At 34.2% G+C, this 57,345-nt stretch carries 71 protein-coding genes and 1 riboswitch (2 of these 72 running past the window's edge); of the genes, 63 read left to right on the top strand and 8 right to left on the bottom strand.

Annotated elements, in window-relative coordinates:
• Positions 1-259: the 5' portion of an NADPH dehydrogenase NamA gene (namA, locus tag HP569_RS02380; protein WP_182199470.1), read on the bottom strand. It extends 758 nt beyond the left edge of the window; only the first 259 of its 1,017 coding nucleotides appear in the window; it begins with the start codon at positions 257-259; the stop codon falls past the left edge of the window.
• Positions 260-272: 13 nt separating this feature from the next.
• Positions 273-1,019 (bottom strand): glycerophosphodiester phosphodiesterase family protein, encoded by a 747-nt coding sequence (locus HP569_RS02375; protein ID WP_182199469.1) that lies wholly within the window; start codon positions 1,017-1,019, stop codon positions 273-275.
• Between the two features lie 148 nt (positions 1,020-1,167).
• Here HP569_RS02375 and HP569_RS02370 point away from each other — a divergent pair, with 148 nt between their 5' ends.
• On the top strand, positions 1,168-1,959 hold the full coding sequence (locus tag HP569_RS02370) for an SDR family NAD(P)-dependent oxidoreductase (RefSeq protein ID WP_182199468.1): 792 nt from the start codon (positions 1,168-1,170) through the stop codon (positions 1,957-1,959).
• A 74-nt stretch (positions 1,960-2,033) separates the two neighbouring features.
• On the opposite strand, the gene HP569_RS02365 is transcribed toward HP569_RS02370, so the two are convergent.
• Positions 2,034-2,954 carry an aldo/keto reductase gene (locus HP569_RS02365; RefSeq protein ID WP_182199467.1) on the bottom strand — a complete coding sequence of 307 codons (921 nt, stop codon included), beginning with the start codon at positions 2,952-2,954 and terminating at the stop codon, positions 2,034-2,036.
• Positions 2,955-3,065: 111 nt separating this feature from the next.
• Between HP569_RS02365 and HP569_RS02360 the strand changes: the two genes are divergently transcribed.
• The 31 genes from HP569_RS02360 (at position 3,066) to HP569_RS02215 (ending at position 27,127) form a co-directional block, all read left to right on the top strand.
• Positions 3,066-3,620, top strand: coding sequence for an NUDIX domain-containing protein (locus tag HP569_RS02360; protein ID WP_182199466.1), 555 nt, complete (start codon positions 3,066-3,068; stop codon positions 3,618-3,620).
• 6 nt (positions 3,621-3,626) lie between these two features.
• The gene (locus tag HP569_RS02355; RefSeq protein WP_182199465.1) at positions 3,627-4,799 is read left to right on the top strand and encodes an endonuclease Q family protein; all 1,173 of its coding nucleotides are present in this window, start codon (positions 3,627-3,629) and stop codon (positions 4,797-4,799) included.
• A gap of 77 nt (positions 4,800-4,876) precedes the next feature.
• Positions 4,877-5,515 carry a stage II sporulation protein M gene (spoIIM, locus tag HP569_RS02350; protein WP_182199464.1) on the top strand — a complete coding sequence of 213 codons (639 nt, stop codon included), beginning with the start codon at positions 4,877-4,879 and terminating at the stop codon, positions 5,513-5,515.
• 104 nt (positions 5,516-5,619) lie between these two features.
• Positions 5,620-6,078 carry a ferric iron uptake transcriptional regulator gene (fur, locus tag HP569_RS02345; protein WP_182199463.1) on the top strand — a complete coding sequence of 153 codons (459 nt, stop codon included), beginning with the start codon at positions 5,620-5,622 and terminating at the stop codon, positions 6,076-6,078.
• A gap of 41 nt (positions 6,079-6,119) precedes the next feature.
• Entirely contained in the window at positions 6,120-6,248 is a 129-nt protein-coding gene (locus HP569_RS14495; RefSeq protein WP_281366362.1) for a hypothetical protein, read from the top strand.
• Positions 6,249-6,343: 95 nt separating this feature from the next.
• Positions 6,344-6,562, top strand: a complete 219-nt coding sequence (locus tag HP569_RS02340; protein WP_182199462.1) for a DUF4227 family protein — start codon at positions 6,344-6,346, stop codon at positions 6,560-6,562.
• Positions 6,563-6,564: 2 nt separating this feature from the next.
• Complete coding sequence (gene xerD, locus HP569_RS02335) at positions 6,565-7,452, top strand: site-specific tyrosine recombinase XerD (protein WP_182199461.1); 888 nt, start codon at positions 6,565-6,567, stop codon at positions 7,450-7,452.
• A gap of 90 nt (positions 7,453-7,542) precedes the next feature.
• Positions 7,543-8,712: a D-alanyl-D-alanine carboxypeptidase family protein gene (locus tag HP569_RS02330; protein WP_182199460.1), complete on the top strand. Its 1,170-nt coding sequence runs from the start codon at positions 7,543-7,545 to the stop codon at positions 8,710-8,712.
• Between the two features lie 146 nt (positions 8,713-8,858).
• Complete coding sequence (gene spoIIAA / locus HP569_RS02325) at positions 8,859-9,212, top strand: anti-sigma F factor antagonist (protein WP_182199459.1); 354 nt, start codon at positions 8,859-8,861, stop codon at positions 9,210-9,212.
• Entirely contained in the window at positions 9,209-9,649 is a 441-nt protein-coding gene (gene spoIIAB / locus HP569_RS02320; protein WP_182199458.1) for an anti-sigma F factor, read from the top strand. Before spoIIAA ends, spoIIAB begins: the two co-directional genes overlap by 4 nt.
• Positions 9,650-9,661: 12 nt before the next feature.
• Positions 9,662-10,417 (top strand): RNA polymerase sporulation sigma factor SigF, encoded by a 756-nt coding sequence (gene sigF / locus HP569_RS02315; RefSeq protein ID WP_182199457.1) that lies wholly within the window; start codon positions 9,662-9,664, stop codon positions 10,415-10,417.
• Positions 10,418-10,555: 138 nt separating this feature from the next.
• Positions 10,556-11,176 carry a stage V sporulation protein AA gene (locus HP569_RS02310; RefSeq protein ID WP_182199456.1) on the top strand — a complete coding sequence of 207 codons (621 nt, stop codon included), beginning with the start codon at positions 10,556-10,558 and terminating at the stop codon, positions 11,174-11,176.
• A complete protein-coding gene (locus HP569_RS02305; protein ID WP_182199455.1) occupies positions 11,163-11,579 on the top strand; it encodes a stage V sporulation protein AB in 417 nt (138 codons plus the stop codon). The genes HP569_RS02310 and HP569_RS02305 overlap by 14 nt, the downstream gene beginning before the upstream one ends.
• Before the next feature lie 13 nt (positions 11,580-11,592).
• Positions 11,593-12,210: a stage V sporulation protein SpoVABEA gene (gene spoVAEA / locus HP569_RS02300; protein ID WP_246366872.1), complete on the top strand. Its 618-nt coding sequence runs from the start codon at positions 11,593-11,595 to the stop codon at positions 12,208-12,210.
• Complete coding sequence (locus HP569_RS02295; RefSeq protein ID WP_182199454.1) at positions 12,173-13,633, top strand: spore germination protein; 1,461 nt, start codon at positions 12,173-12,175, stop codon at positions 13,631-13,633. Before spoVAEA ends, HP569_RS02295 begins: the two co-directional genes overlap by 38 nt.
• A gap of 231 nt (positions 13,634-13,864) precedes the next feature.
• Entirely contained in the window at positions 13,865-15,163 is a 1,299-nt protein-coding gene (lysA, locus tag HP569_RS02290) for a diaminopimelate decarboxylase (protein ID WP_182199453.1), read from the top strand.
• Between the two features lie 17 nt (positions 15,164-15,180).
• Entirely contained in the window at positions 15,181-15,618 is a 438-nt protein-coding gene (locus tag HP569_RS02285) for a peptidylprolyl isomerase (protein WP_182199452.1), read from the top strand.
• Positions 15,619-15,835: 217 nt separating this feature from the next.
• Positions 15,836-16,201, top strand: a complete 366-nt coding sequence (locus HP569_RS02280) for a GNAT family N-acetyltransferase (protein WP_182199451.1) — start codon at positions 15,836-15,838, stop codon at positions 16,199-16,201.
• Positions 16,202-16,334: 133 nt separating this feature from the next.
• Positions 16,335-17,078, top strand: coding sequence for a segregation/condensation protein A (locus tag HP569_RS02275; RefSeq protein WP_182199630.1), 744 nt, complete (start codon positions 16,335-16,337; stop codon positions 17,076-17,078).
• Positions 17,079-17,156: 78 nt separating this feature from the next.
• Positions 17,157-17,732, top strand: coding sequence for an SMC-Scp complex subunit ScpB (scpB, locus tag HP569_RS02270; protein ID WP_182199629.1), 576 nt, complete (start codon positions 17,157-17,159; stop codon positions 17,730-17,732).
• 75 nt (positions 17,733-17,807) lie between these two features.
• Positions 17,808-18,665, top strand: a complete 858-nt coding sequence (locus tag HP569_RS02265; protein WP_182199450.1) for a superoxide dismutase — start codon at positions 17,808-17,810, stop codon at positions 18,663-18,665.
• 94 nt (positions 18,666-18,759) lie between these two features.
• Positions 18,760-19,647: a D-alanyl-D-alanine carboxypeptidase family protein gene (locus HP569_RS02260; protein WP_182199449.1), complete on the top strand. Its 888-nt coding sequence runs from the start codon at positions 18,760-18,762 to the stop codon at positions 19,645-19,647.
• A gap of 1 nt (position 19,648) precedes the next feature.
• Entirely contained in the window at positions 19,649-20,239 is a 591-nt protein-coding gene (locus HP569_RS02255; RefSeq protein ID WP_182199448.1) for a nucleoside recognition domain-containing protein, read from the top strand.
• Positions 20,236-20,769 carry a spore maturation protein gene (locus HP569_RS02250; RefSeq protein WP_182199447.1) on the top strand — a complete coding sequence of 178 codons (534 nt, stop codon included), beginning with the start codon at positions 20,236-20,238 and terminating at the stop codon, positions 20,767-20,769. Before HP569_RS02255 ends, HP569_RS02250 begins: the two co-directional genes overlap by 4 nt.
• A gap of 90 nt (positions 20,770-20,859) precedes the next feature.
• Positions 20,860-21,594 (top strand): pseudouridine synthase, encoded by a 735-nt coding sequence (locus HP569_RS02245; RefSeq protein WP_182199446.1) that lies wholly within the window; start codon positions 20,860-20,862, stop codon positions 21,592-21,594.
• A gap of 129 nt (positions 21,595-21,723) precedes the next feature.
• On the top strand, positions 21,724-22,440 hold the full coding sequence (locus HP569_RS02240) for a response regulator transcription factor (protein ID WP_182199445.1): 717 nt from the start codon (positions 21,724-21,726) through the stop codon (positions 22,438-22,440).
• The gene (locus HP569_RS02235) at positions 22,437-24,188 is read left to right on the top strand and encodes an ATP-binding protein (RefSeq protein ID WP_182199444.1); all 1,752 of its coding nucleotides are present in this window, start codon (positions 22,437-22,439) and stop codon (positions 24,186-24,188) included. Before HP569_RS02240 ends, HP569_RS02235 begins: the two co-directional genes overlap by 4 nt.
• Positions 24,187-24,363, top strand: a riboswitch (cobalamin riboswitch). (Overlaps the previous gene by 2 nt.)
• A 91-nt stretch (positions 24,364-24,454) precedes the next feature.
• Positions 24,455-24,835, top strand: a complete 381-nt coding sequence (locus HP569_RS02230) for a DUF4430 domain-containing protein (RefSeq protein ID WP_182199443.1) — start codon at positions 24,455-24,457, stop codon at positions 24,833-24,835.
• Complete coding sequence (locus HP569_RS02225; protein WP_182199442.1) at positions 24,835-25,338, top strand: ECF transporter S component; 504 nt, start codon at positions 24,835-24,837, stop codon at positions 25,336-25,338. Before HP569_RS02230 ends, HP569_RS02225 begins: the two co-directional genes overlap by 1 nt.
• Before the next feature lie 60 nt (positions 25,339-25,398).
• Positions 25,399-25,908, top strand: coding sequence for a sigma-70 family RNA polymerase sigma factor (locus tag HP569_RS02220; RefSeq protein WP_182199441.1), 510 nt, complete (start codon positions 25,399-25,401; stop codon positions 25,906-25,908).
• Between the two features lie 19 nt (positions 25,909-25,927).
• Positions 25,928-27,127, top strand: a complete 1,200-nt coding sequence (locus HP569_RS02215; protein WP_182199440.1) for a GerMN domain-containing protein — start codon at positions 25,928-25,930, stop codon at positions 27,125-27,127.
• 90 nt (positions 27,128-27,217) lie between these two features.
• On the opposite strand, the gene HP569_RS02210 is transcribed toward HP569_RS02215, so the two are convergent.
• Positions 27,218-27,475 carry a ferredoxin gene (locus HP569_RS02210; protein WP_182199439.1) on the bottom strand — a complete coding sequence of 86 codons (258 nt, stop codon included), beginning with the start codon at positions 27,473-27,475 and terminating at the stop codon, positions 27,218-27,220.
• Positions 27,476-27,595: 120 nt separating this feature from the next.
• On the opposite strand from HP569_RS02210, the gene HP569_RS02205 reads away from it, so the two are divergent.
• From HP569_RS02205 to HP569_RS02195, 3 genes are read left to right on the top strand one after another with little or no spacing between them, the layout of a single operon-like run.
• Positions 27,596-28,696: a YpbB family protein gene (locus HP569_RS02205; RefSeq protein WP_182199438.1), complete on the top strand. Its 1,101-nt coding sequence runs from the start codon at positions 27,596-27,598 to the stop codon at positions 28,694-28,696.
• 5 nt (positions 28,697-28,701) lie between these two features.
• Complete coding sequence (locus tag HP569_RS02200) at positions 28,702-30,228, top strand: RecQ family ATP-dependent DNA helicase (RefSeq protein ID WP_182199437.1); 1,527 nt, start codon at positions 28,702-28,704, stop codon at positions 30,226-30,228.
• Between the two features lie 54 nt (positions 30,229-30,282).
• Entirely contained in the window at positions 30,283-30,840 is a 558-nt protein-coding gene (locus HP569_RS02195) for a LysM peptidoglycan-binding domain-containing protein (protein WP_182199436.1), read from the top strand.
• 81 nt (positions 30,841-30,921) lie between these two features.
• On the opposite strand, the gene HP569_RS02190 is transcribed toward HP569_RS02195, so the two are convergent.
• From HP569_RS02190 to HP569_RS02180, 3 genes are read right to left on the bottom strand one after another with little or no spacing between them, the layout of a single operon-like run.
• Positions 30,922-31,491: a manganese catalase family protein gene (locus tag HP569_RS02190; RefSeq protein WP_182199435.1), complete on the bottom strand. Its 570-nt coding sequence runs from the start codon at positions 31,489-31,491 to the stop codon at positions 30,922-30,924.
• A 15-nt stretch (positions 31,492-31,506) separates the two neighbouring features.
• Positions 31,507-31,758, bottom strand: coding sequence for a spore coat protein CotJB (locus HP569_RS02185; protein WP_182199628.1), 252 nt, complete (start codon positions 31,756-31,758; stop codon positions 31,507-31,509).
• Between the two features lie 14 nt (positions 31,759-31,772).
• A complete protein-coding gene (locus HP569_RS02180) occupies positions 31,773-31,997 on the bottom strand; it encodes a spore coat associated protein CotJA (RefSeq protein WP_182199434.1) in 225 nt (74 codons plus the stop codon).
• 178 nt (positions 31,998-32,175) lie between these two features.
• On the opposite strand from HP569_RS02180, the gene HP569_RS02175 reads away from it, so the two are divergent.
• From HP569_RS02175 to HP569_RS02165, 3 genes are all read left to right on the top strand, one after another.
• Positions 32,176-32,793 (top strand): CBS domain-containing protein, encoded by a 618-nt coding sequence (locus HP569_RS02175; protein ID WP_246366871.1) that lies wholly within the window; start codon positions 32,176-32,178, stop codon positions 32,791-32,793.
• 187 nt (positions 32,794-32,980) lie between these two features.
• Positions 32,981-33,559 (top strand): genetic competence negative regulator, encoded by a 579-nt coding sequence (locus tag HP569_RS02170; protein ID WP_182199432.1) that lies wholly within the window; start codon positions 32,981-32,983, stop codon positions 33,557-33,559.
• Positions 33,560-33,582: 23 nt separating this feature from the next.
• Positions 33,583-34,572, top strand: a complete 990-nt coding sequence (locus tag HP569_RS02165) for a YpdA family putative bacillithiol disulfide reductase (RefSeq protein ID WP_182199431.1) — start codon at positions 33,583-33,585, stop codon at positions 34,570-34,572.
• Between the two features lie 424 nt (positions 34,573-34,996).
• Here HP569_RS02165 and HP569_RS02160 read toward each other — a convergent pair whose 3' ends face one another.
• A complete protein-coding gene (locus HP569_RS02160) occupies positions 34,997-35,956 on the bottom strand; it encodes an asparaginase (protein ID WP_182199430.1) in 960 nt (319 codons plus the stop codon).
• A gap of 82 nt (positions 35,957-36,038) precedes the next feature.
• Here HP569_RS02160 and prsW point away from each other — a divergent pair, with 82 nt between their 5' ends.
• The 25 genes from prsW to hisC form a co-directional block, all read left to right on the top strand.
• The gene (gene prsW / locus HP569_RS02155) at positions 36,039-36,728 is read left to right on the top strand and encodes a glutamic-type intramembrane protease PrsW (protein ID WP_182199429.1); all 690 of its coding nucleotides are present in this window, start codon (positions 36,039-36,041) and stop codon (positions 36,726-36,728) included.
• A gap of 139 nt (positions 36,729-36,867) precedes the next feature.
• Positions 36,868-37,737 carry a spore cortex-lytic enzyme gene (sleB, locus tag HP569_RS02150; RefSeq protein WP_182199428.1) on the top strand — a complete coding sequence of 290 codons (870 nt, stop codon included), beginning with the start codon at positions 36,868-36,870 and terminating at the stop codon, positions 37,735-37,737.
• A gap of 18 nt (positions 37,738-37,755) precedes the next feature.
• Positions 37,756-39,096 (top strand): germination protein YpeB, encoded by a 1,341-nt coding sequence (gene ypeB / locus HP569_RS02145; protein WP_182199427.1) that lies wholly within the window; start codon positions 37,756-37,758, stop codon positions 39,094-39,096.
• 133 nt (positions 39,097-39,229) lie between these two features.
• A complete protein-coding gene (locus tag HP569_RS02140) occupies positions 39,230-39,883 on the top strand; it encodes a flagellar brake protein (RefSeq protein WP_182199426.1) in 654 nt (217 codons plus the stop codon).
• 99 nt (positions 39,884-39,982) lie between these two features.
• Positions 39,983-40,660: a (d)CMP kinase gene (gene cmk / locus HP569_RS02135; protein ID WP_182199425.1), complete on the top strand. Its 678-nt coding sequence runs from the start codon at positions 39,983-39,985 to the stop codon at positions 40,658-40,660.
• Positions 40,661-40,665: 5 nt separating this feature from the next.
• Positions 40,666-41,262 carry a lysophospholipid acyltransferase family protein gene (locus tag HP569_RS02130; protein ID WP_182199424.1) on the top strand — a complete coding sequence of 199 codons (597 nt, stop codon included), beginning with the start codon at positions 40,666-40,668 and terminating at the stop codon, positions 41,260-41,262.
• Between the two features lie 87 nt (positions 41,263-41,349).
• Positions 41,350-42,489, top strand: a complete 1,140-nt coding sequence (gene rpsA / locus HP569_RS02125) for a 30S ribosomal protein S1 (RefSeq protein WP_182199423.1) — start codon at positions 41,350-41,352, stop codon at positions 42,487-42,489.
• A gap of 90 nt (positions 42,490-42,579) precedes the next feature.
• Positions 42,580-43,191, top strand: a complete 612-nt coding sequence (locus tag HP569_RS14580) for a YphA family membrane protein (protein WP_425501799.1) — start codon at positions 42,580-42,582, stop codon at positions 43,189-43,191.
• Positions 43,184-44,077 (top strand): YIEGIA family protein, encoded by an 894-nt coding sequence (locus tag HP569_RS02120; protein ID WP_182199422.1) that lies wholly within the window; start codon positions 43,184-43,186, stop codon positions 44,075-44,077. Before HP569_RS14580 ends, HP569_RS02120 begins: the two co-directional genes overlap by 8 nt.
• 1 nt (position 44,078) lies before the next feature.
• Entirely contained in the window at positions 44,079-44,264 is a 186-nt protein-coding gene (locus tag HP569_RS02115) for a capping complex subunit for YIEGIA (protein ID WP_182199421.1), read from the top strand.
• A 128-nt stretch (positions 44,265-44,392) separates the two neighbouring features.
• Positions 44,393-45,703 carry a ribosome biogenesis GTPase Der gene (gene der / locus HP569_RS02110; RefSeq protein ID WP_182199420.1) on the top strand — a complete coding sequence of 437 codons (1,311 nt, stop codon included), beginning with the start codon at positions 44,393-44,395 and terminating at the stop codon, positions 45,701-45,703.
• Positions 45,704-45,715: 12 nt separating this feature from the next.
• Positions 45,716-46,759: an NAD(P)H-dependent glycerol-3-phosphate dehydrogenase gene (locus tag HP569_RS02105; RefSeq protein ID WP_182199419.1), complete on the top strand. Its 1,044-nt coding sequence runs from the start codon at positions 45,716-45,718 to the stop codon at positions 46,757-46,759.
• A 63-nt stretch (positions 46,760-46,822) separates the two neighbouring features.
• Positions 46,823-47,083, top strand: coding sequence for a stage VI sporulation protein F (locus tag HP569_RS02100; protein ID WP_182199418.1), 261 nt, complete (start codon positions 46,823-46,825; stop codon positions 47,081-47,083).
• Positions 47,084-47,481: 398 nt separating this feature from the next.
• Positions 47,482-48,960: a stage IV sporulation protein A gene (gene spoIVA, locus HP569_RS02095; RefSeq protein ID WP_182199417.1), complete on the top strand. Its 1,479-nt coding sequence runs from the start codon at positions 47,482-47,484 to the stop codon at positions 48,958-48,960.
• Between the two features lie 324 nt (positions 48,961-49,284).
• Positions 49,285-49,557 carry an HU family DNA-binding protein gene (locus HP569_RS02090; RefSeq protein ID WP_182199416.1) on the top strand — a complete coding sequence of 91 codons (273 nt, stop codon included), beginning with the start codon at positions 49,285-49,287 and terminating at the stop codon, positions 49,555-49,557.
• Positions 49,558-49,642: 85 nt separating this feature from the next.
• Positions 49,643-49,858, top strand: a complete 216-nt coding sequence (gene mtrB / locus HP569_RS02085; protein ID WP_182199627.1) for a trp RNA-binding attenuation protein MtrB — start codon at positions 49,643-49,645, stop codon at positions 49,856-49,858.
• A gap of 110 nt (positions 49,859-49,968) precedes the next feature.
• Complete coding sequence (locus tag HP569_RS02080; protein ID WP_182199415.1) at positions 49,969-50,754, top strand: heptaprenyl diphosphate synthase component 1; 786 nt, start codon at positions 49,969-49,971, stop codon at positions 50,752-50,754.
• Positions 50,755-50,756: 2 nt separating this feature from the next.
• Positions 50,757-51,479 (top strand): demethylmenaquinone methyltransferase, encoded by a 723-nt coding sequence (locus HP569_RS02075; protein ID WP_182199414.1) that lies wholly within the window; start codon positions 50,757-50,759, stop codon positions 51,477-51,479.
• Positions 51,480-51,516: 37 nt separating this feature from the next.
• Positions 51,517-52,485, top strand: coding sequence for a heptaprenyl diphosphate synthase component II (gene hepT / locus HP569_RS02070; RefSeq protein WP_182199413.1), 969 nt, complete (start codon positions 51,517-51,519; stop codon positions 52,483-52,485).
• A gap of 33 nt (positions 52,486-52,518) precedes the next feature.
• Complete coding sequence (ndk, locus tag HP569_RS02065; RefSeq protein ID WP_182199412.1) at positions 52,519-52,929, top strand: nucleoside-diphosphate kinase; 411 nt, start codon at positions 52,519-52,521, stop codon at positions 52,927-52,929.
• 159 nt (positions 52,930-53,088) lie between these two features.
• Positions 53,089-53,862: a CheR family methyltransferase gene (locus tag HP569_RS02060; protein WP_182199411.1), complete on the top strand. Its 774-nt coding sequence runs from the start codon at positions 53,089-53,091 to the stop codon at positions 53,860-53,862.
• Between the two features lie 118 nt (positions 53,863-53,980).
• Complete coding sequence (aroC, locus tag HP569_RS02055) at positions 53,981-55,144, top strand: chorismate synthase (RefSeq protein ID WP_182199410.1); 1,164 nt, start codon at positions 53,981-53,983, stop codon at positions 55,142-55,144.
• A complete protein-coding gene (gene aroB / locus HP569_RS02050) occupies positions 55,144-56,223 on the top strand; it encodes a 3-dehydroquinate synthase (RefSeq protein ID WP_182199409.1) in 1,080 nt (359 codons plus the stop codon). The genes aroC and aroB overlap by 1 nt, the downstream gene beginning before the upstream one ends.
• Positions 56,220-56,585, top strand: a complete 366-nt coding sequence (aroH, locus tag HP569_RS02045) for a chorismate mutase (protein WP_182199408.1) — start codon at positions 56,220-56,222, stop codon at positions 56,583-56,585. The genes aroB and aroH overlap by 4 nt, the downstream gene beginning before the upstream one ends.
• Before the next feature lie 13 nt (positions 56,586-56,598).
• Positions 56,599-57,345, top strand: the 5' portion of a protein-coding gene (gene hisC / locus HP569_RS02040; protein WP_182199407.1) for a histidinol-phosphate transaminase. 360 nt of this gene lie beyond the right edge of the window; the window shows 747 of its 1,107 coding nt (coding positions 1-747); the start codon lies at positions 56,599-56,601; the stop codon falls past the right edge of the window.

Genomic DNA, 57,345 nt, shown 5'->3' with positions numbered 1-57,345 from the left:
TTCTCAATCCATCAACATGTTTATCATCCCAGATACCTAAATCTTTTGTTGAAATTCTACCTTCAGGTTGCACAGCAGTTGCTTCTAACATAATTAATCCCACTTGCCCAACTGCTCTTGATTCATAATGTGTAATATGAAAATCTTGTACTGTACCATCTTCTGGTTCACAAGCATACATACACATCGGTGACATAACAATTCGGTTCTTTAAGCTCACTTCTTTAAATGTAATTGGGCTAAATAATTTGCGTTCCATATTATATCCTCCATTATTGGATCATATCTTGTTCGAAAAGCTCTCTCGTTTCTATTGCAATATGAGGTAAATCAGTAAAAATAGCATGACAACCAATCTGATAACAACGCATCATTTGATTGGGGCGATTCACCGTATATGATGCAACATAGATATCTTCTCGTTTTGCTGTATTAATTAAATTTTGATTTACAAATCTATTTTTTGTATGAAGTCCCTTAGCACCTAACCGCTTTGTATAACTAATTAAATCAACTTTTTTTGTGGAAGTTAAGAATGCAGTTGTCACTGTAAGGTCGATTTGATGCATGTTTAGTAAACTATTAGGATTAAAGCTAGAAATTACAGTTTGCTTTAATTTATTGTATTTTACAAGCAAGTCATAAACTATTTGTTCTATATGCTTGTAAGGAATAACGTTCGTTTTTAATTCTAAATTTAGCAATAATTTTTTATCTGTTGTCCATATTAAAAATTCCTCTAAAGACATAATTCGTGTGTTGATAAATTGATTAGAGAACCAAGCTCCCGCATCTAATTGTTGCAGCTGTTCAAAGGTGTAATCTTGAATAAATCCTGTGCCATTTGTTGTTCGTCTTACATTTTCGTCATGAAACAAAACAGGTATACCATCTTTAGTTAACTGAACATCTGTTTCAATGCCGTCTGCTCCTGATTCATATGCAAGCTCGAATGCAGGTAATGTGTTCTCCGGAGCTTGTTTGCTTGCTCCTCTGTGTGCATAAATAATTGTTTTCATCACTTCACCTCATAATCAAGGTATTCTTAATGATTGTGTTATATTTCAAAAAAAAAGTCAATCAAAGCAACATTCATTGATGGTGATTAGTTGATTAACCATGTTATATTATAGTACAAATGAATAGATCAGAAGAGTGGAGGATATTATGCATGACTTTTTGAATAAAACTATTTTAATTACTGGTGCATCAAGTGGAATAGGGGAAGGTTTAGCAAAATCATTAGCTGCTCGTGGTGCTAATTTAATTTTACTAGCACGTTCAAAAGATAAGCTTTATGATATGAAAAAAGTAATGAAAAGCGAATTTTCGATACAATGTGATGTATACGTAGTAGATTTAGCGAATAGTCAAGCGCGAACGGAAGTGTTTAAAAGAATTAGCGAACATTATTCAACTATTGATGCATTAATCAATAACGCTGGTTTCGGAATTTTTGATTCAATAGAAGATATAAAGACGAGTGATATGGAAAAAATGTTTCAAGTGAATGTTTTGGCTCTTATTGAAGGTATTCAGATTCTATATCCTGCTTTATCGACAGCTCAGAAAGGTCATATTATTAATATAGCATCTATTGCTGGGAAAATAGCAACCCCAAAATCTTCTGTTTATGGCGCGACTAAACATGCAGTATTAGGTTTTAGTAATGCATTGCGCTTGGAAGTTGAACAAGAAGATTTATATGTAACCACAGTGAATTTAGGACCAGTAAAAACGAATTTCTTTCAAACAGCGGATCCAAGTGGTAATTATCAAAAAAATGTAGCACGTTATATGTTAGATCCGAATGATGTGGTAGAGAAAATCATTGATACGTTATTTAAACGAAAAAGAGAAGTAAATTTACCTAGATGGATGGAGCTAGGTAGCCGATTGTATCATCTGTTTCCGGGAATTACAGAACGATTATTGAAAAAACAATTTAATAAAAAATAACGATAATAAAAGGAAATAGCTTTTATGAAGGCGTAGCTATTTCCTTTTTGAAAACACAAAATATAGTAATTTAATTAACGATGATTTGTATAAAAGTTTTGTTTTGTTATTTTTTGTAGCTTCTCGTGCAAGGATAGTGGTAATGTGCTTGCGTGTAAGATAGCCGATATATTGTCATCAAGTTGCTTTGTTGAGCTAGCACCAGTTACAACACTTGCTATAGCAGGGTGATGTGTTACATAACGCATTGCAGTAGAAGTTAATGAATTGTTAACTAAATCTATTTGTTTTAATTCATCAATGACTTCTTTTAATTCGTCAGCTGAATAGGAGAGATATCCACCGTCCCCTTTATTTTTTATAACTGTTTTCGCATGATCAGTTAAGAAACCTTTCGCTAATGAACCTCTAGTAACCACACTAATACCTTCTTCATGTAAAAAATCCAGCATAGACTCCTCTGGTCTGCGATCAAGTAAACTATATTGCATCATAACGGAAACAATCGAAGAACGATTCACATATTCTCGGATTACATTTGGTCTAATAGAAGAAATGCCATAATAGCGAATCAGACCTTCTTGTTTCAACTCTTCAAACGCTTCAATTACCTCGTCAATTGGATCATCAATCGTTCCACCATGAAGCTGATATAAATCTAAATAATCTGTTTGCAATCGTAATAAACTTGTTTTTACTTGTTCTTTTATATACGCTTTTGATGGGTCCCAAAACCATGAACCATCTGGTTGGAGATGATTACCGACTTTTGAAGCAAGAATAATTTGCTCTCTTTTTCCTTTTAATGCTTGACCAACAATCGCTTCATTTACTGTTTGGTCATATAAATCTGCAGTATCAAGATAGTTAATGCCAGCATCAATTGCTCGATCAATGATGTCTGAAGCTTTTCGTTGTTCGGTACCTAGTGACATACAACCGAGCCCTATTTCTGATACATACATGTGTGAATTTCCTAATTGATTTTTCTTCAATGTAAACACTCCCTCCACTCACATTCTAAAAATAAAAGGAATGAAATACAACCATTACGAACAGTATGTTAGAATAAGCACTAATACCTTAATTGAAAGTAGGAGTTTACTTTGAGTAATAAATTTGAAGAAAAAACAATTGCGACGACACAAATTTTTAACGGGAAGATTGTCCAGTTGCAAGTAGATGACGTGACATTGCCTGATGGAAAAACTTCCAAAAGAGAAATCATTAAACATCCAGGTGCGGTGGCTATCATTGCGATGACAGATACAGGTGAGTTATTAATGGTAGAACAATACCGTAAACCGTTAAATAAAAGTATTATTGAAATTCCTGCAGGTAAACTAGAGCCAGGAGAAGATCCAGAGGTCACTGCAATTCGGGAACTAGAAGAAGAAACAGGTTACACTACGAAAAAGTTAGATTATGTTACATCATTCTATACAACTCCAGGCTTCTCAAATGAATTATTATATTTATATTTTACTGATGAACTGACCTTGTTAGAAGAAAAAAGACAATTAGATGAAGATGAATTTGTAGCTGTACATAAAGTTTCATTGGCTGAAGCGGAAAAGTTAGTACAAACGCAAGACATTCATGATGTGAAAACAGCATACGCACTTTTATATGTTAAACAACAAGAAAATGAGCGAGGATAATCATTTATGGATTTACAGCCCATCTATGCAGACCTACATGTCCATGTTGGTCGTGATAAATATAATAGACCGGTTAAGATAACTGGTGGAAAATCACTTACCATAACAAATATTTTGAAAGAAGCTAGCCGAAACAAAGGTATAGAGATGGTAGGAGTAATCGATTGTCAATCACCTGCTGTTCAAGACGAATTATTTGATTTAATTCAAATGGGTAAAGCATATGAGTTGAAAAATGGCGGAATTCGATTTGAAGAAGTAACGCTGATTCTTGGTTCTGAAATTGAAATATATGACGAAACATGTGCTGGACCAATCCATGTATTATGTTATTTACCAACATTAGATAAAATGAGTGAGTTTACTAAATGGCTTACTGGTCGGATGTCAAATGTAAACTTGAGTTCACAACGCTACTATGGAAGCGGCAAAACATTACAAAAACAAGTGAAAAATTTAGGTGGATTGTTTATTCCTGCACATATCTTTACACCATTTAAAAGTTTGTATGGAAAAGGTGTGGTGCGTTCTTTAAACGAAGTGTTTGATCCTACTATGATTGACGCAGTAGAACTAGGGTTGAGTTCAGACACAAGTATGGCAGATAGAATAAAAGAATTACGTGAGTATACCTACTTAACAAATTCGGATGCACATTCTCTAGCTAAAATCGCACGAGAGTATCAAGAGTTAATGATTAAAGAATCATCATTTACAGAATTATCTATGGCGTTACAGGCATTGAGGGGTAGAAGGATTGTAACAAACTATGGAATGAATCCTCACTTAGGTAAGTATTACAATACAGTCTGCAAAAAATGCCTTACAGCTGGTGAGTTTGGTGTTGCGTGTCCGAGTTGTGGTTCTGATAAAATGATTAAAGGTGTTGCAGAACGAATTCAAGAATTAACATCTAACGATAAATACAGTTCACAAAATAAGCGACCACCTTATATTCATCAAGTACCTTTAGACTACATTCCAGGTTTAGGCCCAAAATCTTATGAAAAATTGTTAAAAGTCTTTGGAACAGAAATGCGAATCATCCATCATGCTACAGAAGAACAATTGAATAAGGTAGTACCAGCTAAAATCACAAAACATATTTTGAACATGAGAAAAGGAAAGCAACATGTTCAAGCTGGTGGCGGCGGTAAGTATGGAAAACTATTAGAATAGATTAGAGAATTGCTGGTCTATTTATTACCATTTCCTCATAGATTTCTACTATAGTCAGTATGAACGGAGGAACGGTAATGAATCGCAATCAATCTATTGTCTACAGTCATATAAAAAAATATCACTTAATTTACTTTTTTATGATCATTCTATTTTTAATTGGTATTATTTTTGGTGCCGTTATTGTAAATAGTATGGATTTTATCCAAAAACAAAACTTATCTTTTTATGTTGATCAATTTTTAAATCGACTACTCGAAGGACCAATTGTAGAAAGTAAAGAGATGCTCAAAACGTCCTTTATTTATCATTTTCAATATTTAGCTTTATTTTTCATTTTAGGTTTATCTGTAATTGGCTTACCGATTATTTGGATCCTTATTTTTATTAAAGGTGTTGTCGTTGGGTTTTCAGTTGGTTTTTTTGTGAATGAGTTAGGGTGGGGAGGGCTTTTATTTTCCGCTGCGTCTATTGCTCCCCAGAACTTCATTATTATACCAGTTTATTTACTTGCCAGTGGTATAGCGATGATTTTTTCATTAGCATTAATTCAAAAAATATTCTCAAGAAAACTACAAAAAGAACCGATTGGACAATATTTAATTCAGTACATTACAGTATTTGTTTTGTTAATCGGTATAGCTGGAATTGCCTCATTTGTAGAAGCTTTTGTATCAGATCAGTTAATGAAATGGGTAATTACATGGCTAGATTAAAATTAATATAAAAATAAAATTATTATTTGTTGTGATTTATAATAATTTTAATTGACACCTTTTCTCACTCTGCTTATAATTAACCTGTGAGGGAGGTTTTGGATATGGAACATCGTATTGATCGTATAAAAAAACAACTACATGCACAAAGTTACAAGTTAACTCCCCAACGTGAGGCAACCGTAAGAGTCCTTTTAGAGCGTGAAGAAGATCATTTAAGTGCAGAAGATGTCTATTTATTAGTAAAAGAAAAATCTCCTGAAATTGGCTTAGCAACAGTGTATCGAACACTAGAGTTGCTATCTGAATTAAAGGTAGTTGATAAAATAAATTTTGGAGATGGCGTTTCTCGCTATGATCTGCGCAAAGAAGGCGCTACCCATTTTCATCATCATTTGGTTTGTACAGAATGTGGGTCTGTTGAAGAAATAATGGATGATTTATTAGAAGAAGTAGAAGAAATTGTTGAGAAAGATTGGGGCTTTAAGGTGAAAGATCATCGCCTTACATTTCATGGCATCTGTAAAAAGTGTCAAGAGCAAGAATTGCAAGCTTCATCGTAAAAGCCTTTAAATTAAGGGCTTTTTTGTTTAATGAAAAATGAATGTATAATATATCTCCTTTTTGGCATATCTTTAATAGAGAACTTATTTATCGCAGTGTAACTGGAAGTAATCTCCCACATCAAGCATTTGAGGGAAATGAAGTATTGCAAGTGCCACTAACGGTCTGATTGGTTCAACTAACAATTAGTGACGAAAAGCACCTCACTGATTATAGTTTCACTCTATATCAAATACCTAAGATATTGGAAAAGGAGTAGTTATGATGCGTGCAATACTAACGTATACAAAGGATGTTATTAAACTATTTTTTTTGTTTGTATTATGTACGTCTCTTTTTTATTTTGGTTTGCAAGCGATACATCAAGAATATCGTGATTATCATCGGTATGATCCCCCAGAAGGAAATGCTGTTAAAGTGGACAAACAGGTGGGGTATGACTGGATTGATAGAATATCCATATTTTTTCGATTAGGGGAATGAATATGCAAGATGCATTAACAGATTTTTTTCACTATCTTCAAATAGAACGTGGTTTATCAGATAATACATTACAATCTTATCAAAGAGATACGAAACAATATAAATTATTTTTAGAAGAAGAACTAAAGATACATAAGTGGGAAAAAGTAACAAGAGGTCATGTATTAAAATTTCTTTATCATTTAAACGATCAGAACCGTTCACAAGCTACGATGGCAAGAATGTTATCGACCATTCGCTTGTTTCATCAATTTTTAGTAAGAGAATACCATTTGCCTCATGATGCAAGTTTACATATCGAAACACCTAAAAAAGCTAGAAGTCTACCTAAAGTGTTATCTAAACAGGAGGTAGAAAAATTATTATCCATTCCGAGTGATTCTCCTTTGAATATTCGTAATAAAGCAATGTTAGAAACACTCTATGCAACTGGATTACGAGTTTCTGAATTAACGCAATTGAAGTTGGAAGATCTTCATTTAACAATGGGTTTTGTTCGATGCGTTGGAAAAGGAAATAAGGAAAGAATTGTTCCGCTTGGTAATATAGCGAAAGAAGCTGTCGAAGAGTATTTAATGATGTCTCGAAGTGCATTAGTCAAGCAAAAGAAAACGGATCAATTATTTGTGAATCATCACGGTAATCCATTATCAAGACAAGGTTTCTGGAAGATTTTAAAGGGTTTAGCAAAACATGCAGGGATAAAGAAAGAAATTACACCGCACACTCTCCGACATTCATTTGCGACACATTTACTGGAAAATGGTGCTGACTTACGATCCGTTCAAGAAATGCTGGGACATGCAGATATTTCTACCACACAAATATACACACACGTTTCTAGAGCAAGATTAAAAGATATTTATACTAATTATCACCCTAGAGCTTAAACTCATTTCATTTATTGGAATGAGTTTTTTTGTTATAAAAATTAATGAATCTGGAGAAACTAGGAACATTACATATTTGGAGGTACTAACATGAAAAAAATAATAAGTTCCCTTTTTGTTTTAATGTTCACTATTTTCTCTGTTCAGTCTGTCTACGCGAACGAGAAAGCAACAGACGATCTATCTTTAGCAGAAAATGCAAGCTCAGCAATTTTAATAGAAAGAGATTCGGGTGGAATTATGTATGAGAAAAATGCGCATGAACAATTACCACCAGCAAGCATGACAAAAATGATGACATTATTATTGATTATGGAAGCACTAGATGAAAATAAAATTACATTAGATGAAAAAATACGTGTTAGTGAATACGCCTCCTCTATGGGGGGGTCACAAATCTTTTTAGAGGAAGGAGAAGAAATGACCGTAGATGATTTGTTAAAAGGGATTGCGATCGCGTCAGGTAATGATGCTAGCGTTGCTTTAGCAGAAAGAATTGCTGGAAGTGAGAAAGCTTTTGTTGCAATGATGAATGAAAAGGTTAAGGAATTAGGATTGGAGAATACCCTTTTCCAAAATACAACTGGTTTACCGGAAGACAATCACTTTTCAACTGCTTATGATATGGCGGTCATCGCTAAGGAACTTCTAAAATACGAAACAATAACGAATTATACGAAAATATATGAAGATTATTTGAGGAAAGGTACAGAAGATGAGTTTTGGTTAGTAAATACAAATAAACTAGTCAAATTTTATCAAGGGGTTGATGGCTTAAAAACCGGATATACATCAGAGGCTAAATACTGTTTAACAGCAACAGCAAAAAAAGAAAATATGCGTGTAGTTGCAGTTGTTATGGGAGCTGAATCACCTAAGAAAAGAAATAAGGCCATTACTCAAATGTTAGATTATGCGTATTCTCAATATAAAACAGAGCTACTATATAAAAAAGACCAACCTGTTACCCAAATTTCTATGTTAAAAGCAGATAAAAATAAAGTCAATGTCGTTACAGGTGATTCCGTTTCTGTATTATTAGAAAAAGGTTCAAATAAAACAGGAATTAAAACGACTGTAAAAATAGATAAAAACTTATCTCTCCCACTTAAAAAGGGTAGTAAGGTAGGACTATTACAAGTAACGCAGAATGGAAAAAAGATAACAGAGACCCCATTATTACTTGAACATACAATGGAAAAGGCTAGCACGTGGAAACTGTTTAAATATGCATTAAGTGATTTAGTGAAAATTGAATAGTATTGTATAATTTCCACTAGTTTTGTCATGTGGCAGGAAATAAATATACACAAATAGAAAAAGTAAGCTAAGAAAAATATGAGTGAAACATGACGTATGTGGAAAAAGGAACAAAAGTTCAGATCAGGCAAAGAGGAGGAGAACTGGTGAGTTTAAAAGTGGATTGGAATATCAAAGAGAATGTTTTGTTAGTCAGAATTTCAGGAGAATTGGATCATCATGAGGCAGAGAAATTCAAAAACGATTGGCAAAATTTATTAAGCAAAGTAGATGTACAACATGTTGTACTAAATCTTGGTGATCTTTCATTTATGGATAGTTCAGGGCTTGGTGTTATTTTAGGACGTTACAAAGAAATAAAACAAATGGATGGAGAAATGATCGTTTGTTCTATTTCACCAGCAGTTAAGCGATTATTTGAATTATCAGGTCTATTTAAAATCATTCGTTTAGAAGAAAGCGAAACACATGCTTTGATTCGATTGGGGGTGGCTTCATGAAGAATTCAATGGAGCTGTCTTTTTCTAGTATCAGTGCAAATGAGTCATTTGCCAGAGTTACAATTGCAGCATTTGTTGCTCAATTAGATCCAACGATGGATGAATTAACAGAAATAAAGACGGTTGTATCAGAGGCTGTAACCAATGCGATTATTCATGGATATAACAACGATCAGAACCAACAAATTTATATGAGCTGTTACATTGATGATAATAAAGTAGAACTGACGATTGAAGACCACGGTATTGGTATTGAGAATATAGACGAAGCAATCCAACCATTGTATACTTCAAAACCAGAATTAGAACGTTCGGGGATGGGTTTTACAATCATGGATAATTTTATGGATAATGTTGAAATTGAATCCGTTTTAGGAGAAGGAACAAAAGTTAGTTTAATAAAATACTTTAATAAGTCAAAATCCTTATGCAATTAAGGAGTCCGGACTATGGAGATGAAATATAAACGAAATGATACTCAATTAACTGATGAAGAAGTAAAGCTGTATATAAAACAAAGTCAACAAGGTGACCAATCTTCAAGAGACATTTTAGTGGAGAGAAATGTCAGGTTGGTTTGGTCAGTTGTGCAACGATTTATGAACCGTGGGTATGATCCAGATGATTTGTTTCAAATTGGATGTATAGGTTTATTAAAATCTATTGATAAGTTTGACTTATCCTATGAAGTTAAGTTTTCTACTTACGCAGTTCCAATGATTATTGGTGAAATCCAACGATTTATTCGTGATGATGGTAGTTTAAAAGTGAGTCGATCGTTAAAGGAGATTGGTAATAAAGTTAGAAGAAAGCGAGATGAGCTTACTAAATTACTAGGAAGATCACCAACAATATCAGAAATTGCTACGTCATTAGAACTATCGATAGAGGAAGTCGTACATGCCCAAGAAGCTTCGAAAATGCCACACTCTATTCATGAAACGGTATATGAAAATGATGGAGATCCGATTACTTTAATGGATCAAATTTCTAACGAGGATAGTAAATGGTTTGATAAAATTGCAATTCAGGAAGTAATCCGTGAAATGAATGAGCGAGAACGATTAATTGTTTATTTAAGATATTATCAAGATAAAACACAATCAGAAGTCGCTGAACGGTTAGGGATTTCTCAAGTACAAGTTTCTCGATTAGAAAAAAAGATATTAGAATGGATGAAAAGTCAAATAGGGGTATTAGAATGAAAGACCATTGATTAATTTTCAGTGGTCTTTTTTTTGTATGAATTTAGAGATAAAAGAATTGTTTTATCTCTATCATAAATGTATGAAATTTTAGTAATTGATCATACTAGTTTGATGAAGGTGAAAGGAAGTTATGTAATGCAAAACATGATATACATACGCTTGAAAAAATATGCTTATCTAAACAAAGCAGAAGTTCTCAAAGTAAAAGACGTTGCATATTTGACAGGATCAGAGCAACTTGTTAATGCTTGTAGCGATTTATCCATTCATCATAAAAATGTAGACAAAGATAAAACATATGTACTCGAGGCGTTTACCATTATACAAATCATTCAACAACATTTACCAAATGTAGATGTTCAATTGACCGGTCCAAATAATTGTATGCTTCAGAAAAAAGAGCAAACAAATAAAACCAATATCCTTTTTGTTGTCTTTGTTTGGATATTATTATTTATTGGTTCAGCAATGGCAATAATGAATTTCCATTATGATGTTAGCATGCAAAGTGTACAACAAAGACTACATTTTCTTCTTACAGGCGAAAATGTTGAATATCCGCTTTGGTTACAAGTACCATATTCTATTGGATTGGGGTTAGGGATGATCCTCTTTTTTAACTATTTATTTAAAAAGAGATTAAATGACGAGCCAAGTCCAATGGAAATAGAACTGTATAAATACCAACAGGATATCGATCAATATGTTCAATATTATGAAAATCCATTAAATAAAGATGATCATGATCAATCATAGTATTGATATTGTCGTAGGTCTTGGGTCTGGATTAGTAGTCGGTACAGGGTTTGTGGCTTTTATAACGGTTTTAGGTATTATCCCCCGGCTCGTTCAATTAAGTAAATCGAAGAAATTTTTACATATATTTGAACGTGCGGTCGTGATTGGGGTCATGTTTGGTACTTATCTATCTTTTACCCCATTTCATTTTAGAATTAGTTATATATTTATTTCAATTTGGGGCTTATTCCATGGTGTTTTTATTGGATTGCTTGCTGCCGCATTAACAGAGGTACTTAATGTGTTTCCGATACTAGCGAAGCGGATTAAGGTCGATCAACAAATTATCTGGCTTATGCTAGCAATAGTACTAGGGAAAATAGGTGGTTCTCTATTTCAATGGTTGGTATTTGTAAAGTAATAGAAGAACTTGTTTGCTGAAAGGATATGTTATGGAAGGTAAAGAGATAATTATTATTACAGATGGCGATCATTATGCAAGAAAAGCAATGGAATACATCTCAAAGAAACTTGGTGGGACAGCATTAATTGCATTAGCTGACAACCCGAGCAAAATTACTCCCGTTCAAATGATCGAACATATAAAGCAAGCCAAGACGAAACTTGTTTATGTTTTGATTGATGACGCAGGTTTTTCAGGTGTAGGCGCTGGAGAAAGCATTCTCCAGGCGATAGCAGAAGATGACGACCTTGTTATTATCGGTGCAGTTGCTGTCGCTGCTCATACGAGAAACAAAGAATGGACACGCATTACTTTTGCGGTGGATCAAGACGGCAATGTAATTAATGATGGTGTGAATAAAGAAGGTATTCCTACATATGAACATGGTCGTATCAATGGTGACACAGTTTACTTACTTGATCAATTAGCGATACCTATTGTTGTTGGAGTTGGTGATATCGGTAAAATGAATCGTCGTGATGATCTGAGTAAAGGATGTCCAATTACAACTAAGGCAATTGAACTTATTTTGGAAAGGAGTCAACAAAACAATGTCGAAAAAGATTCCGATAGCAAAGGATATCAATGAAAACCAAAGTCATTTAACAAAAAAATTAGGGATAGGTACGTCTTTTGATATTGGATTCCGTGAAATTATTTTATTAGATCAAAAAGTTCAATTCTATTATGTAACAGGGCTTTGTGATACATCAATTGTTGTAGAGTTATTAAAAAAGCTAACTGCTATTAATGACGATGAGCCTAATAAGGATAAGCTGCCAAGTATTATTGAAAATCGGTTAGTTCACCAACAAGTCGAGCGTAAATATGAATTAAACGAAGTAATTACCCAGTTATTATCAGGTTTAATTGCGGTTTTTGTGGAAAATTGTGATTACGCATTTACAGTGGATGTAAGAAATTATCCAGGTAGAGGGCCAGAAGAACCAGATACAGAGAAAGTAGTTCGTGGTTCACGAGATGGATATACAGAAAATATTATTGAAAATACCGGTCTAACAAGACGACGTGTTAGAGATGAGCGCTTAAGGAATCAAATTTTTCAAGTTGGTGAACGATCAAAGACGGATATATGTATCTCGTATATTAAGGACATTGCTGATGATGGTTTAGTAAATACAATTATAAAAGAAATTAAATCAATAGATATTGATGGATTAGCAATGGCAGATAAAACAATCGAAGAGTATCTTGTGAAGCAAGGTGCTAACCCTTTTCCTTTAGTACGATACACAGAGAGGCCAGATGTAGCGGCAAATCATCTATTCGAGGGACACGTTCTAATCATGGCAGACACCTCTCCTAGTATGATAATTACACCAACAACTTACTTTCATCATGTGCAACACGCTGAAGAGTATCGACAATCTCCGGCAGTTGGGTCATTTATAAAGTGGATACGCTTTATAGGGATATTCGCATCTGTATTTTTGCTTCCATTCTGGCTAGTACTAACAATGGAACCTAGCTTATTACCTGAAGCATTACATTTTATAGGCCCTAATGAAGTTGGAAATATTCCAATCGTTATTCAAATTATCTTTGCTGATATTGGTATTGAATTATTACGAATGGCGGCCATACATACCCCAACTCCTCTATCGACAGCGATGGGGTTAATCGCTGCCGTTTTAATTGGACAAATAGCGATTGATGTTGGTTTATTTAGCGCGGAGGTTATCTTATATGTTGCGATTAGTGCTATTGGGTCTTACGCAACACCTAGTTATGAATTAAGCATTGCGAATAAAATCAATCGCGTATTATTAATCATTATCACAGCATTATTTGGAGTGAAGGGTCTTGTTATTGGCTTCACATTGTATGTCTTACATTTAACAAACACAAAATCATTGAACACACCTTATCTTTGGCCGTTTATCCCTTTTAACGGGAATGCATTAATTCAAATATTGTTTCGTTTCTCTGTCCCAATGACTAAAAAACGTCCAAGTATCGTACACCCTAAAAATAACTATAAGCAACGATAAGTAAATTTTTCTGAAAAATGAACACAACTCCGTTTGATATTGTTGAATAGGATAAGAAGTTGTGGTAAATTAACGTTATTAGTTTTAAATTTCTAGTACTTCAATCTTATAGTTATACCATGCTGGGAACGAATAAAATCCCTTCTTTTATGCAAAAATGTTGTCTTTTTGTGTAATTTGGTAAGGGATTTTTATTGTTTAATAACGCTTTAGTGTGCGGGGGGTGTATCGATGTACAATAATCAAACAATCAATGATCAAGGACATTTGACACTTGGTGGGGTAGATACTGTTTATTTGGCAGAAAAGTATGGTACACCATTATTTGTATACGATGTAGAGAAAATAAGAGAAAATGCACGTGCTTTTGTCAATACATTTAAAGCTTTTGGAATAAAGGCTCAAGTTGCTTACGCCAGTAAAGCTTTTTCTTCTATCGCTATGTTACAAGTTGCTAAGCAGGAAAATTTAAGCCTTGATGTGGTGTCTGAAGGAGAACTCTTTACAGCTTTACAGGCAGGTTTTCCAACGAACAAAATACATATGCACGGTAATAACAAAAGTAGAACAGAGCTTGAAATGGCAATTCAACATGATATCGGTTGTATTGTAGTAGACAACTTTTATGAAATAGATTTATTACATGAACTGTTATTAAAGCATCAAAAGACAGTTGAAGTCTTGATCAGAGTAACACCAGGAATTGAGGCACATACACATGATTATATTTTAACTGGCAATGAAGATTCCAAATTTGGCTTTGACCTAGCAAATGGACAAGCGGAGGAAGCTTTTCTGAAGATGCGTCAGCTACAAAATATTCGAGTAAAAGGATTGCATTGTCACATTGGTTCACAGATCTTTGAAACAGACGGTTTTATTATGGCGGTTCGACGTTTATTTGAAACGATAAACATTTGGAAAAAGCGTTATGATTACTCTCCTGATGTGCTTAATCTTGGTGGGGGCTTTGGAATTAAATATACAAACGAAGACGAACCGTTAGCTTTAGAAGAGTACGTGAAAGAGCTTATTAATGAAATTGAAGAACAAGTGAAAGAATTAAATATTGATTTTCCAGAGATTTGGATAGAACCTGGTCGTGCAATTATTGGTAATGCTGGGTTAACTTTGTATACAATCGGCTCACAAAAGAAGATTCCAAATGTGAGGGATTATATAGCTGTTGATGGTGGTATGACAGATAATATAAGACCAGCGTTATATCATGCAAAGTACACAGCAGTAGTTGCTAACAAAATGAACCTTCCAACACCGAATGTAACATCTGTTGCAGGTAAATGTTGTGAATCAGGGGATATGCTTTTGTGGGATATTCCATTACCAGAAGTTGATTCAGGCGATATTTTAGCTGTTTTTAGCACCGGGGCTTACGGGTATTCCATGTCTAATCATTATAATCGTTTCCCGAAAGCTGCAGTAGTATTTGTTGAAAACGGACAAGATAAATTAGTAATAAGAAGAGAAACTTACCAAGATATGATTAAAAATGATCTATCTTACGAATAAAAGGAGGATGTTTGAAAATGAAAAAAGCAACAATTTATTTCGAAAATGGTGAAAAGATAGTAATTGAAATGTATGAAGAGGCTGCGCCAAATACGGTAGCAAACTTTGAAAGCTTGGCAAGCGAAGGTTTTTATGATGGATTAACTTTCCATCGAGTAATTCCTGGATTTGTGGCTCAAGGGGGATGTCCTAACGGTACAGGAACAGGTGGACCTGGATACGCTATTAAATGTGAGACAGAAGGAAATCCGCATAAACATGTTGCAGGTTCATTATCGATGGCACACGCTGGAAAAGATACTGGTGGAAGTCAATTCTTCCTTGTTCATGAACCACAACCTCATTTAGATGGCGTTCATACTGTCTTTGGACAAGTAATTGAAGGAATGGATACTGTATTGAGAATTAACCAAGGCGACCGAATGGAAAAGGTAGTTATAACAGAAGAAGAGTAAGCCTTTAATGGCTTACTCTTTCTATTTATTGTAGCGGAAAATTCATAAAGATGTAATATTTCTAATTAAACTTGTATCTTTATCATGACAATTAATAAAAAAAGTAGTATGATGCATATATGATAAATAAAAAGAGATAATATACGTCATATTTGGAACATTATAGTCTGTATATTCGTTATACTATAGAAAAGATTATATATGATGAGGGGTAATTATGTTAATTCGATATAAAAAGTCGCTAGAAAAGATTGCAATGGGGCTATTATCTTTTATGCCTGAGGAAAAAGATGTAAAAAAACTGCAAAAAACGATTAAGGATTATGAAGATAATGAGAATTGGTTTTTACACCTTTGGAAAGAAGAAGATGTTGTAGGAGCAATTGGTGTGTCATTAAATGAGCAAGAAGGAAAGTTAGAAATACAACATATTTCTGTCAATCCGTCCCATCGAAATATGGGAATAGGTAAGAAAATGATTGAGTCTATTAAAGAGCAATATGGAGATAAGTACGTTATATGTGCAAATGATGTTACAAATCAATTTTTCGAAAAATGTATAGATAATCAAGGCCAGCTCTAATCGAGTTGGCTTTTTATCTGCGTGAATATTTGATTAACGAACGATAAAGTTACAAAAACATCTTAAGTTTATTATTGTGTTTGTGGTAGAATGTAATAGTAACTAATAAGTTTGGTAGAAGGAGTAGGAAATGATGCATGAGTCTTATCAAGTAAAATTAAATGCGTTTGAAGGTCCTTTAGATCTATTGCTGCATTTAATCAATCGATATGAAATTGATATTTATGATATTCCTGTTTCCCAAATTACCGAACAGTACATGCAATACATACATACCATGAAAGAATTGGAATTAAATATAGCTAGCGAGTATTTGGTTATGGCTTCCACTTTACTAGCAATGAAGAGCGCTCTTCTATTACCGAATCAAGAACTTGATCAAGAAGATGATGCCTATGAGGAAGATCCTCGTGAAGAATTGATGCATCGTTTAATTGAATACCGTAAATATAAAGAAGCAGCGATACAATTTAAAGAAAAAGAGTTAGAGGCGAGTTACAGTTACACTAGAGCACCACAAGCATTTCAACAAAAGCAACATCGAGTCCCGATTCAAAATCAAGGTGATGTCTCTATATATGACATGTTATCTGCTATGCAAAAAGTCTTCACGCGCAAAAAATGGAATAGTCCAATGAGCACAACCGTTCAGCGAACAGAAATCCCCATCAAACAGCGTATGCAAGAAATTTTAGTGCAAATTCAATCTTATAAGAACGGGATTACATTTGATGCACTATTTATGTATCCTAATCGATCACACATTGTTGTTACATTTGTTGCTTTATTGGAATTAATGAAAAATAAAGAAATACATTGTACACAAGAGAAACATTTTGACACACTTACTATTTACCCGAATAATACGTTCGAGTAAGTAATCATTTGTTATATATATTTTATAGATAGATTGCATTGAAACACGTATGACTTGGAGGAGCAATTTGTGAGTAATATGAATTATAAAGCAGTATTAGAAGGTCTCCTATTCGCAGCAGGAGACGAAGGACTAAGTGTTCGTCAATTAAAATCCGCATTAGATCTTGATAAAGACACAATTATATGTTTAATAGATGAACTTAAATATGATTATGAACATACAGACCGTGGCATTATGCTAGTAGAGGCGAAAGGAATTTATCACCTTGCTACTAAGCCAGAGCATGCCACTTATTTTCAAAATTTGATGGAGTCTCCACATGCTTCCAAATTATCTCAAGCAGCATTAGAGACGCTAGCAATTATTGCCTATAATCAGCCGATCACCCGAATGGAAATTGAAGATATTCGCGGAGTGAAAAGTGATCGTCCTGTACAAACATTAGTATCAAGGGCATTAATTGAAGAGGTGGGTAGAAAAGAAGCAATTGGTAGACCGGTCATGTTCGGCACGTCTGTTGACTTTTTAACTTATTTTGGTTTGCGCTCTATTGAAGAGCTACCTCCTTTACCAGATAATATTGATGATTCAGATGTTACTGAAGAAGCGGATTTATTTTTTAGCAAACTTAATTCTGATATAAATGAATAAATGAATTTAAAAAAGTTAGTGTCTTTAGAGCACTAACTTTTTTTGTTTGCATAGGCTAATTTGAGGTGAAAGTATATGAGTCAAAAAAATAAAGATTATTTAAAAAGAGTAATTAATTGGTCAGATCAGATGGATACATTATTAGTGGAACTTAGGGAAGAAGGTGCTCTAAAAGACTGGAATGAATGGAAAAATAAACTACGTGATAATTTGCATAGTGATAAATTATCTAATAACGAGATAGTTTTAATAAAAAAAGAGGCTGAATCGTATTATGAGAAATGGCATCAGCGATTATATGAGCAAGAAGTTCTCATTGGCAAACATAAACTTCCAAAATTACCCTATGACTATGATGCCTTAGAACCCTTTATTGAAGAAGAGATTATGAGATTACATCATCAGAAGCATCATCAATCGTATGTAGACGGACTAAATCGCGCGGAAAAAGCCTTGAATGATGCTAGTCAAGGACAAAATAATCAGAAGTATTGGCTTCGTGAACAGTCCTTTAATGGATCTGGTCACCATTTACACACTATATTCTGGTTCAACATGTCACCTGATGGTGGGGGAATTCCAAGCAACAATCTGCCACTACTCCAACAAATCAAACATGACTTCGGTTCTTTTGAAATGTTTAAAAAGAAGTTTACCCAAGCTGCATCAGCGGTAGAAGGGAGCGGTTGGGCTATTTTGGCCTGGAGTCCTCGTTCTCGTAGATTAGTTATTCACATTCTAGAAAAACACCAGCATTATGCGTTGGCAGATACAATCCCTTTGTTAGTTTTAGATCTGTGGGAGCATGCATATTATTTACAATATAAAAATGTGCGTAATGATTATATTAAGGCATGGTGGAATGTTGTGAATTGGGATAATGTAAACAAACGCTATATGGAAGCTCGTAAATTGAAATGGAAACCTTTCTAATCTAATGTAATAAAATAGACGATTTTTTGTGCGCTATCATACGCTTGTCCTTTCTGCATATACTTTTATAGAAACGTGTGGAGAGGATGAACGAATGTTGCGCATATTTATTTTTATATTGGTTACAATTTTAACTTTATCATTTCCAATTAATACAATTGCGAAGCCGGATATTACAGCTAGAAATGCAGTTTTAATTGATCAAGAAACTGGAAAAGTATTATATGAAAAAGCCGCTCACGATAGACATCTTATCGCTAGTATTACTAAAATGATGACAGCAATCATTGCAATTGAATCAGGTAAGATGGAAAAAAAAGTAACGATTACGAATGAGGCTGTTTACACGGAGGGCTCTTCCATTTATTTAGAAAAAGGTGAAAAAATACCACTAGAGGATTTAGTATATGGTTTAATGTTACGATCAGGTAATGATGCGGCAACAGCTATTGCAGAGTATGTAGGTGGAAGTGTTGAGGGATTCGCTTATCTAATGAATGAGAAAGCTGAATGGTTAGGAATGGAAAACACCCATTTTGATAACCCACACGGACTAGATTCCAAAACACATTATTCTACGGCATATGATATGGCTATTTTAACAAAATACGCAATGAATAATTCTGTCTTTGCTGAAATTACAAGCGCAAAGTCTTATAAATCTGAACAACGCACGTATGCTTGGGGAAATAAACATAAATTATTAACACATTATTATCCATATACAATTGGTGGTAAAACTGGATATACAAAAGCAGCTGGACGAACGCTAATTTCCATCGCAGAAAAAAATGATATTATCTTAATAGCAGTTACACTACAAGATCCTAATGATTGGCAGGACCATATTCGGTTATTTGATTGGGGATTTGATCAGTATGCAACCACTACTTTTAACCAAATTTCTAATCAATCTACAAAGAAAATAGGTTTATGGCGTCAAGTTGCCAATACATTTAATCAGCTAATAGGTGTGAAATGAAATGGTAAATTATATTTGGGCTGGGTTAGCGATCATCGGGATTATCTATGCCATGTTTAATGGAACAATGGAGGAAGTCAATCAAGCTCTGTTTTCTAGTGCACAAGAAGCGGTTACATTAGTATTAGGTTTAGTTAGTGTGTTGATTTTCTGGCTTGGACTAATGCGTATAGCAGAAAAGGCTGGAATATTATCTGTATTAGCAAAAGTCTTTAAACCGTTTATTACAAAATTGTTTCCTGAAATACCTAAGGACCATCCTGCAATGGGGTATATCCTTTCTAATTTTATAGCAAATCTTTTCGGGCTAGGTAATGCGGCGACGCCAATGGGAATTAAAGCAATGGAAGAGATGAAAAAAATTTCTCAATCTAATAGAGCGAGTAGGTCAATGATCACCTTTTTAGTAATTAATACATCAAGTCTAACACTGATCCCGACAACTGTTATTGCCATTCGAATACAATACGAATCAAGTGCCCCAACTGAGATTGTAGGAACGACGATTATCGCAACACTTTTAACAACGATAGTTGCAATAATAGTTGATCGAATTTTTCATTTTAGAAGGGAGCGAAAGATTAGAAGATGAATGTCATTTCAATGGTCAGTATATGGATTATACCTAGTATTGTTTTACTGATTTTATTAATTGCCGTAATTAAAAAACTCCCTACTTATGAATTGTTTGTTGAAGGTGGTAAAGAAGGAATATCGATGGCAGTATCTCTGTTGCCTTATTTATTAGGAATGATTGTCTCTATTACAATTTTTCGTAGTTCCGGTGCAATGGATGCTTTAATTGATTTGTTTCAGCCTGTTCTGCATAGAATCGGTATACCAAGTGAAATCGTTCCTTTATCATTTACTAGGCCGCTATCAGGAACTGCTGCTTTAGCAATTACTGCAGACTTAATTAAAACCTTTGGGCCAGATTCTTTTATTGGGAGACTAGCATCTACCATGCAAGGAAGTACGGATACTACTTTTTATATAATTACAGTGTATTTTGGTGCAGTAGGAATTAAGAAAATGGGAGATGCATTAAAAGTTGGACTTATAGCCGATTTTGTTGGTATAATAACATCGATTATCATTGTTTCAATGGTATTTTCGAATTGAAGCGTTAACGCATAGGTTAACGCTATTGTTTTGTTTAAAAATTTCTGGCAAAATGAATATGTTAATATAGAAGGGTATAGTGGTGATATAATGGATAAACAAGAACGATTACAAAAAGTGATTGCTCAAAGTGGAGTAACTTCTAGAAGAAAAGCTGAGAAGTTAATTGAAGAAGGAAAAGTGAAAGTAAATGGCAAGGTTGTTAGTGAGCTGGGTGTAAAAGTATCAGCAAATGATAACATTGAAGTAAATAACATTCCACTAGAAAAAGAAGAGTCAGTATACTACATGCTGTACAAACCTAGAGGAGTTATTTCAAGTGTAAAAGATGATAAAGGGCGTAAAGTAGTATTAGATTTCTTACCTGCAATCGAACAACGTGTTTACCCAATTGGACGACTCGATTATGATACATCGGGTATTATCTTGCTTACTAATGATGGTGAGTTTGCTCAGTTGTTGATGCATCCTAGTCATGAAATAGACAAGGTATATGTAACAAAAGTGAAGGGCATACCAACCAAGGAAGCTCTAAAACAATTAAAAAAAGGTGTACAAGTAGATGGAGATAAATTAAAAGCAGTAAATATCCAAATTTTATCAACAGACCGAACGAAAAATACTGCCATTATTGAGTTAACACTTCATCAAGGTAAGAATCGACAAGTACGTAGAATGTTTGAAAATATTAATTATCCTGTAATGAAGCTTAAGAGAGAAAGGTATAGTTTCTTGACACTTGAAGGGTTACAGCCAGGTGAATTTCGTGAGTTAACACGTCATGAAGTAAGTCAATTAAAACAAGTTGCTGCAAAAAGTAAATAATTGATAATAGAGACCGATAAATAAAAATAAAAAACACTTTGTAACCATGTTAATCAATTATTTATTTTGTAATAGGAAGATATAGATATACAATTGGAATAAGGGGTTAGCTAGGAAGGGGTTATTGGGATGGATGACTTAAATAAAATCCTTGTAATTGAGGACGAAGAGAGAATTCGAAGGCTGTTAAAAATGTATCTTGAACGTGAAGGATATGAGATTGATGAAGCCAGTGATGGAGAAGAAGGGCTTCAACTTGCTATTGCAAATGACTATGCATTGACTCTTCTAGACTTAATGCTACCTGGAAAAGATGGTATTGATGTGTGCAAATCATTGCGAAATAAAAAAGCAACACCTGTTATCATGCTCACTGCTAAAGGTGAAGAAGCAAATCGTGTTGAAGGGTTTGAAGTAGGCGCTGACGACTATATTGTAAAACCTTTTAGCCCTAGAGAAGTAGTATTAAGAGTAAAGGCACTGTTACGCAGATCTACCGCTTCATCTTCAACTAATACCCAATCTACTACGAAAGACGTATTAGAGTTTAAACATCTTGTAATTGATAATGATGCACATCGCGTATTAGCAGACGACCAAGAGGTAAGTTTAACACCAAAAGAATATGAATTATTACATTTTTTAGCTAGCTCACCTGATAAAGTGTTTGATCGAGAACAGTTATTAAAAGAAGTTTGGCAATATGAATTTTTTGGTGATTTACGAACGGTAGACACACATGTCAAACGACTTCGCGAAAAATTAAATAAAGTATCACAAGGCGCTGGAAAAATGATTTTAACTGTTTGGGGTGTCGGTTACAAGTTTGAAGTGGCAGATGAATGATTTTTTTACGTGGTGTTGTCGTTAAATTATGGATTACATTTCTATTAGTAATTTTTGTTGTTTTAGCTATTATTAGTTTCTTATTACTTGAATTTTTTAATGGCTATCATGTAACCCAAGCAGAAAACCAATTGGTGAATCAAGCAACGAAGATTACTACGTTGATAGAGAAATCTTCTAATCAATTGAACATGCAAACCATTGCTGAAACGCTTAAAGATCACAGTAGCCGTATTACTATAATTTTAAATGATGGACATACTTACACCTCGTCAACCGAAGATGAGAATCTACCAAAATTAACAGATGAATGGGTTGGGCAGAATGATTTATTTCAAACTGTAATAGAGAAACATCAAACAGTTACCGATCAACTGACTTTGCCATCAGATCAAGAAGTACTAATCGCTGGAGTAAGTCTTCAAGATGAGAGCGGTGCCGTTTTTGCTTATCAATCATCTGAAATTGTTGCCGAAACAACAAAACAGACAAGTGAAATTATTCTTTTAGCTGCAGGAATTGCCATTGTGTTAATGACTATCTTTGCTTTCTTCTTGTCTACTAGAATAACAGAACCATTGATTAAAATGAGAGAAGGAGCATTGGAACTTGCTAAAGGGCAATTTAAAACAAGAGTTCCGATTTTAACCCATGATGAAATTGGTGAATTGGCGATGGCTTTCAATCGGATGGGAAGGCAATTAAATTATCATATTGAAGCTTTAAGTCAAGAAAAAGAACAATTATATAGCATCTTACGATCGATGGCAGATGGGGTACTGACATTTAATCGACAAGCTGAAATTATCCTTTCTAATCCACCAGCACAGAAACTTTTAAATGATTGGCGATATGAGTATGATGTCAATTCAGACAATTTTCTACCTGAAGATATATTACTATTATTAAAAAAAGTAATTGATTCAGAAACAGAGCAAGCTCAAGAAGTAACTGTTCAAGGTAGAAATTGGGTAATGGTTATGACACCATTATATGCAGAAACGAAAGTGCGTGGCGTTGTAGCTATCATTCGTGATATGACCGAAGAACGTCGAATGGACCAGCTCCGTGAAGAGTTTATCGCTAATGTTTCCCATGAGTTACGCACACCGATATCAATGATGCAAGGATATAGTGAGGCAATTGTAGATAATATCGCTGAATCACCAGAGGAAAAAAATGAGTTAGCATCTATTATTCGAGATGAATCGTTAAGAATGGGACGATTAGTCAACGAATTGTTAGATTTAGCTCGAATAAAAGCGGGACATGTGCAACTGCACAAAGAAACAATGAATTTAAATCAGTTTATTGATCGGATCATTCGAAAATTTCAAGGTCCTGCTAAAGAGCAAGGTGTATCTCTAGATGTTGTGGTAAACACAGCGGTTCAATCAATTGAAGTAGACCAGGATCGTCTTGAACAAGTGCTCACAAATTTAATTGATAACGCAATACGTCATACAGAAATAAATGGAAATGTGACTCTGCTAGTGGAAACAGAGACTGATGATATCCGTTTTTCTGTCAAAGATACTGGATCTGGTATTTCAGAAGAAGATTTACCATTTGTATTTGAACGATTTTATAAAGCGGACAAATCAAGAACAAAAACAGAAAAAAGAAAAGGTACAGGTCTTGGGTTATCTATTGCCAAAAATATTGTAGAAGCACATCATGGTAACATAGCTGTCCAAAGTAAATTAAACGAAGGAACAACCTTTACCTTTGTAATACCTATAAAATAACCTAAATGGAGTATTTGGTGTAAAACTAACAGGGAATCTGGTGCAAGTCCAGAACTGTCCTCGCAACTGTAATTGCAAGCGAAATGAACATAACCACTGTATCAACTAGATATGGGAAGGGTTCAAAGTAGATGAATGCATAAGTCAGTAGACCTACCAAATCTTCCGAAAGTGTCAAACCTTCGAGGGTTAAGCGTTTGATTCGATTAAAAGTTCTTAAATTAAATAAACGTTTAATCCTCCATCACATGAAATGGGGGAAGAAGATGAGAAAGTTTAGAAGTATTATATTTTTGATTTTATTTAGTATGTTTTTGGTTGGTTGTCAAACAACAGATCAAACGAATGATGTGACTGGAACAGTAGATATTACTATTTCAGAAAATCAACAAGAAGAAACAATTGCCGAGGCTGAAATTGAATTGTCAGACGAAACAAATTTGCTGGAGTTATTAAAAGACCATTTTGATGTTGTCGTACAGAAGGATGGCTTTATCACTTCGATCGAAGGAAAAGAACAAGTTCCTGAAGATGACATTTATTGGATGTATACAATAAACGGAAAATCAGCAAATGTCGGTGCAGCTGAGTATGAAGTTTCTGATGGCGATGAAATTAATTTTGATTTGCAAAAAGTGAGTTATTAATGTCTAAAACATATCGAATAACTTTAATTGCAATGTTATCTGGCATGGCTATTAGTGGACGATATATCTTTCAGTTTATACCTAATGTTCAACCAGTTACATCACTAGTGATTCTAACTGGTTTTTTTTTCGGCCCGATCAACGGCATGTTACTAGGGATAATTACGATCTATATATCTAATTTGTTCATGGGTATGGGAATTTGGACTTTTTGGCAAATAATAGCTTATATTTTGATTGGTTTATTGAGTGGTGTAATCGGCTTAGTTTGGAAGAGAAGGCAGTTCCCCATATTAGTTCTATTAGCGATTGTGTCAGGATTTATATATGGACTATTTTTTGCTTTAACAAATTATATGATTTCTGGAGTCTTTTGGGGCTATTATGTAAGTGGTTTATTATTTGATTTCTATCACGCCTTCGGTAATGTTTTATTTATGGTAGTTAGCTATAAGCCGTTTGAATATTTGGCAAACAGGTATAAAACGAAATATAAAGTATAAAAAATTGTAACTAAATTGAATATGAAACGTCTAATTAATGAATGACGGGGGGTCTAGTGAATGAAGACCACGTTTGAAACATTGTATGATAATTATCATCAAGATTTATATCAATACGTCTTCTACATGGTGAGAAACCAAGAAGAAGCTGAAGATATTTTGCAAGATGTGTATGTTAAAGTTCTAAAGTCTTATCAATCATTTCGAGGAGAAAGTAGTGAGAAGACCTGGTTATTTTCTATCGCTAGACATACTACACTTGACTTTTTTCGAAAACAGAAACGATTGAGAGATCGAATGAGTAATCTTTTTTCAAACGATACCGAAGAACAACTGATAAAAGATGAAGCGGCATTACCTGAAGAAATCGTAGTATTAGACGATCAAATGAAACGTATTTACAAAGCTTTGAATAAATGTAGTAATGACCAAAAACAAGTCATTATTTTACGTTATATTCAGTCTTTTTCCATTCAAGAAACAGCTGATATAATGAGCTGTTCAATTAGCAAAGTAAAAACTAATCAACACCGTGCGATAAATAAGCTTCGAAAAATTTTGCGAAAATAATAGATGGGAGGGATTAGATATGGACAATGATCAACTAGAGAAGCAACAATTGGAAGATAAATTAAGACAAATGCCAAAAATAAAAGACAATCAATCAAAAGAGACGCTTTATCAGAAGATTGAATTACGATTGCATGAAAAACAAGAACATCGTCGTTGGTCATGGCTTGTTCCTTCAATTGCTAGTTTTGCTGTCATTGGATTACTTTTCCTAATCGTTCAGGGTAACATGAACCGATCTTACCAAAACGCAAATGAATCTTACTCCGAACAGGCAAGTACGGAAGAACAGGAGCAAAGTAATGTGCAGTTTGATCAACCAGAAGGAATAGAAGAGAAATCGTCACTCTTTTCGGCTGATGAAGAGCAAGAAAAAAGAGAAATAACAAATAACAATCAAGGTTCAAGTTTGATTTATTATAAAAATGTTGACGAAGAAAAGTTGTTTACTATTGCTGCAGTAGACAAATATAATAACTATGCCATTCCAATCACATTAGTTGATTCATCTGGTGGAAGTGCGAATGATTACTATAACAAAATCAATCGTTTTATAGCAGACAAGCAAGAAGCGTTGGGTCTTAATGTATTTCCTTTTGATGGTTTATCTTTTGATATAGATGTTAAAAACAAGCGAGCAACATTAATTGTACCTGAATCCTATCGTTTCCCTGACGGATCTAGTTCAGCATACGTTTTTGAGCAAATGGCAACAATCATGTTTAAACCTTATGGAATACAAAAGCTCAATATTCAATCCCCAGATGGAAATCCTGTTAATTTGGGACCTTTTGGTGAAATAAGTGCCATTGATATTATGCTTGAGGAAAAACATATCTATAAGATTTATCAATACAATGAAAAGGAACCTCTATTAGTCCCGATTAAAACGAATACAGATGATACGATTGAGGCTGCTTTAAAACAATTGAAAATAGATGAGCCAGCATTTGATGTTAAGGGGCCTATACCTGAAGATGCATCATTTGATGTGGTCGTTAATCAAGATAATCTGTCTCTTCACTTTACTGAAGGACCAACACTTGCTGATGATGAAACAACGATTATGATGATTGAGGCTATCCTTATGACAGCAAAATCATTTAACTTCGACTCTATTACTATTGATTTACCCAATGATTTAGATAAAGTGGGAAAGTATCGTTTAAATCAAACGATACCAGTACCAGATGGCGTAAACCCCAATATACTTCATTAAAAAAGCAATCAGTCCGAGGTATTTATTTTGGCTCCTCGGTTGATTGCTTTGACTTTTTTGTTTCGAAAAATAGATTGGAATCTTGAGCATTTACTTACATTGCTCAAATAACAAGGGATCACCATTAAAACATTTTTTTGATAGCTTAATTGAATCTGTTGGACATCCTTCGTGGGCATCAAGCATATCATCCTCTAATACTTCAGGAATTTCAATGACACCTTGATTATTATCCAGAAGTACATAAGCGATTCCTTCATCATCATAATCATATATATCTGGAGCAGAAGCACCACATGCACCACATGCAATGCAAGTTTCTTTATCAACGATCGTATAGTAAGCCATAATACGACACCTTTCAGTGAATTAGAATTATCTCAACCAATTTTAACGCTGATTTATGCGATTTGCAATATTCACTTCTAATATACTTCGTGGTATGGTATGAACAGATCATATTAGAATATGAGTATAAAAAATGTAGTTCGACTTAACAAAGTAGGTGACTCTCTCTTGTTTCAATATATTATTTTAGAATGTTTAAGAAAAATAAAACAGGAAAGAACAACAGCATCAGTATATCATCTTTTAAAAGGGAAACGATCTAGCCAAACTATTCAAGATGCCCATGTGTATCGTATTGGTGATTATTTTGGGATCTTAAAGAAATTGAATCGTTCCACCTTTGAAAATGCGATTGATGATTTAATAAAAAATAATTATATTTTAATGAAAAATAGTAATATAGCAATTTTAACAGAAAAAGGAATTGCTCACTTGAATAACAACCAAGAGAAATATGGAACACATTATTTTAATGGCATGGAATATTCAAATGAAGTTGATATCTTTTATTTGAGGTTACAATTAGCGATACAAACATATTCAAATCTAGCAAATAACTGCCATCAATTTGTTCCATTAACAGATGATCGAATGATACAAAAATTCTTAAAAGAACATTACAAACAATATAAATCAAATGTAAGCATATGGTTGCATGATGTCTATCTAGAATTGTTTGATTTTTTAGAAGCTATACCAATGACACAAGCACAACTTTTCGTTGATCGGCTGAGTGGTTTTAATAAAATAGGTCTATCTTTTAATCAGCTGGCTGTAAAAAATAAATTAACCGTAACGGATGTATCGCTTAACCTAACCAGTATCCTTCACCGTCTTTATACCGATGTGAATAAAGACAACAATCACACACGACAGTTGAAGCAATTTCTTTATGATCAACCAGACACGTTATTGATAACACAATCAGCTAATAAAACATTGGAATGGTTAGTTAAAGGGTTTTCGATTGAACAAATTGCAAACATTAGAAAACTTAAAACGAGCACAATTGAAGACCATATTATAGAAATGGCCTATGCGGATTCTGCATTTGATTTAGCGCGATTTATTGATGCAAACACCTATCATGTTATAAAAACCGCCTTTAGACAAATGCAAACAACAAAATTGAAAGAAATTAGGGAAGCGCTAAACAACCAATACAATTATTTCCAAATTCGTTTAGTTTTAGCGTATGAAAGTAATCAGAAAAGAGGTTGAAGAAGATGATCGAGTCTACAAAAATACTGAATAAGTATTTTGGCCATGAAAATTTCCGAGAAGGGCAGCAGGAAATTATAGAAGATATACGAAATGGATCATCTGTTCTTGGTGTATTACCTACTGGATCCGGTAAGTCGATTTGTTATCAGATACCAGCAATGATGTTACATGGCAATGTAATTGTCATTTCACCTCTATTATCTTTAATGGAAGATCAAGTAAAGCAATTAAAAGCTAAGGGAATCAAAAATGTAGTGGCGATAAACAGCTTTACGAATAGTAATGAAAAAAATGACATAATCTCAAATCTTTCGAATTATAAATTAATCTATGTATCACCTGAAATGATTCAAAACAAACAGCTTTTAGCACGGTTGAAGCAATTACATATTTCTTTATTTGTGATTGATGAAGCGCATTGTATATCACAATGGGGACACGAATTTCGTCCTGATTATTTAAAGTTAGTAGAAGTAGTTGAACAATTAAATAACCCTCCATTATTAGCTTTGACTGCAACTGCTACGCCGGATGTGCAGAAAGATATACTTAAGTATTTGAATGCACCTAATATGAAAAAGCATATTTATCCTATGGACCGAGAAAACTTAACATTCGCTGTTCAAACGTTTGAACATAGAAATGAGAAGGTTGCATACATAAAAACGCTATTAAATAAATTTGATGTTCCAACGATGATTTATTTTTCCAGTAAGAAAGAAGCTGAAACAGTAGCGGAACAACTCAACGGTAATTCACCTAATCTTCGTATTGCGTTTTATCATGGGGGAATGGACGCTGTAGATCGAACTTTGATTCAGCAGCAATTCATGCAAAATCAATTAGATGTCATTTGTTGTACTAGTGCTTTTGGTATGGGAATTGATAAATCTAATGTAAGACTAATCATTCACTATCACTTTCCAACTCAATTAGAATCTTTTATTCAAGAAGTCGGACGTGCAGGAAGAGACGGGGAGTCAAGTGTTTCTGTTGTGCTATATGCGCCGTATGATGAAATGTTGCCGAGACGATTAATTGAATCAGAGTTGCCCTCAATGGAGCAAGTGAATTCCTTACTCTTTTTATTAGATAAAAAGAGTCAATATAATCAATTTAAACTAAATAAACAAGAGATAATGCTGCAGTTAGAGATGAACGAGGTTCAATGGCGATTTATTGTTCACCATTTAGAAAAACATGATATACTTAATAAAAATCAAATCATGCCGATATATGATAAAAAAGATAGATTTTTGTCTAGTATTGAAGAAGTAATCAATGAAAGATTTGCTTATAAACTAAATAAGTTAAATGAAATCGTTTCTTGGATCAAAACAGAAAAATGTCGCAGAAAGGCATTATTCCAACCTTTTCAATCGAATACAAAAACACCAAAATACGCATGTTGTGATTATTGTGATTTCGACTTTACTAATTGGCAACCTACATATGAGTCCAAACAAACAACTATTATTCAAGATTGGCAATCAGAATTGGCTATGTTGTTCATGCAAAACAAGCAGTGATTTGTCAATGGACGAAACTATCTTTAGACATTAATTTCTTGGAGGGGAACAAGCATGAATAAGCAGGATGATCAAGCAGCAAATTTAAGAGAGCACATGAAGAATACAGAATCCTTCGACGACAATGAAGTGGTTGAGCCTATAGAAATTGATGTATTAGATTTACCACCAAGAAGTGAGATCCATCAAAATAAAAGTAAAAAAACACGATTGAAAATAAATTTAATTTTTTTACGGTTTCTTTTCATCTTATTCTTGTTAGTTATTATATTAGTAATAACGTACCAGTATTGGGGTAAAGATTTTCTTGAGCAAGCGATACAAACGAATGCTAAAAACCCTTCAGGAGAAACGGTTCAAGTCGTCTCTCCTAAAGATAAACTATCAGAAGAAGTGACTGTTAACCTTGCACTTGGTGAGGATGAATCTGATAAGATTGAATTAACTGGTAAGTATTATTTAATCTCACATGGTGAAACATTAGAAGATATTGCAATTGATTATTATAATACGCTAGAAGTGTTAGATGTACTTAAAAGAGTGAATAAATTAGACTCGAATGCTTTGCAGCAAGGTGAAAAATTGTTTTTACCAACAATTGAGGATTTATAAAACAAAGCTAGAAAACACAGCTTCGTGCATCTCTAGCTTTGTTTACCTGATATTCCTATAATACAGATCGGTCGGTTCTAATTAAAAAAACTGTTTTTTGTCTTTTTCATCAATTAACATTTGTGCAGCCTCTCGAAAACGTTGCGAGTGAATGATCTCTCGTTCTCTTAAAAACTTAAGACTATCATTTAATTCTGGGTCATCTGATAGATTAATAATCCACTGATAAGTAGCTCTCGCTTTTTCTTCTGCTGCGATATCTTCATAAATGTCTGCTATAGGGTCACCTTTTGATTGAATATAGGTAGCTGTCCATGGATTTCCGGCAGAATTATGATAAAACAATGCGTTATCATGGTTTGCATAGTGAGGAGCTAATCCTGCTTTTTCCATTTGTTCAGGTGTAGCATCTTTTGTTAACTTATATACCATCGTAGCGATCATTTCCAAATGCGCGAATTCCTCTGTACCAATGTCATTAAGCAATCCGACAACTTTGTTTGGAATCGTGTATCGTTGATTTAAATATCGCAATGCAGCAGACAATTCACCATCTGCACCGCCGTATTGTTCGATTAAATATTTTGCAAGTTGAGGATTACATTCTCTCACGCGCACGGGATACTGCAACTTCTTTTCATAATACCACAATGTTTATTCCTCCTTTCACATTTGCCAAGGCCAAGGTGTATCATCCCAATTCCAAGGATACCCTGAGTAACTACGGCCAAAATGCATGAGTGGGCCAAATTGTTTTTCAAACTGTTTTTTCAATTTTTTACTTTCATAAGTGCATTGATTAAATTGTTCAATTGCATTGGTGTCATTAGGATGCGTGTCAAGGTAAAGATTCAGTTCAACCAAAACAAAGTCAACTGCTTGAATTTCTTCTAATAAATCATAATAGGCTTGAGGCATTTGCTTAGGTGTATTCAATTATCTTCTCTCCCTTCTTTTGGGGGATATGGATCATGGAATGCTGGCCATAACGTTCCACAAAACAGTGCTTCTTTTGCGGTGTTAAATTGCACTAAATTAGTTGGTTGGAAGCCCATATACAATTGTGGTGGAGTGGAATAACTTTTTCTAATAATTGGAGGACAAGGATCAAATGGGCTTATATAGGGATAATAATATTTTGTGTTTGTTTGATGCATTTAAAAACCTCCCTTATTTTTTTTAACATCAATTAATTGTATGGCAAAGAAGTCTCGCATATGTGTATAATGGAGTTGACCCAAACTGTTTTAATGGTACAGAAATAGGGAATAAAAATGATAGTGTAACAATCAAATTATTCAAAGTGAGGTGTTGGCCGTGTTTGTACGTAGCACAATGAAACCAATTTATCAATGTCATGTTGCTTTTCCAGATTATTCTTTGAAAGAAGCATTGCAAAGGCTAGAAGAAAAAGATATACATGCAATGCCTGTAATTGATGACAAAGAAAAATTCTTGGGTATGATCTCTGCACAAACTATTTATAAGGCTGCTTTTCATACGGATAAAAAACAAGAGTCTTTTCTAAATGATACAAAGGTCTCCGATATTATGACGCATGCAAACCTATATATATTAGAGGATGAGGTGTTTGAAAAAACATTAACTACTTTTAAAGGATATCCAATATTAGCTGTGGTTGACTCTAATAAAAAATTCTTAGGAATTGTTACGCGATTTGATGTTTTAGAGCAATTTGAAAGTGTTTTTGGTATGAATAAGTCTGGAGTGAGAATTGCTTTCACTTCTGAAGAGTCATCTGGACGCTTTGCAAAGCTTGCTGACATCTTAAGACATTTACATGCGAATATTATTTCTATTACTACATTTGATGAAACGGATAAATTGGCAAGAAGAATTGTTCTAAAAGTTGACGAAAATGTAAAAACAGATAAATTAAAAAGCAAGTTAGAAAAAGCTGGATTTCGCGTGCTTGATATTACGAAATTTTAAAAAAAGCAGAACGCCACTTTTGTTTTTTATAGGTAGAGTATTGTATAATATAGAATCATCCACAGAGTACTTTGTTTAGGTGAAGTACTCTGTTTCATTTATAACTTAATTTCCATACATAAACCGTCTCAATTTTATGGATTGTGGCATATAATAGAATAGATAAAAAATTAAAGGGGGCATAAACATGCGTTTGGAGCGACTTTCATCGAACCAATTTAAAATATTCCTTACTTTTGATGATCTCATTGAAAGAGGTTTAACTAAAGATGATTTATGGCATGATCTACCAGCCATGCAGGCATTATTTCACGACATGATGTTTGAAGCAAGTGATGAGTTAGGATTTGAATTAGAAGGCGTATTATTAGTTCAAGTTCATGTCCTCCAAGCTCAAGGGATGCTAATTGTGGTTACGCAAAATGATACAGAAGAAGAAGACGATGAATACCTTGAGATGAAAGTGACCTTAGATGAAAGTAACGAGTTAATCTTCTTATTTGAATCCTTTGAAGACATTATTCAATTATCTAAGTCGGTCATTGATACTGAAATAACTGGTGGATCAGTATTTTATTATGATAATCGTTATTATATGATGTTTACAGATCAAGATGTTGAGCACAAAAATAAAGAAAATGTTATTGCGTTATTATCTGAGTATGCTTCACCAAGTGTAGTTACTTCTTATCGTCTAATCGAGTATGGCAAGGTACTATTAAATAGCAACGCAATTGCACAGATAAATACTTATTTTAACGAATGACACATTTGTATAGGAGGACAATCATGCAAGAAGAGCAAGTTATTATTATTGGATCCGGACCTTGTGGGATGTCAGCCGCTTTATCACTACAAGATAAAGGTATTAATCCATTAATAATCGAAAAAGGGAATGTAGTAAACGCGATATATAATTATCCAACCCATCAAACTTTTTTTAGTTCGAGTGATCGATTAGAAATAGGTGATATCCCATTCATAACAGAGCGAAAAAAACCTGTTCGGAATCAAGCTTTAGCTTACTATCGAGAAGTTGCAAGTAGAAGATCCTTGCGAATTAATAGCTACGAAAAAGTCGTAGAGGTTGTTAAAGATGATTATGCCTTTACGATACATACAGAGACAAGCACAGGTAATAGAAAATCATATCAGGCAAAGTTTGTTGTTCTTGCTACTGGTTATTATGATCAACCGAATAAATTAGGAATCAAAGGTGAAGAAAGTCCACATGTGTATCATTATTTTAAAGAAGCACATCCTTTTTATCGGAAAAAGGTAGTGATTATTGGTGGGAAAAATTCAGCAGTGGATGCAGCACTAGAACTACATAAAGCAGAAGCCGAGGTTACCGTTTTATATAGAGGTAGTGATTATTCACCAAGCGTCAAGCCGTGGATTTTACCTGAATTTAGAGCGCTAGTTGAAAAAGGTCATATTACAATGAAGTTTAATGCTACTATTGAAGAAATAACAGATAATCAAGTAATATATCAAGTAAATGAGCAGATAAACGTTGCTGAGGCATCATTTGTATTTGCAATGACTGGATATCAGCCTAATCAGACTTTCATGCAGTCTATTGGTATAAATATCTCGCACGAAACCGGAAGGCCAACATTTAAGGAAGAGACAATGGAAACAAACGTACAGAATGTTTATATTGCGGGAGTAATTGCTGCTGGATATAACAACAACGAAATATTTATTGAAAATGGACGTGAACATGGTCCTTTAATTGCAACAGACATAGCAAGAAAGATTGGAAGTAGAGAGTAGGACAAAACTAAATGAAGATCAGTAGAAAGCGGATAATAATACCTTTTTTAAGGATCATTATCCGTTTTTTTGGGCAAATAAATTGGCTGTGGAAATATACGATACTCCTCGAAAATAAAGAACCATTTTCTTCGTGCCATGTATCGCTATCGAAGCACTCCTTGTTCTGTAGGAACAGCGTATAAATTGATGAAAAACGGAAGTGAAAGACGACGACTCGTCGAAAATGAAAAGCAATTTTCTTCCTGCGATGTATTGCTGCCATAGCATTCCTTGTCCTGCGGGAACAGCACGCGTCCGAAGATCCACTTGGTAAAGTGTTTTTCTTTACCAAGTTAGCTGAGGCGGTGCCCGCGGAAAGCGATCGTCTGTAACTGGAGTGAATGAGCAAATAGATTATATTCCACAGCGGTGTTTGTTCTTCTTAATTAAAATAGGATTGAACGGTTTTATTACAAGCAGATTCTAAAACCATTAATAATTTTATGCGAGCTTTTTGGCCATTTAATCTTTTGGCGAAGATGACACCCATGTCTTGCAACTGTTTTCCACCACCCTGGTATGCATACGTAGGCTGAACAACCCCTTTAAAACTTCTTGATACTAATACAATAGGAATTTGTTTTTGTAGTAATGCTCTCAATGGATCAATAATGTCTGGTGGTAGATTTCCTTGTCCAAGTCCTTCAATTACTAAACCGTCTATATCCATCCCCAACATTGCATCAAAAAGTATTCTATCCATTCCGGCATACGCTTTAAGCAGCGGAACCCGTTTAGAAATGTGTTGGAAATCAAATTTTTCATACGATATCCATTTATGATAAAAATAAATGTCTTGTTTTGTTACCATTCCAATAGGGCCAAATTGTGGACTTTGAAAGGTAGCGACATTACTGGTTGCTGTTTTAGTAACATATGTTGCGGTGTGAATTTCATCATTCATAACAACTAAAACACCTTTTTCTGACGCTTCTTCTGTAGTCGCTACACGCATAGCGCAAGTTAAATTATATAATCCATCCGAGCCGATTTCATTACTAGAACGCATTGCGCCAGTAATTACTATTGGTTTTTTCGTTTCAATATATAAATCTAAAAAATAGGCCGTTTCTTCTAATGTATCTGTACCATGTGTAATAACAAAACCATCAAACTCGTCTATTCTTTCTTCAATATATTTCCCGAGTGATAGCATATGATCGGGTGTTATATGAGGAGAAGGTAGGTGATAAAATACTTTTTCCTCTACCTTAGCGAATTGATTAATGATTGCTTGTGCTTGTGTAAGTGGATTCGTTTCTGTTGTGCTAACCGATCCAGTCACTTGATCTTCTGACATAGCAATTGTGCCACCTGTATGTATTATTAAAATATGTTTCATTGTTTCCACCAACTTTATATTTTTCATTTTTATTACTTCATGATACGATGAAAGTAATTTTTATGGAAGAGGGTAATGTAGCATGTTTGCACTTTTGTCCGCTGGGATAGCGCCGGCATTAGCTCTGATGACTTTTTTTTATTTGAAAGATCGATTTAATACAGAGCCAATCTTACCAATCGTTCAATCATTTATCTATGGTGCGCTATTAGTTTTTCCACTCATGTTTGTTCAATATGCATTTGCTACTGAGGAAATTGCCCAAGGTTCTTTTCTTTCGTCATTTATTTTGACTGGTTTTTTGGAAGAGTTCTTTAAATGGTTTATTTTTGTTTATACTGTATATAAATTCACAACATTTAACTCTTTTTATGATGGAATTATTTATGGTGTTGCAATTAGTCTAGGGTTTGCGACAGTTGAAAATATATTGTATTTAGTTGCCCATGGAATCGAATATGCACTTGCTAGAGCGTTCTTTCCTGTGTCATCACATGCACTTTTTGGTGTCGTTATGGGTTATTATCTAGGTAAAGCAAGGTTTAAACCAGAGAAACCGAGATTAATGATGTTTGTAGGGTTAGTTATTCCTTTTCTCTTGCATGGCTTCTATGATTACATTCTACAAACAACAAAAGGAAATTGGATCTATATTTTAACCCCATTCATGATTTTACTATGGTTGAATGCAATTAAAAAAGTAAAACAAGCAAATTATTATACCAAAAATAGTGAACAGCGCGTTTCAAATCAACAAATCGATATTTTATAAAAGAAGTATTGTATGTAACGATCATACAATACTTTTTTTATTGAATTGATGCAAAGTTAAATTGATACAATGAATAAAAAATAGATTTAGCCTAAAAATACCACTAACAATAATTTTTCATATTGCAGGAGGTTTTGATATGGCTGAGAAAATAAAAATATTATGGATAGTTAGTTCTTTTCTTTTCCTGTTTAGCTTAATCGCTTTGACACCAGAAAACGAAGTAGATGCGTTTAGTTCACAAGTTATACAACATGGTGCAACGGGAGAGGACGTAATTGAATTACAAGCTAGACTTCAATATTTAGGTTTTTATAACGGGAAAATTGATGGAGTGTTTGGTTGGGGTACTTACTGGGCATTACGTAATTTTCAATATGAATTTGGAATGGAGATAGACGGACTGGCAGGACAGGAAGCTAAAAATAAACTAGTTAAAGCTTCACAGTATGATAAGGAATTTATTAAAAAGAACATTGAATCTGGTAAAAAGTTTACTTACTATGGCGGTACTCCAAAGAAGGATCAAGTAGAACAAAAGCCTCCCAAAAAGAGTGAGGTAAATAATAACAATAAAAATGAAAGTAAGGATCAAGCGCCTCAAAAGGAGCAAACTTCTATTCAACCGACATCTGTTAATGTGCCCAATGGCTACTCACAAAACGATATACAATTAATGGCTAATGCGGTCTATGGTGAAGCCAGAGGAGAGCCTTATGAAGGTCAAGTGGCTGTTGCAGCTGTTATTTTAAATCGAGTGCAAAGTACCTCTTTTCCAAATACTGTTTCAGGTGTTATTTTTGAGCCTCGCGCATTTACCGCGGTCGCAGATGGACAAATTTGGCTTACTCCAAACGACACTGCAAAGAAAGCAGTAGTTGATGCACTTAATGGTTGGGACCCGACAGGTGATGCAATCTACTATTTTAACCCTAATACCGCTACATCTAGTTGGATTTGGTCAAGACCACAAATAAAACGGATTGGGAAACATGTTTTTTGCATGTAAGAAAGGAGTATACTGATTATGTTTAGATGGATTTCTATTTCATTATTAACGATCGCAATTTTTGCAACAGCCGCCTGGGGTTATCAAGAGCATCAAGAAAAAAATGCTATATTAATACAAGCGGAAAACAATTATCAACGTGCCTTTCATGATTTAACATATAAAATAGATTTATTACATGATAAAATCGGGACAACATTAGCTTTAAATACAAAGGACACATTATCCCCACAACTAGTTGAAATATGGCGAATTACATCAGAAGCAAACACAGATGTTGGTCAACTACCTTTAGCGTTATTGCCTTTTAATAAGACAGAAGAATTTCTTTCAAATATCGGTGATTTCACGTATCGAACAGCAGTACGTGATTTAGAGAACAGTCCATTATCAGACGAAGAAATTAAAGACTTGAAAGGTTTATACCAAACTGCTGGAGTGATTAGAAAAGAGTTACGTAAAGTTCAGCATGTCGTATTGGAAGAAAATTTACGTTGGATGGATGTGCAGCTAGCACTAGTAAACAATGACGAACAACAAGACAATACAATTATTGATGGTTTTAAAACAGTTGAAGAAACAGCTAAAGAATATTCAGAAAGCACACTGTCATCAAATATAACAGGTATTTCAAATGAAAATCATGATTATCGATTTATTACTGGAAATAAAATAAATGAAACAGAAGTGACCGATAAAATACGCAAGCTGTTTTCTCTAAACAAAGAAACAGAAATTGTTGTTGCTAAAAGCGGAAAAGGAGCGTCATTACCAACATATAGTGGTTCGTTTAAATCTGATGGTGTGCATGGTTATATTGATATATCAGAAAAAGGCGGACACCCACTTTCTTTTATGTTAAACAGAAAAATAAATGAACAGAAGTTAAGTTTAAATGAAGCGGCAAATAAAGCAGCGGCATTTTTAAAGAAAAATGGACTAACGGATATGGAGCTCCTTCAAAGTAGTCAATACGATCATGTAGGAGTATTTCAATTTTTATATAATCAGGATGATGTTCGAATTTATCCTGACAAGATACAATTAAAAGTGGCTTTAGATAACGGAGAAATATTAGGATATATGGCTAATGACTATTATCGTAATCATCAAGAAAGAACAATTCAATCACCTACGATTTCTTTAGACGAAGCAAAAGCAAAAGTTAATCCGTCTGTAACTATTCAAGATCAGCATCTAGCTGTAATTGAAAGTGATGTAGCAGAAGAGGTTTTAGCATATGCATTTCTAGGAACCATAGATCAAGAAACTTATCGAATATTTATTGATGCAAATAGTGGGAATGAATTACAAGTCGAAAAATTAAAAGCAGTTGAAACAAAATGGAATATCGATTAGGGAATGGATGTAAATCCTTCCCTTTTTTTCTTTCAATTTAGTCCAAAATGTTGTATAACTATAATGAGTATTTCTTCTTAGTACAAATTTATTAAAATGAAACCGATGCTTTTTGTAGGAGGGTTTTAGAAAGTTGATAAAAATTGGCATGACTCTGAGGCTACAGTCATTAGAAGATGAGCAAACACCAAGCTATCGTTGTAAAATTGTTGAACATCAAGGTGAGACTATATATGTTGATTATCCAATTGACGAAACAACTGGACGAACAAATATTTTTCCTAAAGGAACTAGTTTTAATGCAAGTTTTGTTGATCAGTCAGATACAGTGTATGAGTTTAAAACTGAAATCATAGGTAAGAAAAAAGGCCAGATTCCGATGCTAATGATCCATTTTTCTGAAGAAGAATTAAAACGAATTCAGAGAAGGGAATATGTTAGAGTCAATAGTGCTTTAGATATTTCTATTCATGATACAAAAGGTATTCGCTCTCCTTTTCACTCCATTACTACGGATATTAGTGGTGGTGGTTTATGTGCATTGTATTCACTAAATGATTCTTATCAAAGTGGAGAAATAGTAGATATTTGTGTTGTATTACCAATGGAAAATGAGCAATTAGAGTATATATTGACAGAAGCTAAAGTAGTTCGAGTGTTTAGTAAAGGAGAGGTAGATAAACCTTTGATAACGCTTGAATTTAAGGATATTCCAGAAAGAGATAGGCAGCTAATCATTAAACATTGTTTCGAAATTCAATTAAAGAATAGAAGGCGACAATTATAAATTTAGGCGAACACACCTAACATTTTGAGTAAAATATGTTATCCTTATTTATGTATCGAAAAGAATGTTGTTTTTGGTTTAAAGAGAGGACGAAGAAAAATGAATAATAATAAAATTGCTATAGCTATTGATGGTCCGGCGGCTGCGGGAAAGAGTACAGTAGCTAAGAAGATAGCAGAACAATTAAATTACATATATATTGATACAGGTGCAATGTATCGGGCATTGACCTATAAAGCATTGCAACAAGGCATCTCCTTATCAGATGAAAAGCAGCTTTATGAATTGATTAAACAATCAACGATAAATTTACAACAAGTTGATAATAAACAAGTTGTAATAATTGATAAAGAAGATGTTACGGATGCAATTAGAAAAGAAGATGTTACAAATAATGTATCAATCGTTGCACAACATCGTTTGGTACGTGAAGAAATGGTGAAGCAGCAGAAGCAATTAGCAGCTGAACGCGGAGTTGTTATGGATGGCAGAGATATTGGTACACATGTCATACCTGATGCAGAAGCGAAAATATATCTAATTGCTTCAGTGGAAGAAAGAGCAATACGCAGACACGAAGAAAATGTATCGAAAGGATTTACTTCTGATTTAGAAAAACTAAAGAAAGAAATTGCTCAGAGAGATAAATTAGATTCAGAGCGAGAAGTATCTCCATTAATTAAAGCGGAGGATGCGATTGAAATTGATACAACATCACTTTCAATCGATGAAGTAACCCAAAAGATATTATCAATTGTATCTAACACAAAGGAGTAAAAACAATGAGTTTTTATCGATTTGCCACAATTGTTGTTCACATAGCTTTACTTCCTTTTTACCGATTTCAGGTTATTGGTAAAGAAAATATCCCGAAAGACGGTCCGGTTATTATTTGTTCTAATCATATTTCAAATTTAGATCCGCCTGTAGTTGGTATCACTTGTCCAAGAGATATTTACTTTATGGCAAAAGAAGAATTATTTAGAAACAAACTACTTGGTGCTATACTCTTGAAATCCCATGCATTCCCAATTAAGAGAGGAATGAAAGATCGAGATGCGCTAAGGAGGGGTTTAGATATATTGAAAGAAGGAAATACATTAGGTTTATTTCCTGAGGGTACAAGAAGTAAAACTGGAGAAATTGGTAAAGGGCTGTCAGGAGTAGGATTCTTTGCTTTGCGCTCTGAAGCTACTATAATTCCTTGTGCGATTATCGGGCCATATAGAAAAGGCAAGCGCTTAAAAGTAGTGTATGGAAAAGCAATCGCTATGGATGAATTGAGAAAACGCAAGGCTAAAGCTAGTGAAGTGACAGATGTGATTATGGACAACATTAAGCAATTAAAGCAAAAGTACACACAAGAAAATTTAGTCTAACCCTTGACAAAAAAGCGAAAATGTTAGAAGTTAGAAAAAAAGACAAGTTATTTAAGGTTTTGTCGTAAATTCAAGGAGGCCGTTTGTATGGATGAGTTAAATAAAGAAGTATCTGAATTTAAAGGATTAACAGAGGGAGATACCGTAACTGGAAAAGTGGTAAAAGTTGAAGAAAAGCAAGTATTAGTTGACATTGATTACAAGATGGATGGTATCGTACCGATCAGTGAGTTGTCTAGTCTTCATATAGAAAAAGCAAGTGACCTTGTTAATGAAGGTGACGAATTAACTTTAAAAGTTAAAAAAGTGGAAGAAGAAGAAGTGATCCTTTCAAAGAAAGCGATCGATTCAGAACAAGCTTGGGAAGACTTAGAGCAAAAATTAGAAGAAGGTACTGTCTTTAATGCTACTGTTAAAGAGATTGTTAAAGGTGGATTAGTGGTAGATGTTGGATTGAGAGGATTTATACCAGCGTCTCTTATCGAAACCTTTTTTGTTGAAGATTTTTCTGAATACCAAGATAAAACTCTCGCATTAAAAGTAGTAGAATTAGACAAAGATAAAAATCGTGTAATCCTTTCACATCGTGCTGTTGTTGAAGCAGAAGAAGCAGATAAAAAACAGCAATTACTAGCATCTATTGAACAAGGTCAAACAATTGAAGGAACGATTGCTCGTATTACTTCATTTGGTGCCTTTGTTGATTTAGGCGGTATTGATGGTTTAGTTCATATTTCTCAACTGTCTCACGAGCATGTAGAAACACCAACTGAAGTTGTTTCAGAGGGTGAAACTGTAAAAGTGAAGGTATTATCTGTTGATAAAGAGAACGAACGTATTTCTCTTTCAATTAAAGATACGTTACCTGGACCGTGGGAAAACATTAGTGAGAAGGTTCAACCAGGAAATATTGTTGAAGGTACTGTTAAGCGATTAGTTAACTTTGGAGCCTTTGTTGAAGTTTTACCAGGTGTTGAAGGACTAGTGCATATCTCACAAATCTCCACGGAACATATCGGTACACCTCAAGAAGTATTGGAAGTAGGTCAAACGGTAGAAGTGAAGGTGTTAGATATTAGTGAATCAGATCAACGCATTTCTTTAAGTATTAAAGAAATTGAAGCTGATAAAAACCAACAAGAACTTAAAGCTTATGAAAAAGAAGAAGATAGTTCAGGTTTCCAATTAGGTGATATGATTGGTGACAAATTAGACAAATATAAATAATTTATTAGTAAACCAGGTATAGCGATATAAGCTATACCTGGTTTTTTATTTATAAGACGTTTAGAAATCGTATGATTAGCTATACTTTTAATGGTGATGAAAATGATAATCATACATTGGTTTCTGTGGATAATATGGATTTTTGTGACATTTTTAATGAATAAAGGAACGAAGCGAACAACTATTGCTTGTTTTTTGTTGTTATTTATTCTTCTATCCTCTAATACTTTGACATGGCATCAAATAGAATTGAATCTGTCAATTGTCTTATTATCTATTATAAGTAGCTTTTTGTTAATCAAATCGAGAAGAAAACTATTTTTATTTTTTGTATGCTTATGTATTTCACATTTCTATGCTGCGCTTCAGTTGTGGAATATTACTAATCCAGTATGGGTTTTTGCGCCTAAACTACTGATTTTTAGTTTGCTGCTCGTTTGTTTTATTTTATTTGTGACCTCTGACTTGTTGGAACGATTCGTCATTTCTGTAACATCTATTATTTATGGAGAAATAATCTATAGTATCGTTGTGTATCCATTAGGATGGAACATTATAATTGGTGATGTTTTTATATTAAACCTACTTGCGATCTTAAGTTGCATTATTTTGCTGTTTCATTTTTACACGGAAATAAAAATGAAACTTCAGGACATACTAGTCTTAATGGAACAGCAAAATAAGAGGTGGACAAATGAATGAGTACACAATGCCAATAATATATGGGGTAACTGTGGGTACAATTGCTAGAGCGATCATGCTCCGTACCGATTACCGGCAATACCCTACTTATTTACATGGAAAGGTTATACACCTAGCGTTAGGTTTTATTGCGGCTGGATTAGGGGCTGTAGCAATTCCTGCGATAATGGAGAAAGAATTTACTGCCGTGACATTTCTAACTATTGCAGCTTCACAATTTAGAGAAGTGAGAAATATGGAGAGAAATACCTTAGCGGAATTAGACAGCTATGAATTGGTTCCAAGAGGAAATACATATATTGAAGGGATAGCTATCGCTTTTGAAAGTAGGAATTATCTTGTTATATTTACTGCTTTTCTAACTACCTTTGCTTATATCTTGACAAATTGGGTCGGAGCCCTAGTCGTTACGGCTATTTGTTTGTTTGTAAATAAAAAACTAATGAGTGGTTCCACGTTAAAAGAAATTGTTTCTATTTCCTTATCAGAAATTCATTTTGATGGCGCTGGCTTGTATGTTGATAATATATACATCATGAACATCGGATTGCCTGAAAGACAGGAAGAGATTAAAAAATTTGGTATGGGGTTTATTTTAACACCTAAAAATTTTGATGTGCGCTCTACAATTGCTAACCTCGGACAACGACAAGCAATATTGCATGATGTGTCTGTATCATTAGGTGTTTTTAGAGACTCGGGAACACCTGCTTTAGTTCCTTTGATTAAACGTGATTTAGATGATGGACGTATTGGTGTATTTATTTTACCGCAAAATCAAGATCCGAAAAAGGCAGCACAGATTATTGGGGCAGTTCCAGTTCTGGAAAATGCAATTCGAATGCCTTCTGAATCAAAAGTGAGCAAGAAAAATAGAGGTGAATAGCATGACGATAGATAAAGCAATATTAGCTGTAATTACAACGAACAAACAAAAGATAGGCGGAGGAGCTCCTATCTTTTGTTGTGATACGAAGGAAGAAATGGATAAGGTAGCAGCGAATTTAGAAGCAATATTAGATGGAATTAGCCATGCGCTAAGTGATGAATTATATATTATTGTGAAACATTAAATAAAACATTGTTGTTTCTATGTACTGCTTTTGCTAAACTATATAAGTTAAGGTTTATAAATTTTCAATAAAGAAAGTTACGTTGCATAAAAATGATATGCAAGTATAAAAGAAAGGATGTACCTTTCATGAGAAAATCAACTGTAGCAATTGTAGGTAGACCCAATGTTGGAAAATCAACCATTTTTAATCGACTTGTAGGAGAAAGAATCTCCATAGTAGAAGACATCCCTGGTGTAACACGGGATCGTATTTATGCGCAGGCAGAGTGGTTAACAACAGTATTTAATCTAATCGATACTGGAGGTATTGAATTAGGTGATGAGCCATTACTTGTTCAGATGCGAGAGCAAGCAGAAGTGGCCATTCAAGAAGCTGATGTAATTATTTTTATGGTTAACGGACGTGAAGGAATTACTGGTGCTGACGAAGAAGTAGCCAAGCTATTATTTAAATCAAATAAACCCGTTGTACTCGGTGTGAATAAAGTAGACAATCCTGAAATGAAAGATCAAATTTATGAGTTTTATTCACTTGGATTTGGTGAACCTTTCCCAATTTCAGGAACGCACGGCTTGGGTTTAGGAGATTTATTAGATCAAGTAGTAAATTATTTCCCGACTAAAGAAACAGAGCAAATAGAAGAAGATACCATATATTTCAGTTTAATTGGTAGGCCGAATGTTGGAAAATCATCACTTGTAAATGCTCTGTTACAGCAAGAGCGTGTTATAGTAAGTGATATCGCAGGAACAACAAGAGATGCGATAGATACTCCGTTTACTAGAGATGAGCGTAATTATGTCATCATAGATACTGCTGGTATGCGTAAAAGGGGAAAAATTTATGAAACTACTGAAAAATACAGTATATTACGAGCGCTTAAAGCAATTGAGCGTTCTGACGTAGTTTTAACTTTAATTGATGCGGAAACTGGGATCATAGAACAAGATAAAAAGATTGCTGGCTACGCGCATGAAGCAGGTAAAGCTGTAGTAATTGTTGTGAACAAATGGGATACTGTGGAAAGTGATGAAAAGGCGATGAAGGCTTTTGAAGATAAAGTTAGAGTTCATTTTCCTTTCTTGGATTATGCTCCGATTGTATTTTTATCTGCAAAAACAAAGAAACGTACGCATACACTTTTACCCCAAGTGTTAGAAGCTAGTGAGAATCATACGAAACGTGTAGAAACGAATGTGCTAAATGATGTAATCATGGATGCACTTGCTGTAAATCCTACACCAACGATCAAAGGAAAGAGATTGAAAATCCTTTATGCGACTCAAGTTGCGACAAAGCCACCAAGTTTTGTTGTTTTTGTTAATGATCCTGAACTTTTGCATTTTTCTTATGAAAGATTCTTAGAAAATAGGATTCGAGAAGCATTTGGTTTTGAAGGAACGCCAATCAAAATCTTTGCAAGGCGTCGACAATAAAGGGGGATAATCATGGAGAAAATCGCTGTTTTAGGTGCTGGAAGTTGGGGCACCGCGTTGGCAATGGTATTAACAGATAATGGTCATGAAGTATGTTTGTGGACACATAAACAAGAACATGCAAAAGAAATTAATGAATCACATACAAATAAAAATTACTTGCCAAAAATTACTTTACCAGAAAGTCTGAAAGCATATACTTCGTTACATGAGGCGTTAAAGGACGTTACAACGATTGTGTTTGTTTTACCTACAGAAGCAATAAGAGATGTTTGTAAGCAAGTATCAACAATCCTAGATCGTCACGTTACGATTATTCATGGTACAAAAGGGATCGAACCCAAAACATTGAAGCGTGTTTCTGAAATGATGGAAGAAGAATTGCCAAGTGAATATTATACAGACATTGTAGTTTTATCTGGTCCAAGCCATGCTGAAGAAGTTAGTTTAAAGCATCCAACAACGGTTACAGTATCATCTAAGACAATGACAGAAGCAGAAAAAGCACAGGATTTATTTATTAATGAAAACTTCCGTGTGTATACTAGTATGGATATGATTGGTGTTGAGCTTGGTGGATCACTAAAAAATATTATTGCATTAGGTGCAGGTATTTCTGATGGATTAGGTTATGGCGATAATGCAAAAGCCGCACTAGTTACAAGAGGTTTAGCTGAAATTTCTCGTCTAGGAACAGCAAAAGGAGCAGACCCATTAACTTTTGTGGGATTAAGTGGTGTTGGTGATCTAATTGTGACTTGCACAAGTGTGCATAGCCGAAATTGGAGAGCTGGAAACCTTTTAGCAAAGGGTAATAACCTTGATGATGTTTTAGCTGAAATGGGTATGGTGGTCGAAGGTGTACGTACCACTAAAGCTGCTTATGAACTTGCAGAAACAGAAAATATTGAAATGCCTATTACAAAAGGTTTATACAAAATTTTATTTGAAAATGCTAACGCTAAAGATGTTGTTGATGAATTAATGACACGCATGCGTCGTCATGAAATGGAAGATTTAACAAATATCTTGTCGAACAGGTATAAGCAACAGTAAATGAACATAGGCGATCCAACTTGCATATAGTATCTAGAAGATATTAGTCAAGGAGGAGAGCGTGTGAGCGATTTTCAAAAAAACATGTTTGATCAAATTTCGAAGAATTCAAATATTAGCCCTGATCAAATTTTAAAAGTTGCAAATTCAGTTCAAAATGCTGATTTTTCCAATGAAAAAACTGTTCGAAACTTAGTAAAACAACTTGCTAAAATGGCAAACAAACCAATATCAAAAGAAAAAGAAGATAAACTCGTTCAATCCATTACTAAAAATAATGTACCTAAGGATATAAACGCATTAGGACAATTATTTAAAAAGTAACCGAATTGGGCAAATGAGGATACAAACATTCCAGAATTCGCATAAAATACAGAGCACAGGCATTTATATTAGGGGTGCTTTGGGTATTATTTAGTCATACCGAGATAGAGGTCAATCCTTTATCTCTTTTTTTGTTTTCTTATAACAATTGTTTTCAATTATAAAATACAATATTTTTTAGAAAATTATCTCACTCCATTCTATTCTATCTTTTTAATGCATAACTATTGAAGAAAGGTTGTAACATATTAGCGTTATTTTCTTGAAGTTAATAATGATTGTTGGATTTAAGAAGTTTTTCTTGTGATTAAGTCATATTTTAATGGGACAATGTCATAGAATGAAACTGTCAAAGATTCGTAATCGTGAAAGGTGTTAATAGATCAGGAGGGGATCACTTGGAAAGAGTTGATATTTTTAAGGACATTTCTAAACGAACAAATGGTGATATCTATTTAGGAGTGGTAGGAGCCGTACGTACAGGTAAGTCAACTTTCATTAAAAAATTTATGGAAAAAGTTGTTTTACCTAACATTACTGATGAAAGCGAGCGAGTACGGGCGCAAGATGAGCTGCCTCAGAGTGCAGCCGGTAAAACGATCATGACAACTGAGCCAAAGTTTGTTCCAAATCAAGCTGTAAGTGTACAAGTAGATGAGGGATTAGATGTCAATGTTCGTTTAGTCGATTGTGTAGGGTATGCAGTAAATGGTGCGCAAGGTTTTGAAGACGAGAATGGCCCAAGGATGATTCATACACCATGGTATGAGGAATCCATCCCATTTCATGAGGCTGCTGAAATTGGCACTAGAAAGGTTATACAAGAACATTCTACAATGGGAGTAGTTGTTACAACCGATGGGACAATTGGTGATATCCCTAGAGAAGAATATCTAGAGGCAGAGGAAAGAGTTGTAGAGGAATTAAGAGAAGTAGGTAAACCATTTATAATGGTCATAAACTCTACGCAACCATATCACCAAGATACAGAGCTTTTAAGACAAGAGTTAGCAGAAGCGTATGACATTCCTGTCTTGTCTATGAGTGTAGAGAATATGCGAGAACATGATGTATATAACGTGTTAAGAGAAGCCTTATATGAGTTCCCGGTATTAGAAGTTAATGTGAATTTACCTAGCTGGGTAATGGTTTTAAATGAAGAACATTGGCTTAGAGAAAATTATCAATTAGCTATTCAAGAAACAGTCAAAGATATTAAACGCTTGCGTGATGTAGATCGTGTCGTTGGCCATTTTGATGATTATGATTATATTGACCAAGCTAAAATAGCTGGGATTCAAATGGGTGAAGGTGTTGCTGAAATTGACTTAGAAGCTCCAGATTACTTATATGACCAAGTGTTAAAAGAAATTGTTGGCGAAGAAATTAGAGGGAAAGATCATTTGTTACAGCTAATGCAAGATTTTGCTGAAGCAAAAAGAGAGTATGATCAAATAGCTGATGCATTGCAAATGGTTAAGCAAACGGGCTATGGCGTAGCCGCACCTACAATTAATGATATGCGTCTAGATGAACCAGAAATCATTCGTCAAGGAGCACGTTTTGGTGTTAGGCTAAAAGCTGTTGCACCATCTATCCATATGATTAAGGTAGAAGTGGAATCTGAATTCTCACCAATCATCGGCACGGAGAAACAGAGTGAGGAATTAGTAAGGTATTTAATGCAAGACTTTGAAGAAGATCCACTATCCATTTGGCAGTCTGATATCTTTGGAAGATCACTTAGTTCTATCGTGAGAGAGGGTATTCAAGGGAAGTTATCATTAATGCCTGAGAATGCGAGGTATAAATTAAAAGAAACCCTAGAACGAATTATTAATGAGGGATCAGGTGGCCTAATCGCAATCATTCTTTAACGACTTGTTTAACAAGTCGTTTTTTGTTTGTCTAAAAAATGAAGAAACCTAATTTATCAAGTTTTGTAAACACTTGCAATGATTGTTTTGTTGTGGTACTATTCAAGTGAAATTAGCAAGATTTACACGTTCTAACTAGGACAAAAGAACAAATTGTTATAAATTTTGCTATTTTTTGTTGAATTTAAAGGAAAAGTCGTTTATTATAAGCCTTGTCATCATTTAATTGGTGATTGGAAGTATATGGACTATCTTTTAAAAAGGTAGTTATCGTTTAAGTTCGAACACTTCAAAGGTAATTGATTTTGGGAGGAGGTGAATATCATGAACAAGACAGATTTAATTAATGCAGTCGCTGAGAAAAGCGAGCTATCCAAAAAAGATGCAACAAAAGCTGTAGATTCAGTTTTTGAAACTATCATGGATTCACTAAAAGACGGTGAAAAAGTACAACTAATCGGTTTCGGTAATTTCGAAGTACGTGAACGTGCTGCTCGTAAGGGTCGTAACCCTCAAACAGGTGCTGAAATTGAAATTCCAGCTAGCAAAGTACCTGCGTTCAAACCAGGTAAAGCCCTTAAAGATAGTGTAAAATAAACATTTACATATGGGCGCGAAAAAGGGTGCATAATGCACCCTTTTTCTATTACTAAAAAAAAGGAGGTTATATCTTATGAAAGAGATGTCGCAAGGTGATTTTTTTATTGTTAAAGCTTTAGAAAATGGTGTGCAAGTAATTGGGTTAACTCGCGGAACAGATACAAAGTTTCATCACGCAGAAAAGCTTGATCAGCATGAGATGCTTGTTGTCCAATTTACAGAGCATACGTCAGCTATTAAAATTAAAGGAAAAGCTGTTATTGAATCAAGTGTTGGACAAATGCGAAACGATCAATAATGAATTACTGGATACATACAAAAAGCAAAATAAAATAACTTATGTTATACTAATTTTAATGAATTTTTTGGTTTCGGTATGGTTTTTGGAGAAAGGATTTAGGTGGTCCCATGTCAGACTTATCATTTAAGAGCATACAAGTAGAGTTAGAAGAAAAACTTCAACATCCATACTTAAAACAATTTATTAAAAAACCAGTAATTAATAATGATAAGCTTGTAATATTATATAACTTAGTAGAACAAACATCTTATACAGATAAAGAAAAGAAAAGCTACATTATAACAACGATGCTAGTACAAATAGCGTTAGATACGCATGATTTAGTTTCAGAAAAACATGACTTTGAATCAAAACAGACAACGAAAAGTAGACAATTAACCGTCTTAGCCGGTGATTACTTTAGTGGTTTGTATTATTATATACTCGCTAAACTTGAAGACATTACCATGATTGCGACATTGGCGTCAGCGATCAAAGAGATAAATGAAATAAAAATGTCCATGCTTTATGATGAGAATCAATCTGTCCAGCAGTGGATTGATCGAATAAAGTCATTGGAATCTATGCTAATTGTTCGAGTAGCTAATCATATGAATAATCATTCAATCAACACTTTTGCAGAAGAGTGGCTATTAACAAGAAGATTGCTTAGAGAACAAATGTCAGTCGAAACAAATAAGCCATCAGATCGAATTGAGCAATTTACGGAACATTTAAGTAAAGATCAATTACTCTCTAACCAAGCAATAGAACCAGACATACGTAAGCATTTTTCATTATCCAAGGATCTTTTTTATCAAATCCCTGAGCAATTTCAGTTTTTAATTACTTACGCACAGTCCTTTTTTACGGTGGACTACAATCATTACATGTTATCAACGGAAGAAGGGTAAGAATGAAAGAACAATCAAAAGAAGAACGTGTACACCATGTGTTCGAAAAAATATATGATCGCTATGACTTCATGAACTCTATTATTTCTTTTAATCAACATAAAGTTTGGCGAAAAGACGTAATGAAAAAAATGAAAGTGAGTAGAGGCTCATCTGCACTTGATGTCTGTTGTGGAACAGGGGATTGGACGTATGCATTAGCTGAAAAGACTGGGCGATCAGGTAAAGTAATTGGTTTGGATTTCAGCGAGAATATGTTATCCGTAGCCAAAGATAAGCACACAGAACAAATTCAGCCTCAATTATCTTTTATCCAAGGTAATGCAATGCAATTACCGTTTGAATCTAACTCGTTTGATTTTGTTACTATAGGGTTTGGTCTTCGAAATGTTCCTGATTTCCAACAAGTATTAAACGAAATGGCCAGAGTAGTAAAACCAGGTGGAAAAGTGGTTTGTCTTGAAACCTCTCAACCAACTTTGCCAGTTTTTCGTCAATTATATTATTTTTATTTTAAGTTTATCATGCCAACTTTCGGAAGATTTTTAGCTAAAAGCTATAAGGAATATGCGTGGTTACATGAATCTGCAAAAACTTTTCCAGATAAAATAAAACTGAAGAAAATGTTTGAAGATGCGGGTCTTTCGTCTGTTGAGGTGAAAAGCTTTACAGGCGGAGTTGCTGCGATGCATATGGGTGAGAAGAAAGTTAATAGTAAGAAATAATAGAGCGAGAATAACAAATTCAAAGGTGAAATAGATAATGAAACTAGCAATGACATATTCTTATTTAAAGCCTGATTTGCAGTTAATTGAGCAGGCGTTAGAAGATACAATTCAGGCAAAGCATCCGATATTGAATGAGGCTTCCACCCAATTACTAAAGGCAGGGGGGAAAAGACTACGCCCAATTTTTGTATTGCTAGCGGGTCAATTTGGTGATTATAATATATCCAAATTAAAAGCTGTAGCTGTTTCTTTGGAATTGATTCATATGGCATCTTTAGTTCATGATGATGTGATTGATGATTCTAAACTGAGACGTGGTAAACCTACTGTTAAAGCAAAATGGAATAACCAAACCGCTATGTACACAGGTGATTATATCTTTGCAAGGTCACTAGAGTACTTAGCACATCTAGACAATCCTCGTGCACATCAAATTTTAGCGAAAACGATGATTGATTTAACTGTAGGTGAGATTGAACAAATTAAAGATAAGTATAATTTTGATCAACATTTACGACATTATCTTAGAAGAATCAAGCGAAAAACAGCTTTACTGATTTCTTCGAGCTGTCAATTAGGAGCAATTGCTTCAAATGCCTCATTGGAATACGAAAAGAAGTTAAAACAATATGGTTATAATATTGGGATGTCTTATCAAATTATTGATGATATATTAGATTTCACTGGTTCTTCAAAGCAATTAGGAAAACCAGCAGGAAGTGATCTTATTCAAGGTAATATTACATTACCGACATTGATTGCTATGCAGGATGAGTCATTTTATAATCAATTGATGGAAGTTTTTTCGCATGACACAATTGAGAAAGCTCAGATTGATCCACTTATTACATATATAAAAAAATCGGACGCGATAGAGAAATCTTATCATATTAGTAACCAATATTTGAATAAAGCAACAGAAGTAATTGAATCCTTACCTAATATTAAGGCTAAACAAACCTTTGAAGAGATTACTAATTATATTGGTAAGCGAAAAATTTAACTATAATTTATTGCTAGGAGATGAATGAATAAAATGGAACAAACTTTTATTATGGTCAAACCAGATGGTGTTGAAAATGGTGTAATTGGACAAGTAATTGCACGATTTGAAGAAAAGGGTTATAAATTACTACAAGCTTCTGTAACAACAATTAAACCTGAACTTGCAGAAAAACATTATGAAGCACATAAAGATAGAGATTTTTTCCCTGACTTAGTATCATTTATAACTTCAGGTCCTGTTGTGCCAATGGTTTGGCAGGGAGAGAATATTATTGAAGAAGCACGAAAATTAATTGGTGCAACCGATCCCAAAAAAGCGGAACCAGGAACAATTCGTGCCGATTTTGGTAGTAGCATTAGTACGAATGTTGTACATGGTTCAGATTCTAAAGAAAACGCTTTAAGAGAAATAGAACTTTTTTTCAATACTCGTTTTGAATAAATAGGAGTTAAGTTATAAATATTAATTTTAACTTTTTTGCGGCGTAGGTAAATCACTTGCGCCGTTTTCAATATGATTCAATATAAATAGGAGTTACAAATCACCTTTATTTTCAGCAATCAACATATATATGAATAAATTATGGTAAGGGGAATATTAATGAGCGATTATCAAGCATTCACTCAATCAATTAAAAACAAAACAGGGATTGACCTTTCTTCATATAAAGAAGTCCAAATGAAACGTCGTCTAACTTCACTTAGAGATAAAAAGGGATTCAACACATTTAGTTCATATTATAAAGCATTAGTAGCTGATAAAGCGTTAATGGATGAATTCTTAGATAAAATGACAATTAATGTTTCTGAATTTTACCGCAATTCAGCAAGATGGGATGTTTTAGAGAAAAAAATCTTACCTCAATTGTTAAATAAAAGTGAAAGCATAAGAATTTGGAGTGCGGCATGTTCAACTGGTGATGAACCTTATACATTAGCAATGATGCTTAGTCAGTATGTTGATTTATCAAAAGTAACAATTATTGCAACAGATCTAGACGAGAAAATATTGGAACGTGCTAAAAAAGGTGTTTATTCAGAAAGAGCGTTAAAAGAAGTTCCACAAGAGCTGAAAGATAAGTTCTTTGTTAAACAAGGTACAGAGTTTGTAATTGATGACAAATTAAAAAAGGCGATAACTTTTAAAAAGCATAATCTTTTATCTGATCCATACCCGAAAAATTTTGATTTAATTGTATGTCGAAATGTATTAATTTATTTTACAGAAGAAGCAAAAGACAAAATTTATCATAACTTTAATCAATCTTTAAATCCAAATGGTGTCTTTTTCGTTGGCAGTACTGAACAAATTTTCACCCCAGATAAGTATGGTTTTAAAATCATGGATACATTTTTCTATCAAAAAACGAACTAAAGATCAATTATTTTGTGTTAATTTTCGAAAAAATTGAATAATCTATTAATTTGCTGCACACAGAATGCGAAAGGTATGATATAGTAATACAAAAATAAATTTATCTGGGGGGATTGTAATGCGTTATTTAACAGCTGGAGAATCGCATGGGAAACAATTAACGACAATAATAGAGGGCATTCCCGCGTTGATGCCATTAACTAGTGATAATATTAATGAATCATTACTGCGACGACAAAAAGGACACGGTCGTGGTAAACGAATGCAAATAGAGAAAGATTTAGTAGACATAGCTGGTGGTGTAAGACATGGATATACTTTAGGCTCCCCAATTGCCTTAGTGGTGCATAATGATGACTTCAAGCATTGGGAAGATATAATGGGAGAAGATCCGGTTGAACCCGACAAGAAAATACGTAGAACAGTAACTCGTCCAAGACCAGGTCATGCAGATTTAAATGGTGCAATGAAGTATGGGCATCGGGATATGCGTAATATTCTGGAACGTTCATCTGCAAGAGAAACAACTGTTCGCGTTGCTGCTGGTGCAGTTGCTAAAACATTACTTCATCATTTAGGAATTGAAATAGTAGGTTATGTAAACGAGATTGCTGGTATTACGGCAGAAGAGAAAGACTATTCTATTCAAGAAAAAATAGAAATTTCTGAAGCATCTCCAGTTCGCTGCTTAGACGAAGAAGCTGGTAAGAAAATGATGGATGCGATTGATAAGGCCAAAAAAGACGGTGATTCTATTGGTGGTGTATGTGAAGTTATTGTTACAGGTATGCCTGCCGGTGTAGGTTCTTATGTGCATTATGATCGGAAGTTAGACGCAAGAATTGCTGGAGCTGTTCAAAGTATCAACGCGTTTAAAGGTGTTGAATTTGGCATTGGTTTTGAAGCGGCGAGAAGAAATGGAAGCCAAGTACATGATGAAATTGCTTGGAACGAAGAAACAGGTTATTATCGAAAAACAAATCGATTAGGTGGCTTTGAAGGTGGAATGACAACAGGTATGCCAATTGTAGTAAAAGGTGTAATGAAGCCAATACCGACATTATACAAACCACTACAAAGCGTAGATATTGATACAAAGGAACCGTTTAATGCAAGTATTGAACGTTCAGATTCTTGTGCTGTACCAGCTGCTGCGGTTGTCATGGAGCATGTTGTCGCATTTGAAGTAGCTAAAGCAATACTTGAACAATTTCCACATGATCAGTTTCCTAAATTACAAGAAGCAATGGAAGCATATCGTGAAGAGATAAGGTGCTTTTAATGGAGACAATTTCTATTCAAACAAGTACAAATAATTATGAGGTATCGATCGGTAACCGGTTAAGGTTTAATGTAAATCAGTTTATTCAATCGGATTACAGTAGTGTATTTGTTATTACGGATAGTAATGTAGCAGACTTATATTTACAAGATGTTGTATCTGCTTTAGAGCCCGAGTACACTGTGCATTATACGATTGTTCCTGCTGGCGAAAGTTCAAAAAGTATCCAAGTCTATTATGATATTATGACAGAAGCGATTCAATCTGGTTTAGATCGTCAAGGTTTAATTATTGCTCTTGGTGGGGGGATGATTGGCGATTTGGCTGGCTTTGTTGCTTCAACTTATATGCGTGGAGTGGATTATATCCAAATGCCAACTACGGTTTTAGCCCACGATAGTAGTGTTGGGGGTAAAGTAGCTATCAATCATACTGAAGGCAAAAACTTAATCGGTAACTTTTATCCGCCTCAAGCAGTAATTTATGATATTGAAACATTGCATACGATTCCATTAAAAGAGTTGCGATCCGGCTACGCTGAGATTGTTAAACATAGTCTTATTCACAGTTCTCCTTTTTGGAAAGAGATCCAAGAGGTTGATGTTACTAAACGAGTAAATGATCACGAGTTGATGCAACATCTAATGAAAGGAATTTCTGTGAAAGCCGCTATTGTTGAACAAGACGAAAAGGAGTCGAACGTACGACAATTTTTAAACTTTGGTCACACATTAGGACACGCGCTTGAAGCTGAACTTGGATATGGTGAAATTACACATGGAGAAGCTGTTGCAATAGGAATGTTATATGCATTTCGCGTCAGTGAACATGTTTATGATACTTCACTTCCTTATGATGCATTATTAAATTGGCTTAAGAAAAATCAGTATCCTACTGCATTACCACCGCTTCAAGTTTCCAAGTTAATTAGTCGCATGAAAAAGGATAAGAAAACAAAAAATCATCGTATTCAGATGGTGCTATTAAAATCAATAGGTTCACCTACAGTTGAAGCTGTCGATGATCGTGATTTAACGCAAATATTAGAAATTTTTATGCGAGAGTTGGTGGAGAAGTGATACGTGGTATTAGAGGAGCAACAACTGTAATTAACAATGATAAAGATGAGATTTTATCAAATACAAAAGAACTTGTTATTGAAATGATTCAAAAAAATAAAATTGATCCTGAAAATGTTGCATCTGTTTTCGTTTCTGTAACTGCAGAACTAAATGCAGCTTTTCCTGCACAATCTATACGCAATTTATCTGGTTGGAATTACGTTCCTGTAATGTGTATGCAAGAAATCGATGTGCCTGGTAGTTTACAAAACTGTATTAGGGTAATGATTACCGTTAATACAATTATTAAACAATCAGACATTCAACATATCTATCATCATGAGGCAACAAAACTTAGACCAGATTTAATGAATAAGTGATGGGAGCGTTAGTATGAAAGCGAAAGAAGTACTAAACCAAATGAAGCCATATAAGCCTGGAAAACAAATTGAAGATGTGAAAAAAGAATATGGGCTAAATCGGATTATAAAACTAGCTTCAAATGAAAATCCTTTTGGTTTTTCAGATAAAGTAAAACAAGCACTACCAAATTTATCGACAAACTTAGAACTGTATCCAGACGGTTATGCAACGGAGCTAAGAGAAAGATTAGCAGAGATTCACAGTATAGATAAAGATCAGCTAATATTTGGATGTGGATCAGATGAAGTGGTCGATATTATTTGCCGTACGTATTTGGAACCTGGAAATAATACAATTATAGCAGAACCAACTTTTCCTCAATATAAGCACAATGCTCTCATACAAGGTGCTTTAGTTAAAGAAATACCACTACAAAACGGCTACCATAATTTGCAGGCGATGCTAGAGGCAATTGATTCTGATACAAAAGTGGTTTGGTTGTGTACGCCTAATAATCCAACGGGGTGTTTAATTAACGATGTTTCATTACATTACTTTATGAAAAATTGTCCTGAGAATGTGTTAGTAGTAGTGGATGAAGCTTATTATGAATATGTGACGACTTCAGATGCTCCAGAATCAATAAATTTAATAAAGCAATATCCAAACTTAATTGTATTAAGAACTTTTTCAAAAGCATACGGGCTTGCCGGTTTGCGCATCGGTTATGGTGTCGCTTCAGAATCTGTTGCTAATCTACTTAACATTACTAGAGGA

The organism is Paraliobacillus salinarum (assembly GCF_014083865.1).
Taxonomy (GTDB): domain Bacteria; phylum Bacillota; class Bacilli; order Bacillales; family Amphibacillaceae; genus Paraliobacillus; species Paraliobacillus salinarum.
Note: the sequence above shows the minus strand (reverse complement) of the source record. Positions and strands in the feature narration are given on the sequence as shown.

Coding starts and splice junctions, on each gene's coding strand:
- HP569_RS02375 (WP_182199469.1), bottom strand. CDS start 1,019: ATGAAAACAATTATTTATGCACACAGAGGAGCAAGCAAACAAGCTCCG.
- HP569_RS02370 (WP_182199468.1), top strand. CDS start 1,168: ATGCATGACTTTTTGAATAAAACTATTTTAATTACTGGTGCATCAAGT.
- HP569_RS02355 (WP_182199465.1), top strand. CDS start 3,627: ATGGATTTACAGCCCATCTATGCAGACCTACATGTCCATGTTGGTCGT.
- spoIIM (WP_182199464.1), top strand. CDS start 4,877: ATGAATCGCAATCAATCTATTGTCTACAGTCATATAAAAAAATATCAC.
- fur (WP_182199463.1), top strand. CDS start 5,620: ATGGAACATCGTATTGATCGTATAAAAAAACAACTACATGCACAAAGT.
- HP569_RS14495 (WP_281366362.1), top strand. CDS start 6,120: ATGTATAATATATCTCCTTTTTGGCATATCTTTAATAGAGAACTTATT.
- HP569_RS02340 (WP_182199462.1), top strand. CDS start 6,344: ATGCGTGCAATACTAACGTATACAAAGGATGTTATTAAACTATTTTTT.
- xerD (WP_182199461.1), top strand. CDS start 6,565: ATGCAAGATGCATTAACAGATTTTTTTCACTATCTTCAAATAGAACGT.
- HP569_RS02330 (WP_182199460.1), top strand. CDS start 7,543: ATGAAAAAAATAATAAGTTCCCTTTTTGTTTTAATGTTCACTATTTTC.
- spoIIAB (WP_182199458.1), top strand. CDS start 9,209: ATGAAGAATTCAATGGAGCTGTCTTTTTCTAGTATCAGTGCAAATGAG.
- sigF (WP_182199457.1), top strand. CDS start 9,662: ATGGAGATGAAATATAAACGAAATGATACTCAATTAACTGATGAAGAA.
- HP569_RS02310 (WP_182199456.1), top strand. CDS start 10,556: ATGCAAAACATGATATACATACGCTTGAAAAAATATGCTTATCTAAAC.
- HP569_RS02305 (WP_182199455.1), top strand. CDS start 11,163: ATGATCAATCATAGTATTGATATTGTCGTAGGTCTTGGGTCTGGATTA.
- HP569_RS02295 (WP_182199454.1), top strand. CDS start 12,173: ATGTCGAAAAAGATTCCGATAGCAAAGGATATCAATGAAAACCAAAGT.
- lysA (WP_182199453.1), top strand. CDS start 13,865: ATGTACAATAATCAAACAATCAATGATCAAGGACATTTGACACTTGGT.
- HP569_RS02285 (WP_182199452.1), top strand. CDS start 15,181: ATGAAAAAAGCAACAATTTATTTCGAAAATGGTGAAAAGATAGTAATT.
- HP569_RS02280 (WP_182199451.1), top strand. CDS start 15,836: ATGTTAATTCGATATAAAAAGTCGCTAGAAAAGATTGCAATGGGGCTA.
- HP569_RS02275 (WP_182199630.1), top strand. CDS start 16,335: ATGCATGAGTCTTATCAAGTAAAATTAAATGCGTTTGAAGGTCCTTTA.
- scpB (WP_182199629.1), top strand. CDS start 17,157: ATGAATTATAAAGCAGTATTAGAAGGTCTCCTATTCGCAGCAGGAGAC.
- HP569_RS02265 (WP_182199450.1), top strand. CDS start 17,808: ATGAGTCAAAAAAATAAAGATTATTTAAAAAGAGTAATTAATTGGTCA.
- HP569_RS02260 (WP_182199449.1), top strand. CDS start 18,760: ATGTTGCGCATATTTATTTTTATATTGGTTACAATTTTAACTTTATCA.
- HP569_RS02255 (WP_182199448.1), top strand. CDS start 19,649: ATGGTAAATTATATTTGGGCTGGGTTAGCGATCATCGGGATTATCTAT.
- HP569_RS02250 (WP_182199447.1), top strand. CDS start 20,236: ATGAATGTCATTTCAATGGTCAGTATATGGATTATACCTAGTATTGTT.
- HP569_RS02245 (WP_182199446.1), top strand. CDS start 20,860: ATGGATAAACAAGAACGATTACAAAAAGTGATTGCTCAAAGTGGAGTA.
- HP569_RS02240 (WP_182199445.1), top strand. CDS start 21,724: ATGGATGACTTAAATAAAATCCTTGTAATTGAGGACGAAGAGAGAATT.
- HP569_RS02235 (WP_182199444.1), top strand. CDS start 22,437: ATGATTTTTTTACGTGGTGTTGTCGTTAAATTATGGATTACATTTCTA.
- HP569_RS02230 (WP_182199443.1), top strand. CDS start 24,455: ATGAGAAAGTTTAGAAGTATTATATTTTTGATTTTATTTAGTATGTTT.
- HP569_RS02225 (WP_182199442.1), top strand. CDS start 24,835: ATGTCTAAAACATATCGAATAACTTTAATTGCAATGTTATCTGGCATG.
- HP569_RS02220 (WP_182199441.1), top strand. CDS start 25,399: ATGAAGACCACGTTTGAAACATTGTATGATAATTATCATCAAGATTTA.
- HP569_RS02215 (WP_182199440.1), top strand. CDS start 25,928: ATGGACAATGATCAACTAGAGAAGCAACAATTGGAAGATAAATTAAGA.
- HP569_RS02210 (WP_182199439.1), bottom strand. CDS start 27,475: ATGGCTTACTATACGATCGTTGATAAAGAAACTTGCATTGCATGTGGT.
- HP569_RS02205 (WP_182199438.1), top strand. CDS start 27,596: ATGAGTATAAAAAATGTAGTTCGACTTAACAAAGTAGGTGACTCTCTC.
- HP569_RS02200 (WP_182199437.1), top strand. CDS start 28,702: ATGATCGAGTCTACAAAAATACTGAATAAGTATTTTGGCCATGAAAAT.
- HP569_RS02195 (WP_182199436.1), top strand. CDS start 30,283: ATGAATAAGCAGGATGATCAAGCAGCAAATTTAAGAGAGCACATGAAG.
- HP569_RS02185 (WP_182199628.1), bottom strand. CDS start 31,758: ATGCCTCAAGCCTATTATGATTTATTAGAAGAAATTCAAGCAGTTGAC.
- HP569_RS02180 (WP_182199434.1), bottom strand. CDS start 31,997: ATGCATCAAACAAACACAAAATATTATTATCCCTATATAAGCCCATTT.
- HP569_RS02175 (WP_246366871.1), top strand. CDS start 32,176: ATGAAACCAATTTATCAATGTCATGTTGCTTTTCCAGATTATTCTTTG.
- HP569_RS02170 (WP_182199432.1), top strand. CDS start 32,981: ATGCGTTTGGAGCGACTTTCATCGAACCAATTTAAAATATTCCTTACT.
- HP569_RS02165 (WP_182199431.1), top strand. CDS start 33,583: ATGCAAGAAGAGCAAGTTATTATTATTGGATCCGGACCTTGTGGGATG.
- HP569_RS02160 (WP_182199430.1), bottom strand. CDS start 35,956: ATGAAACATATTTTAATAATACATACAGGTGGCACAATTGCTATGTCA.
- prsW (WP_182199429.1), top strand. CDS start 36,039: ATGTTTGCACTTTTGTCCGCTGGGATAGCGCCGGCATTAGCTCTGATG.
- sleB (WP_182199428.1), top strand. CDS start 36,868: ATGGCTGAGAAAATAAAAATATTATGGATAGTTAGTTCTTTTCTTTTC.
- ypeB (WP_182199427.1), top strand. CDS start 37,756: ATGTTTAGATGGATTTCTATTTCATTATTAACGATCGCAATTTTTGCA.
- cmk (WP_182199425.1), top strand. CDS start 39,983: ATGAATAATAATAAAATTGCTATAGCTATTGATGGTCCGGCGGCTGCG.
- HP569_RS02130 (WP_182199424.1), top strand. CDS start 40,666: ATGAGTTTTTATCGATTTGCCACAATTGTTGTTCACATAGCTTTACTT.
- rpsA (WP_182199423.1), top strand. CDS start 41,350: ATGGATGAGTTAAATAAAGAAGTATCTGAATTTAAAGGATTAACAGAG.
- HP569_RS14580 (WP_425501799.1), top strand. CDS start 42,580: ATGGTGATGAAAATGATAATCATACATTGGTTTCTGTGGATAATATGG.
- HP569_RS02120 (WP_182199422.1), top strand. CDS start 43,184: ATGAATGAGTACACAATGCCAATAATATATGGGGTAACTGTGGGTACA.
- HP569_RS02115 (WP_182199421.1), top strand. CDS start 44,079: ATGACGATAGATAAAGCAATATTAGCTGTAATTACAACGAACAAACAA.
- der (WP_182199420.1), top strand. CDS start 44,393: ATGAGAAAATCAACTGTAGCAATTGTAGGTAGACCCAATGTTGGAAAA.
- HP569_RS02105 (WP_182199419.1), top strand. CDS start 45,716: ATGGAGAAAATCGCTGTTTTAGGTGCTGGAAGTTGGGGCACCGCGTTG.
- HP569_RS02090 (WP_182199416.1), top strand. CDS start 49,285: ATGAACAAGACAGATTTAATTAATGCAGTCGCTGAGAAAAGCGAGCTA.
- mtrB (WP_182199627.1), top strand. CDS start 49,643: ATGTCGCAAGGTGATTTTTTTATTGTTAAAGCTTTAGAAAATGGTGTG.
- HP569_RS02080 (WP_182199415.1), top strand. CDS start 49,969: ATGTCAGACTTATCATTTAAGAGCATACAAGTAGAGTTAGAAGAAAAA.
- HP569_RS02075 (WP_182199414.1), top strand. CDS start 50,757: ATGAAAGAACAATCAAAAGAAGAACGTGTACACCATGTGTTCGAAAAA.
- hepT (WP_182199413.1), top strand. CDS start 51,517: ATGAAACTAGCAATGACATATTCTTATTTAAAGCCTGATTTGCAGTTA.
- ndk (WP_182199412.1), top strand. CDS start 52,519: ATGGAACAAACTTTTATTATGGTCAAACCAGATGGTGTTGAAAATGGT.
- HP569_RS02060 (WP_182199411.1), top strand. CDS start 53,089: ATGAGCGATTATCAAGCATTCACTCAATCAATTAAAAACAAAACAGGG.
- aroC (WP_182199410.1), top strand. CDS start 53,981: ATGCGTTATTTAACAGCTGGAGAATCGCATGGGAAACAATTAACGACA.
- aroB (WP_182199409.1), top strand. CDS start 55,144: ATGGAGACAATTTCTATTCAAACAAGTACAAATAATTATGAGGTATCG.